The organism is Halopelagius fulvigenes, assembly GCF_055398025.1.
In genome coordinates this window covers 2,745,105-2,799,017 of sequence record NZ_AP043846.1, presented here as the reverse complement: position 1 = coordinate 2,799,017, position 53,913 = coordinate 2,745,105, and the positions used below count along the sequence as shown (strand labels likewise).

Below are 53,913 nucleotides of genomic sequence, written 5' to 3'. Positions count from 1 at the left end.
CGTTGTACGTCGGGAGGACGACGCTGACCGTCGGTTCGGCGGGTTCCTTCTTCGCGGGCGACCCGGAGGGGTTCCAGACCTTGTACAGCAGAAGATACAGCACGTAGGGTAACCCCGTCAACGACAGTAATCCCGCGACTGCGGAGACGAGGCGGCGGACGAACGTACGCATACCCGTCCTTCAGGGACGGAGATAAAAATCCCCGCGGTCTGAGTCGTCGTCCGCGTTCGTCTCGTCCGGGCGTCGGTGCGATTACTCCGACTCGCCCTCGGCGCTCGCTTGCCCCGCCCCCTCGTCGCCGCGTTCGGCCTGTATCCTCCGCTCTGCTTCGTCCCGGTCTTCGGGGTAGCCGACGTCGATGCGCCACCCTTCGAGGCGCAGGGCGTCGATGGTCCGTCCGCTCTCTATCAACAGGTCGACGGCGTCCGAAATCTCGTACTCGCCGCGGTCGGACGGTTGCACGAGGCGGCACGCGTGGAATATCGCCGGCGAGAAGGTGTAAAATCCGGTCATGACGAGATTCGACGGCGGGTCGTCGGGTTTCTCGACGACGTCGGTAATCTCGCCGTACTTGTTGGTGTCGCAGACGCCGTACCGACTCGCTTCCTCCCACGGCACCTCCTCGACGAGGAAGGCGGCGTCGGCCCGGTCCTCGCGTTGCCGTCGGACGACGTCCTTCAGGTTCGCCCGGAAGACGTTGTCTCCGAGCATGAGCATGAAGTCGTCGTCGATGTGTTCTTCGACGGTCAGCAACGCGTGCGCGAGTCCCTTCTGTTCGCGTTGGTGGGCGTAGGTTATCGGAATGCCCTCGTACTCGTCGCCGTAGTGGCTGATTATCCTCTCCTTCAGGTACCCGACCACGAGGACGAACTCGTCGGCGCCGAGCTCTCGGAGTTGGTCGAGGCAGTGGGTGATGATCGGTTCGCCGTCGATTTCGACCATCCCCTTCGGTTTGTCGTCGGTGAGGGGTCGAAGTCGAGTTCCTTTGCCCGCCGCGAGAACCACTGCTTGCATGTCCGGTTCTTCTCCGTAAGCGCGTATATATCTCATGTGTAAACGCATCCGCTATATCGAGACGCATCTCCTGCGTGTCGACCGAACGCCGCCGGCGACGGTGACGAGACGCGAAGCGTCTTGTCCGCCAACCGGAACGCGAAGCGTTCTGGTGACGTTGCCGACAGAGACAGCAACCCTTTTGCGCTACCCCCAAAGAAATCCGTCCAATGCCGCCACTCGACTCCGTCTGCGTTCTCATCCCCACCTACAACGAGGCCGAGACCATCGGCCGCGTCGTAGAGAATTTCCGCGAGGAGGGCTTCGAGAACATCCTCGTCATCGACGGCGGGTCCGAAGACGGCACCGCGGAGGTCGCCGAGGAACGCGGCGCGCGCGTCGCCATGCAGTCGGGGTCCGGAAAGGGACAGGCCATCCGCGAGGCGGTCGAGTACCACATCGACGCGCCGTACGTCCTGATGCTCGACGGCGACGCGACGTACCGCGCGGAGGACGCGCAGGCGATGCTGGAACCCTTAGACGAGGGGTACGAACACGTCATCGGCGACCGGTTCGCCGACATGCGCGACGGGGCGATGACGAAGTTCAACCAGATCGGAAACGGCATCGTCAACGACGCCTTCGCGGCCATCCACGGCCAGAACTTCGAGGACATCCTCTCGGGCTACCGCGCCTTCACGCGCGAATCGTTCTCGCGGATGACCCTCACGGCGGACGGGTTCGGCGTCGAGACGGAGATGGCCGTCGAGTGCATCAAGCGGAACATCAAGACGGCGGTCGTCCCCATCGCGTACCTCCCCCGTCCGTCCGGGTCGGACACGAACCTGCGGCCCATCCGCGACGGCGGCATCATCTTTCTGGAGCTGTACCGCCGAGCGAAGACGAACAACCCGCTGTTCTACTTCGGGAGCGTCGGCGGTATCTCCACCCTCATCGGGATCCTCGTCGCCGTCTACGTCGCCGTCGAGTGGGTGACGGTCCGCGTCTCGCACGAGGTGCTCGCCGTCGTCGCCGCGGGCGCCATCCTGTTCGGCGTCCAACTCCTGATGTTCGGCGTCCTCTCCGACCTCATCCTGACGCTGCACCGCGACACGCTCCGAAAGATAGACGACGAGTTCGAGTCGAGCGAGTCCGGCGAGACGACGAGGGCGGCGAAAAGGGCGGACGCCGCCGAGGACGCGCCCGCGCCGGACGGGGAGACGGTCGAACGGACGAACCGGGGCTGAACGCGGCGGCGGTTGGCGACCCGCGGGAGACGAGAAACGACGGACCGCGCGAGAGGGGGCGACGGCGAGGAGAGGCGACGACTCAGAAGGGGAGCAGACTTCGAAGCTGCTGTAAGAACCCGCCGGACGCCGAGGAGCGGTACTCCTCGAACACCGGGTGCAGTTGGTTCAGAAGCTCCGTCTCGGTATCGAACTCCGAGGACGGGACCGACGAGAGCGCTTCCTCGATCGCGACGCCGTTGCCCGAGGCGTCGTACGGTATCTTCGCGTTGTCGAGGGCGCGGACCACTTCGTCGTCGGTGGCCGGGAACTGAATCTCGGCTTCGGACAGTCGAGCGTCGAGCGCCGCGATACCGAACTCGAGCGTGTCCGGTTCGTCCCCTCCCTGCTGTGGTGGTCTGACCGCCATTACGGGCCGATACGTGTTCATCGTTGGAAAAACCCCCGACTGACGCTCTGGCGGACGAGACGCGGGAATCTCCCCTCGACGTCGCCGTCGGACTCCATCCGCGGTCCTCGGTTCCGTCTGCGGTCCTCGATTCCGCCCGGAGCCGAATCGGCCGCCGTCCGTCGCCGATTCGGGGCCGACACGCTCGGCGGGACGGCGGCGGACCGGGGGAATCGAGCGCATCCGTTATACTTACCCGGAACGTCGTCACCGACGAGAACGACGATGACGGACTACACCACCGTGTCCATCCCGAAGGACCTCGCGGACCGCGTCGAAGAGACCATCGAGGGGACGAGTTTCTCCAGTACGAGCGACCTCGTTCGGTTCCTCCTGCGGAGTATCGTCATCCAACACCAGAAGGAGGGACAGCTCACGGAGGCACAGTTCGAGGAGATAACCGACCAACTCGCGGATTTGGGGTATCTCGACAGGTGATCGGGTAGTTACTCGGAGGCGAGCGACTCGTTCGGCGGGTGGGCGTCCACGACGTCGAGTCCGAACCCGCGTCCGCTCCGGTCGAACGCCTTGACCGACTCGTCCTCCCACGGGGGGACGGCGACGATGACGGCCGCGGCGAAGTCGTCCTCTCGCGTCGGCCGGGGCGGCCCCTGCGGGTGAGAGACGAACCTCGCGCGCCCGCGCCCGGCGGGCGTCCCGAGGTCCAAGCCGAAGACGGCGTTGACGGAGCTGCCGGCATCGGGGAGGTAGAACGTCGTCAGTACGGGCGTCTCGGGGTCTAGGCCGACGTCTCGTTCGAAGTCGCCGGCGGGCGTCGCCGTGAGGACGACGCTCATCCGCTCGGGTTCGCTCTCCTCGGCCATGTCGAGGAGAACGTCGAGCAAGCCGCGGGTGATGTGTACCACGGTAGAACTACGGGGGGAACAGATAAAAAACGTGACCGGATTCGACGCCGCTCGGCGGACTCGCGCCGGGAACGGCGCTTCGAGGGCGTCGTTTCAGGAGACCATCTCCCTGACCGCGCGCCCGTACGCGCCCGGCATGTTCCGCCGCGCGTCGTCCAGCGCTTGTTCGAGTGCGCGGGCCGCCCCCGCGAGAACGCCCTCGCCGTGGCCGACGAGGAGTCGTTCGGGGTCGTACCCCGAGAGGTTCTTCCGCGGCGGGAACGGCCGGCGCATCGGGTGGACGCCCACCGTCTCGCCCGGCGCGCGGAAGAACGACGCGGTGCCCACCGACTCGGGGACGACCATCGTCCCGTCGGACCGGCGGACGAACCCCGCCTCCTGCCACGGCGGGATGGAGGCGTCGCGGACGACGAACGACTCGAACCCGGAGTCGCCGAGGCGGCGGCCGAACCGTTCGACGGGCGCGGCTATCTCCTCTACCACACCCGCCATCCAGTCGGGAACGTACACCGAAACCCCGTGGCGGGTCGCTATCTCGGCGGCGTCGCGCTTGTGCCGGTCGAGTCCGACGACGACGCCCGCGACGTCCCCGAACTCGGCCAACAGGTCGTCGAGTTCCGGCGCGTCCACCGGGTCGAACACCCAGACGCCCCCGTCGTCGCCGACGACGGCGTGACTGGCCCGTTGCATGTCCTCCTCGGGGTACGCTATCCACCCGACCCCGTCGTCCCAGCGGTCGATTTCGCGGTACTCGCTCGAACCGCTCCCCTTCATCGGCATGCCCGAACAGAGGGCCGGAACGCGCTTAAACGCTCCCGCCGTGACACGCCCGGCGGGCGACGGTTCGCGGATCGGAGCGAAACGCTCGCGGGTCAGAGGGATCTATTTCGGGCCGGCGCGCGTAGGGCCGCCATGCTCACCCACCTCTGCCGCCTCGCACTCGAAGTGAAGTACGTCGGGTCCGCCCGCGAGTTCTACGAGACTCGGCTCGGGCTGGTCCCGGCCGACGAGTCGGACTCGGAAGTCGCCTACGACGTGGGGGAGACGACGCTCGTCCTCCGGCGACCGACCGCCGTCCCCCGCGGCGGAATCCACACCCACTACGCCTTCTCGACCACCCGCGAGGCGTACAACGGGTGGGTCGAACGCTTCTCCGATCTGGACCCCGTGGAGTTCTCCTTCGGGTCGTCGCGGTCGGTGTACGTCTACGACCCCGACGGGAACTGCGTCGAAGTCGGCGGCACGGAGTCGGCCGAGTCGGCGGGCGCGGACGGGGCCGTCGGACCGGACGACGCCGGCCCCCTCACCGGCATCTTCGAGGTGGTGTTGGAGGTGGCCGATTTAGACAGCGCCGAGGAACGGTACCGCGCTCTCGGGTTCGAAGTCGTAGACGAGGGCGCGGAGAGGCGGCGAGTTCGCCTCTCCGGACCGGTCGATATCGAACTGTGGGAACCGCAGTTGGGAATCGCGGACGCGCGCGGGGGCGTCCACGTGGACCTGACGTTCGCCGCGGAGGACGCCGAGGCGGCGGTCGAAGCCGGCGGTCCGTGGGCCGACGGCCCGGAAGAGGTAGACGGCGGCCTTCGCGTCCGCGACGCCGACGGCCACGTCCTGACGTTCAGAGACGGTCGGTGTTGATGTTCGTCCCCGGCGGCGTGACAACGAGGAAGTTCCGGAAGTGCATCAGGCTCCCGCCCATGTCCTTGATCTCGCGCGCGAACCCCGTCGCCAGTTCGTTCAGGTCCCCCTCGATGGCGAGAAACAGGACGTTCCCGTTCTCGACGCTCCGAATCCACTCGTCGGGGTCGGTCGTTCCGTCGAGGGCCGCTAGCACCACGTCCCCCTCTGCGTTCTCCTCGTCGAGATGCTCCTCGGCGGAGGCGAGGTTGAGTTTGAAGTCGCCCATATCGGTTCGGATTGGAGACCAACACGAAAAGCGTTCGGTCGTCTCGACGGTCTCCTGACTGAGAACTGACGGGAACCGAACCCGTCGAATCGCGCCCGCCGGTCCGAGGCGTGCGGCGTCGCCTCCTCCTCTCGGCCCCCGCCCCGTCCCCGCCGGACGCTCCACGTTCGTCCACATCGGACCGCGCGCGAGGACGCCGAGAGATAATTCCTCAACTTTAGAGACGAAATTTGACTATTGTACGGAACGCCAACCGGTTCGACCGCCGCAGGAATATAAGGTGATACAAACACCTTGGATTGACCAATCCCGTTTACGTCGTGCGATTACGGGGTTCGAGGCGGTTGCGTCGAGGGAGCGAGTACCAGCCGTGTCACTGTCTCACGGAAACGCTTATATACCGCTGTAGGCACGGGACTGATACAATGTCTAACGACAAGGAGGCTTCGTCGGATTCCCCGGCGGGTCGAGTTCTTCCAGGGCACATTAGCCCAAATTACTGAACCAGAAATTCAGAACGTACGGATTTTCGACACCACGCTGCGCGACGGCGAGCAGTCGCCACGCACCTCGTTCAGCTACGAGGAGAAGCGGGACATCGCGGCCACCCTCGACGAGATGGGGACGCACGTCATCGAGGCGGGCTTCCCGGTCAACTCGGACGCCGAGTTCGAGGCCGTGAGCGACATCGCCGCCGCCACCGACACGACCGTGTGCGGTCTGGCGCGCGTCGTCGACAAGGACGTGGAGGCCGCCCTCGATTCGGGGGTGGAGATGGTCCACGTCTTCGTCAGCACCAGCGACGTGCAACTGGCGGACTCGATGCACGCCTCGAAGGAGGAGGCCGTCGAGCGCGCAGTCGCCAGTGTCGAGCGTGCGAAGGAAGCCGGCGTCGAAGTCATGTTCTCGCCGATGGACGCCACGCGAACGGACGTGGAGTTCCTCGCCGAGATACTGGAGGCGACGGACGACGCCGGGGCTGACTGGGTCAACATCCCGGACACGTGCGGCGTCGCGACGCCGACGCGCTTCGCGGACCTGATTCGGACGGTCCGAGAGCACACGTCGGCGAAGATAGACGTCCACGCCCACGACGACTTCGGGCTGGCCACCGCCAACGCGATGGCCGGCTTCGAGGCGGGCGCGTCGCAGGCGCAGGTGTCGGTCAACGGCATCGGCGAACGCGCCGGCAACGCCGCCTACGAGGAGGTCGTCATGTCCGCGGAGTCGCTGTACGACGTGGACAGCGGCATCGACACCACGCGCATTACGGAACTCTCCCGGATGGTCGAAGAGGCGAGCGACATCCCGGTGCCGGCGAACAAGCCGGTCGTCGGGCGCAACGCCTTCTCCCACGAGAGCGGCATCCACGCCGCGGGCGTCATCGAGAACTCGGACACGTTCGAGCCGGGCGTGATGACGCCGGAGATGGTGGGCGCACAGCGCGAGTTCGTCCTCGGCAAGCACACCGGCGCACACTCCGTCCGCAAGCGACTGGAGGACTCCGGCTTCGTCCCGACGGACGACGAGGTCCGCGAGGTGACGCGCCGGGTCAAAGACTACGGCGCGGAGAAAGAGCGCGTGACGGTGGACGTGCTCACGCGCTTCGCCCGCGAGGTGGGCGTCGAGCGCGACGACGAAGAGGAGGAGGTTCGCGCCTGATGCCGCGCGCCCCGTTCGCTCACGCTCGTGAGCCGCGGGTGCGCGACGCCCGGGCCGTCCCCTGCAATCGTTGCGCCGCGCGAAACGTTGATAAGCGACCGGACGAATCCAACGAGTACGATGCGACAGCAGGCCGTACTCGACGCGTCCGTCCCCGCCGCCCAGCCCGTAGTGGCGGCGACGGACGACGTGGCCGCTGTCCGGTCGCTCATTATTGTAGGGGCTGCCTAGCCCCTTACTTCACTTCTATCGACGGACTGCGCACCGCGTTCACAACACCACCAGAGAACCACGAGTACACCCGGTAATGGAGCACCAGCAACCCCACGCACGCGACCGACGGCGGACGTATCGACACCCGACCACGCGACACTCCCGACGGGGGGCCGCGACATGAGCGAACACGCGCCCCCCTCGCAGGACGACGACGCCGCGTCCGAGGAGTCGGCCGACCGGACGCCGGTCACCACCGGCGCGTCCTCGGTCGTCCGCGCCCTCGAAAACGCCGGCGTCGAAGCCGCGTTCGGCGTCCAGGGCGGGGCGATCATGCCCGTCTACGACGCCCTCTATAGTTCCGACATCCGGCACGTGACGATGGCGCACGAACAGGGCGCCGCCCACGCCGCCGACGCGTACGGCGTCGTCCGCGGCGACCCCGGCCTCTGTCTCGCCACGTCCGGTCCGGGCGCGACCAACCTCGTCACCGGCATCGCCGACGCCAACATGGACTCCGACGCGATGCTCGCGCTGACGGGACAGGTCCCCTCGGACATGGTCGGGTCGGACGCGTTCCAAGAGACCGACACGACGGGCGTCACCGCGCCGATAACGAAGCACAACTACTTCGCGGGCGACGCCGACAGCGTCGGCGACACCGTCGGCGAGGCGTTCGCCCTCGCCGGGCAGGGCCGCCCGGGCCCGACGCTCGTCGACCTGCCGAAGGACGTCACCCTCGGCGAGACGGACCGCGAACCCGGCCCGGCGGAGACGCCGGAGACGACGGAACCCCAGTTGGAGGCCGACCCCGACGACGTGGAGACGGCCGCGAAGGCCATCGAAGCCGCCGAGAAGCCGGTGCTTCTGTTCGGCGGCGGCGTCGTCAAGGGCAACGCCTCCGAGGAAGCCCGTTCGTTCGCCATCGACCACGGCGTCCCCGTGGTGACGACGATGCCCGGCATCGGGTCGTTCCCGGAGGATCACGACCTCTGTCTGTCGTGGGCCGGGATGCACGGAACCGGCTACGCGAACATGGCCATCACGCACACCGACCTGCTGATAGCGGTCGGGACGCGCTTCGACGACCGCCTCACCGGCGGCATCGACACGTTCGCGCCGGAGGCCGAAGTCGTCCACATCGACATCGACCCCGCGGAGATATCGAAGAACATCCACGCGGACTACCCCCTCGTGGGCGACGCGGGCCGCGTCATCGAGCAGATAGACGACGCGATGGAGCGCAGTCCGGACATCAAAGAGTGGCGCGACCAGTGTCGGACGTGGAAGTCCGAGTACCCGATGGACTACGCGACGCCGGACGACGAACCGGTGAAACCGCAGTTCGTCGTCGAGTGCCTCGACGAGGCCACCGACGACGACACCGTCGTCACGTCGGGCGTCGGCCAACACCAGATGTGGGCCGCGCAGTACTGGACGTTCACGGAGCCCCGGACGTGGGTCTCCTCGCACGGCCTCGGGACGATGGGCTACGGCCTCCCGGCCGCCATCGGCGCGCGACTCGCCGCGGACGACGACCAAGACGTCGTCTGCATCGACGGCGACGGGTCGTTCCTGATGACGATTCAGGAACTGTCCGTCGCGGTCCGCGAGGAACTCGACATCACCGTCGCCGTACTCAACAACGAGTACATCGGGATGGTCCGCCAGTGGCAGGACGCCTTCTTCGAGCGTCGCCGCATGGCGGCCGACTACGGCTGGTGCCCCGAGTTCGACAAACTCGCCGAGGCGTTCGGCGCGCGCGGATTCCGCGTGGACGAGTACGACGAAGTCGCAGAGACCATCGAGGCGGCACTCGACTACGACGGCCCCTCGGTCATCGACTTCCACATCGACCCCGCGGAGAACGTCTACCCGATGGTCGCCTCGGGCGCGCCGAACGGGAAGTTCGCGCTGACGGAGGATCAACTATGAGCTCGCAGGACTCCGATTCCGACGACTCCCCGCCGAAGCACGGACTGAAAGGGCCCGCGCCGGAGGAACGACCGCACCCGGACGGGCGGCGCAACTCCCAAGGTATCCGCATCGACCCCGAAGTCGAGGCGGAGCACGACCCCCGTCGGGCGGTCATCTCGGCGTTAGTCGAGAACGAACCGGGCGTGCTGTCGCGCATCGCGGGACTCGTCTCGCGGCGGCAGTTCAACATCGAGAGCCTCACCGTCGGCCCGACGACGGTCGACGGCCACGCCCGGATCACGATGGTCGTCGAGGAACCCGACCCCGGCATCGACCAGATAAAGAAGCAGCTCTCGAAGCTGAAGCCGGTCATCAACGCCGGCGAACTCGACGACGACGCCGTGCGGACGGAACTCGTCCTCCTGAAAGTCGAGGGCGACGAACCCGACAAGGTGCACGCCGTCACGGAGATGTACGAGGGCAAGACGCTCGACGCCGGGCCGCGGACCATCACGGTCCAACTCACCGGCGACGAGCAGAAGATAGACGACGCCATCGACGCGTTCCGCCAGTTCGGCATCATCGAGATAGCCCGGACGGGCCAGACGGCGCTGGCGCGCGGCGACCAAGCGACAGTCCCCGGAGAGAAACCCGCGACCTCCGGCGAACCGACGAAACCCACCCATACACACAAATGACTGATCTCAACACGAAGGTATACTACGACGACGACGCGGACCGCTCGCAGATCGACGACAAGACCGTAGCCATCCTCGGCTACGGCAGTCAGGGCCACGCCCACGCGCAGAACCTCGCAGAGAGCGGGGTCGACGTGGTCGTCGGCCTCCGCGAGGGGTCGTCCTCTCGCTCCGCCGCAGAGTCGGACGGCCTGCGCGTGGCCACGCCCGTCGAGGCGGCTGCCGAGGGCGACATCGTCTCCGTGCTCGTCCCTGACACCGTCCAGCCGGCGGTGTTCGAGCAGATCCGGGACAGCTTAGACGAGGGCGACACGCTCCAGTTCGCCCACGGGTTCAACATCCACTACAACCAGATTCAGCCCCCCGAGGACGTGGACGTGACGATGGTCGCCCCGAAGTCGCCGGGCCACCTCGTCCGCCGAAACTACGAGAACGACGAGGGGACGCCCGGCCTCATCGCCGTCTACCAGGACGTGACGGGCGACGCGAAGGAGGAGGCGCTGGCGTACTCGCACGCCATCGGCTGCACCCGCGCGGGCGTCATCGAGACGACGTTCCAAGAGGAGGTCGAGACCGACCTGTTCGGCGAACAGGTCGTCCTCTGCGGCGGCGTCACCTCGCTGGTGAAGCAGGGCTACGAGACGCTCGTGGACGCGGGCTACTCCCCCGAAATGGCCTACTTCGAGTGCCTGAACGAGCTCAAGCTCATCGTGGACCTGATGTACGAGGGCGGACTCGAGGAGATGTGGAACTCCGTCTCCGACACCGCCGAGTACGGCGGCCTCACGCGCGGCGACCGCGTCGTGGACGAACACGCCCGCGAGAACATGGAGGAGATCCTCGAAGAGGTCCAGAACGGCACGTTCGCCCGCGAGTGGATCGCGGAGAACCAGGCGGGCCGTCCCTCCTACACCCAACTGAAGGACGCGGAAGAGAACCACCACATCGAGGAAGTCGGTCGGCCCCTGCGCGACCTGTTCGCGTGGTCCGACGACGGAGACGAGGACGAAGAGACGGCGGAAGCACCCGCGGACGACTGACGACGATGACAGACCGAACACCGATGAAGGAGATAAGCCACGCGCACCCGGAGACGGGCGAGACGTTCGGCTACGACGTGTACCGGCGCGGACCGGCCGTGGCCGACGGTGGCGAGAACCGAGACGACGGAGACGACGCGGCGGACGAGATGTCCGACGTGGACCACACCCCCCGGAACGGCGAGGGGGCGAACGAGGTATGGAAGCGCGGCGACGGTGATGTAGATGAGTGAGGGAACGCTGTACGACAAGGTGTGGGAGGAACACACCGTCTCGGAGCTGCCGACCGGGCAGACGCAGCTGTTCGTCGGCCTCCACCTCATCCACGAGGTGACGAGTCCGCAGGCGTTCGGCATGCTGCAGGAACGCGACTTAGAGGTCGCCTACCCCCAACTCACCCACGCCACCGTCGACCACATTGTCCCGACGGCGGACCAGTCGCGGCCGTTCCGCGACGACGCCGCCGAGGAGATGATGTCCGAACTCGAACAGAACGTCCGCGACGCCGGCATCGAGTTCTCCGACCCCACCTCGGGCGAACAGGGCATCGTCCACGTCATCGGGCCCGAACAGGGACTCACCCAACCCGGGAAGACCATCGTCTGCGGCGACTCCCACACCTCGACGCACGGCGCGTTCGGCGCACTCGCGTTCGGTATCGGGACGAGCCAGATTCGCGACGTGCTGGCGACCCAGACCGTCGCGATGGAGAAGAAGGACGTCCGGAAGATAGAGGTCACCGGCGAACTCGGCGACGGCGTCGAGGCGAAGGACATCATCCTCGAAGTCATCCGCCGCCTCGGTACCGAGGGCGGCGTCGGCTACGTGTACGAGTACGCCGGCGAGGCCATCGAGAACCTCGACATGGAGGGCCGGATGAGCATCTGCAACATGTCCATCGAGGGCGGCGCGCGCGCGGGATACGTCAACCCCGACGAGACCACCTACGAGTGGCTGAAAGAGACCGACTACTTCCGAGAGAACCCCGAGAAGTTCGACGAACTGAAGCCCTACTGGGAGTCCGTACGGTCGGACGAGGACGCCGTCTACGACGACGTGGTCACAATCGACGGCTCCGAACTCGAACCCGTCGTCACGTGGGGGACGACCCCCGGGCAGGGAATCGGCATCACCGATCCGATTCCGGCCCCGGAGGACCTCCCCGCGGGCAAGCGGGACACCGCGCGACGCGCCCAAGAGCACATGCGCGTCGAACCCGGCGACACGATGGAGGGCTACCAGATAGACGTCGCCTTCCTCGGGTCGTGCACGAACGCTCGCCTCCCCGACCTGCGCCGCGCGGCGCGGGTCGTCGAGGGGCGGCAGGTTCACGAGGACGTCCGCGCGATGGTCGTCCCCGGCAGTCAGCGCGTGAAGGCCGCCGCCGAGGAGGAGGGCTTAGACGAGATATTCAAGGAAGCCGGCTTCGAGTGGCGCGGCGCGGGCTGTTCGATGTGTCTCGGCATGAACGAGGACCAACTGGAGGGCGACGAGGCGTGCGCGTCCTCCTCGAACCGCAACTTCATCGGTCGGCAGGGGTCGAAAGACGGCCGCACCGTGCTGATGAACCCCCGGATGGTGGCCGCCGCGGCCATCGAGGGGAAGGTGACCGACGTGCGCGACCTGAAGGAGGTGAAACTGGCATGACCGACGAGATACCCGAAATCGACTCCGTCTCGGGGTCCGGCGTCCCCATTCGAGGGAACGACATCGACACCGACCAGATAATCCCGGCGCGGTTCATGAAGGTCGTCACGTTCGACGGCCTCGGGGAGTTCGCGTTCTTCGACCAGCGATTCGACGAGAACGACGACCAGAAGGACCACCCGTTCAACGAACCGCAGTTCCAGGACGCCTCGGTGATGGTCGTCAACGCCAACTTCGGCTGCGGGTCCTCCCGCGAACACGCCCCCCAAGCGCTGATGCGGTGGGGCATCGACGCCATCGTCGGCGAGTCGTTCGCCGAAATCTTCGCGGGTAACTGCCTCGCACTCGGCATCCCGACGGTCACCGCGGACCACGAGACGATCACCGAACTCCAAGACTGGGTCGAGGAACACCCCGACGAGGAGATAGACGTGGACGTGGGGAACGAGACGGTCACCTACGGAGAGACGACCATCGAGGCGACGGTGGACGACGCACAGCGGAGAGCCCTCACCGAGGGCGTCTGGGACACGACGGCGCTGATGAAGTCCAACGCCGACGCCGTCGCGCAGAAGGCCGCCTCCCTGCCCTACGTCGATGACTGAGGAGATCGTCGTTATCCCCGGCGACGGCATCGGGAAGGAAGTCGTCCCGGCGGCGGTGTCAGTCCTCGAAGCGGTCGGCGACTTCGAGTTCGTCGAGGCCGACGCCGGCGACGCCGTGAAGGAGGAGACGGGCGAGGCACTGCCCGAGGAGACGTACGAGTTGGCCGCCTCCGCCGACGCCACCCTGTTCGGCGCGGCGGGCGAGACGGCCGCAGACGTCATCCTCCCCCTCCGAACCGCGGTGGACTCGTTCGTCAACGTCCGCCCGGCGAAGGCGTACCCCGGCGTGGACGCCCTGCGGCCGGAGACGGACCTGGTGTTCCTCAGAGAGAACACCGAGGGCGTCTACTCGGGCCACGAGGACCGCCTCTCGGAGGACCTCTCGACTCTGACGCGCGTCGTGACCACCTCCGCCTCGGAGCGACTCGCCGAGTTCGCCTGCGACTACGTGGCAGACCGCGAGTACGACGGGTTCTCCGTCGCGCACAAGGCGAACGTGATGCGCGAGACGGACGGTCGGTTCCGCGACGCCGTCGTCTCCGTCGCCGAGGACCGCGGCGTCGAGACGGACGAGGTGCTGATGGACGCGTTCGCCACGCGCGTCTGTCTCGACCCGACGCAGTTCGACGTGGTCGTCTGCCCGAACCTCGCGGGCGACGTGCTCTCGGACCTCGCCGCCGGTCTGGTCGGGGGCCTCGGCCTCCTGCCGTCGGCGAACATCGGGCCCGAACGCGCCCTCTTCGAACCCGTCCACGGCACCGCGCCGGACATCGCGGGCGAGGGCGTCGCCAACCCCTCGGCGACCATCGTCTCCGCCGCGATGCTGTTGGAGTATCTCGGCTACGACGGGGAGGGACGGCGGGTTCGAGACGCCGTCGAGGGCGTCCTCGCCGACGGGCCGCGAACGCCCGACTTAGGCGGCGACGCGTCCACCGAGGACGTGACGAACGCCGTCCTCGACCGTCTCGACTGACCGCCGAGCGCGGTTTTCGTTTCTGTTCCCGTTCGATTCTCGGCCGCGTCCTCGGTTCCGTTCGCCGACGGCAGTCTCGGCGCGGGACGGACCGCACTCCCGCGGAGCGCCGTGTTCGTTCGTCTTCGGTTTTCGATCGAACCGAACAGAGACGGTCGATTCTCGAACACAAACAATTAACAACGAACGGCGGTAATCCGCGTACACGACCGACGCCCATGTTACCCGCAGAGCGAAAACGGCGAATCGTGGAACTCGTTTCGGCGGACGACGGACGGTCCGTCGAGGGTCTCTCGGAGGAACTCGACTACTCGAAGGCGACCATCAGGCGCGACCTTCGGGAGTTAGAGGACCGCGGCCTCATCGAACGGTCCCACGGAGGCGCAGTCCCCGTCACCACCGTCGGACGCGAACAGACGTACGGACAGAAGGAGGTGCAGAACCTCGACGGGAAGCGAGCGATAGCGGACGGAGCGGTCTCGGAGATATCGGACGGACAGGTCGTCTTCTTCGACTCCGGGACGACGACGATGCAGGTGGCCCAGAAGGCCCCGAAGGACGGGTCCATCCTCGCGGTGACGAACTCGCCGCGTCTCGCCGTCGAACTCGGTAAGGAGGACAACGACGTGAAGTTGACCGGCGGCACCCTCCGCCGCCGGACGCGCGCCCTGGTCGGACCGACGGCGGAGTCGTTCATGGAGCGGACGAACTTCGACCTGCTGTTTCTCGGCACGAACGCCGTCGACGTGGACGGCGGCCTGACGACGCCGAACGAGGACGAAGCGCGGATGAAGCAGCTGATGGTCGAGAAGGCGTCCCGCGTCGTCCTCGTCGCGGACACGACGAAGGTCGGAAAGCGGAGCTTCGTCCAGTTCGCGGAGGTGGACGACGTGGACCTGTTCGTCACGGACGGCGACCTCCCGACCCGCGAACGCGAGGCGTTCGAGAACGAGGGGATGACGGTCCGCGAGGTGACTCCGGAGTGACCGACGACCTGGTGACGGTCACGATGAACCCGGCGGTGGACCACACCCTCCGCATCGACGAACCGCTGAAATCGGGGGCCGTCGCCCGAACGGACGACGCCCAGTTCGACGCCGGCGGCAAGGGGATCAACGTCTCGAAGTACCTCACCGCGCTCGACGTCTCCGCGCCGGCGACGGGCTTTCTCGGCGGCCCCTTCGGTCGGATGATCCGGACGCAACTCGACGACGACGGCGTCCCCAACGACTTCGTGGAGATCCCCGACCGGACGCGACTGAACACGACCGTCCTGAGTCCGGACGCCGAGTACAAGATAAACCACGACGGCCCGACGGTCGGCGAGGACGCCGTCTCGGACCTCGTCGAACGGGTCGGGACGCACGACCCGGACACCGTCGTCGTCGCCGGGAGCCTCCCCGCCGGCGTCACGACGGACGCGGTGGACAGACTCGCCCGCGCGGGCGAGTGGGACACCGCCGTCGATACGAGCGGGTCGCTCCTCACGGAACTGGACGCCGAGTACCTCGTCTGCAAGCCGAACCGCGAGGAACTGGGCGAGGCGACCGGCCGGTCGGTCGATTCCATCGAGGAGTGCGCCGCGGCGGCCGCCGAACTCCGGGAGCGAGGCTTCCGCTACGTCGTCGCGTCGCTCGGACCGGACGGTGCCCTCCTCGTCTCCGAGTCGGAGTCCGTTCACGCGCCCGCCGCGGACGCGGACGTGGTTGATACGGTCGGCGCGGGCGACGCCCTCCTCTCGGGCTTCCTCGCGGGGCTGGCCCGCGGCGAATCCGAAACCGTCGCCCTCCAGACGGGCGTGACCGTCGCCGCGCGCGTCGTCTCCGTCTCCGGCACCCGCGTGCCCGACTTCGACGGCGTGTTCGACGCTCGAAGCGGCGTAAACGTCTCTCAGACCTGACACGAGTGCTCGTTCGTGCCCTCGCACGGGACAAAACGATCAAAAACGCTCGTATCCGAAAGGGTTTTTGAATTCATTTAGTAACTATCGTGAAGGAGCAGACCATGTCCAGTAAATCAGCGGAGAACGCGTACAGGTCCTACCTGACTTCCGTCAAGGAGGACCTGATGACCGGCGTATCGTACATGATTCCGTTCGTCACCATCGGCGGTATCTTCCTCGCTCTCGGGTACGCCGTGGCGGGGGTCACCGGCACGGGCGTCGAGAACGTGTTCGACGCCACGGGGACGCTCGGGTGGTTCCTCTCCCAGATCGGGAGCGCGGGCCTCACCCTCATGGTCCCCGCACTCGGCGCGTACATCGCGTACGCCATCGCCGACCGCCCGGGCCTCGCCCCGGGCTTCGTCCTCTCGTGGATACTCCAACAGGGGGCCGTACTGAAGGCGGCGGGCGACGTCGTCGGACTGCAGGGCGGCGAGGCCGGGGCCGGCTACCTCGGCGCACTCGTCGCCGGCCTCCTCACGGGGTACGTCGCGCTCTGGATCAAGAACCGGGACGTCCCCGGGTTCGTCCAGCCGATGATGCCGGTGCTTATCGTGCCGGTACTGACGGTGGCGATCCTCGCGCCGATTCTGCTGTTCGTCGTCGGCGTTCCGGTGGCGACGGCGAACGCGGCGCTGAACGCCTTCCTCGAGGGGGCGCAGGGAGGACAGGCCGTCATCATCGGCGCTCTCCTCGGCGCGATGATGGCCTTCGACATGGGCGGTCCGGTGAACAAGGTGGCGTACCTGTTCGCCGTCGGCCTCATCGGCGAGGGCGTCTACGGGCCCATGGCCGCCGTGATGATCGGGGGGATGATCCCGCCCATCGGGCTGGCCATCTCGAACTTCATCGCCCCGCAGAAGTACGCCGCGGAGATGTACGAGAACGCCAAGTCCGGCATCGTCCTCGGCCTCTCGTTCATCACGGAGGGTGCGATTCCGTACGCCTCCGCCGACCCCCTGCGCGTCATCCCGTCCATCATCGCCGGGAGCGCCGTCGGCGGCGCGATATCGATGTCGATGAACGTCACGATGCCCGCCCCGCACGGCGGCATCTTCGTCGTCCCCCTCTCGAACAAACCGCTGATGTTCCTCGCGGCCCTCCTCATCGGGTCGCTCGTCACCGCGGTCATCGCCACGGTCATCAAGCCCGACTTCGACGAACGCGTCGCGGCGGAGGGCGAAACTAGCACGGCGACGTCCAGCGACTGAGGACGAACACAACTACCTTACGAATCCCGTTCCCATATTCGAACGAAAATGCTCGAAGATGACATCGACCGACTGTTGCCGAAAGCGCACATCTCGCTCGAAGAGCCTCCGGCGTCGAAGGAGGGAGCCATCGAGTACCTCCTCGACCTCATCGTCGAGAACGGTCGCGTGACCGACCGCGAGGCGGCGCTCGAAGCCCTGCACGAACGCGAGAAGGAGGCGACCACCGGCGTCGGCATGGGTATCGGCATCCCGCACGCCAAGACCGAGGCCGTCGAGGAACCGTCCGTCGCGTTCGCTCGCTCTCAGGAGGGCATCGACTTCGACGCGATGGACGACGAGCCCGCGAAACTGCTGTTCATGATTCTCGTCCCCGCCGAGGGCGGCGAGGAACACCTCCAGATCCTCAGTTCGCTCTCGCGGGCGCTCATGCACGAGGACGTCCGCGAGAAACTGCTAGACGCCGAGAGTAAAGACACCGTCCAGAACACCGTCCGGGAGGCGGTCGAGTGATGCCCGAACGCGTCGTCACCGTCGTCCCCGAGGACGGCCTGCACGCGCGCCCGGCGTCGCTGTTCGTCGAACGGGCCAACGAGTACGACGCGACGGTCGAGGTCGGCCCCGCCGACGGCGACCTCGTGAACGCGTCGAGCATGCTCTCGGTCACCGGCCTCGGCGTCGCCGCGGGCGACGAGGTTCGCCTCGTCGCGGAGGGCGAGGACGCCGAGGCGGCACTCGACGCTCTGGAGGAGATACTTACCACGCCCGAGGACGAACTCTGAACTATGACCGAACGACGATTCGACGGCATCGGCGTGACGCCCCTCTCGGGGGTCGGAACGGTCGTCTGGTACTCGCCCGACGCGGAACTCGACGACCCGCCGGAACCCGAGGAAGTGGACACCGAGGCCGAGACGGCCCGGTTCGATGACGCCCGGACGACCGCCAGAGAGGAACTAGAGGCCGAACGCGAGCGAACCGCCGAACGCGTCGGCGAGGACGAGGCGGCGGTGTTCGACGCGCACGTCCAGTTCCTCGACGACCCGCAGATAACCGACGGCGTCGAGGAGCGAATCGGGGACGGCCTCCCGGCCGAACACGCCGTCTCCGAGACGTTCGCGGGGTTCATCGAGCAGTTCGAGGGGATGGAGGGTCGGATGGCCGAACGCGCCGACGACCTGCGCGACGTGCGCGACAGACTCGTGCGCGTCCTCTCGGGCGGCGAACGCGTGAACCTCGGCGACCTGCCGGAGGGGAGCGTCGTCCTCGCGGAGCGACTGACGCCCAGCGACACGGCGCAACTGGACCCCTCGAAGGTGGCCGGGTTCGTCACCATCGCCGGCGGCCGAACGTCGCACGCGGCCATCTTCGCCCGGTCGCTGGCGCTTCCGGCCGTCGTCGGCGTCGGCGACGAACTGCACGAGGTCGAAGACGGCACCGACGTGGTGGTGAACGGCACCGACGGCGTCGTCGTCTTCGACCCCGACGAGGAGACGCGGGAGGCCGCCGCGGGCGGCGACGACGCGGAGATCCGCGCGGACCCCGTCTCGACGGCCGACGGCACGGAGATAGAAATCGCCGCCAACGTCGGGACGCGGACGGACCTCGGCCCGGCGACGGAACGCGGCGCGGACGGCATCGGCCTCTACCGCACCGAGTTCCTCTTCCTCGACAGGGAGTCACCCCCGGACGAGGACGAACAGTACGAGGCGTACGTCGAGGCACTCGACGCGTTCCCTGACGGGCGCGTCGTCGTCCGAACGCTCGACGTGGGCGGCGACAAGCCCATCGACTACCTCGACCTGCCCGAGGAGGAGAACCCGTTCCTCGGCGAACGCGGCATCCGTCGCTCCCTCGGCCCCGACTCGGACCTGTTCGAGACGCAACTCCGCGCACTCCTGCGCGCCTGCGGGAGCGAGAACGGCGACGGGTTGGCCGTCATGCTCCCCCTCGTCGCCACCGTCGAGGAGGTTCGGGCCGCCCGCGAGAAGATGGACGAGGTGGCCGCCGACTTGGACGAGGAGGGCGCAGAGTACGCCCGTCCGGAGTTCGGCGTGATGGTCGAGACGCCCGCCGCGGCGTTCGTCGCGGACGAACTCGTCGAACACGTCGAGTTCTTCAGCATCGGTACGAACGACCTCGCGCAGTACGTGATGGCCGCCGAACGCGGCAACGAACGCGTCTCCGAACTCGGCGACTACCGCCAACCCGCGGTCCTCCGAGCCATCCGCGCGACGGTCGAAGCGACGGAGGGCGCGGACGCGTGGGTCGGCATGTGCGGCGAGATGGCGGGCGACCCCGACCTGACGGCGTTGCTCCTCGGCCTCGGACTCGACGAACTCAGCATGAGTGCGGTCACCGTCCCGCAGGTCAAGGAGGCGGTGACGAAGACGTCGCTCCCGGACGCCCGAGCACTCGCCGAGGACGCCCTCGACGCCGGCACGAAAGATGAAGTACAGAGAGTGTTAACAAACAACATCCAACGATGAAATTAGTCGCAATCACGTCCTGTCCCACCGGTATCGCACACAGCCAGATGGCCGCGGAGAACCTCGAACAGACCGCCGACAGACTCGGCCACGACATCAAAGTCGAAGTTCAAGGCGCGATGGGCGCGGAGAACGAACTCAGCAGCGAGGACGTCGCCGAGGCGGACGCGGTCATCGTCGCCTCCGACACCTCCGTCTCCCGGGACCGATTCGAGGGCAAGCCCCTCGTCAAAGGCACCGTTAAAGACGGCGTCAACGACCCCGAGGGCCTCATCGAACAGGCCGCCGAACTGGTCGAGAGCGGAGAGTCCGGAACGGTCGAACTCGACGACGCCGCGGCGGAGGGAGACGACGAGTCCCTCGCGTCCCAGGCGGAACCCGAGAAAGCGAAGGAACCGCAGGGCCAGCGTCGCGGCGGCGACCCGGAGAAGAGCCTGATCAACCGCCTGAAGAGACTCTTCTCGTAACTCCTCTTTCGACGCTCTCTTTCCTCGGCCGACGCTCTCCGGGAACTGACTATTTCCGTCCGGGTAGTCGCAGAACAAACAGTACTCGTATCGAGGCGTTCAAAACCAATCAGCGAAGACGGCCTTCTCGGTGGTTCTATCTGCCGGGCGAATCCGCGAACTGAACGCTACCGCACTATCTCCTCGGCGTTTCGGTCGAAATCGAACGGACGCGCAGAAACAGTACGCCTTCGCATACGTTATTACGTTCGCTCGTGAGGATTCGAACGAGGTGACACAGATTGCCGTTCTACGGCGGAGATGAACTCGCAAAGGTGTACGACGAGGCCCTAAACGAGGGGTTCGGCCTCGTCGCCAGCAACGTGGCCGAACCGAACGTCATGATGGGGTTGATGGAGGGCGCGGACCGGGCGGACTCGGATCTCCTCCTGCAGATGAGCGGCGGTGCGTGTACGTTCGCGGGCGACGGCGACCCGGTGGCCGGGCTGAAGGCGATGGGGAACTATATCGAGGTGATGGCCGACCGGTACGATATCGGCGTCTTCCTCAACATGGACCACCAGACGGACCTGGAGTTCATCGAGACGCAGATGGAACTCGACGTCCCCTCCTCGATAATGATAGACGCCTCCCACGAACCGTTCGAGGAGAACGTCGAGCGGAGTCGCCGCGTCGTCGAGATGGCCGAAGAGGAGGGCGCGGACGTCCTCGTCGAGGCGGAACTCGGCCAGATAAAGGGCGTCGAGGACGAAATCGAGTCCGAGGAGGCGTTCTACACGGACCCCGAACAGGCCGTCGAGTTCGTGGACCGGACCGGCTGTGACCTGCTGGCGATATCGGTCGGGACGCAACACGGCGTCGCCAAGGGGAAGGATCTCGAACTGCGGCCGGACCTCGCGGCGGACATCCGCGAGGCCCTGCGCGACCACGGCCTCGACACGCCTCTCGTCCTGCACGGGTCCTCGGGCGTCCAACCGGACCAACTCCGACAGATGCTCCAGCACGGTATCTGCAAGGTGAACAAAGACACCCGCTACCAGTACGAGTACACCCGGACGGCGTACGACCTCTACCGCGAGAGCCCCGGGGCCATCGTGCCGCCGGAGGGCGTCGAAGACGACCGGGACACGTTCTTCAACGACACCGAGTGGTCGCCGAATAAGGACGTGTTCGACCCCCGCGTCGTCGGCCGGGACATCCGCGCCCGCATCGCCGACGTCCACGCCAACTTGGCGGAAGTCGCCGGAAGCGCGGGTCGAAGCCTCCACAAGTGAGGCGTCGGCGTGCGCTCGGGGCCGCCCGGCGCCCTCGACCCGTCGGCTCTTTAGAAGTTGTCTGAAATTGATCCACTCCCCGGTGCTTAAGTCTCTCCCAGTCGATTTCTCACCTATGCCGCAGATTACCCTCGACGAAGAGACGGTGTCGCGCCTCGACAGCCTGCGGGTGGAAGACGAGGACTACGACGAGATAATAACCGAACTCATCAACATCTACGAGGCGGAGGAGATGACGCTGTTCCACGGCGGCGACGAGATCTGACCGCCGGGAGTCGAGTTCGCATCGAGGGGACGGCGCACCGCGAGAGGTGACCGACCGTCGGCGCTTCGCGTCACTCCTGATACGCGATACGGACCTGTTCCCACTTGCCGCGACTCTCGAGGTGGCTCTGCAGTTCGTCGGCGTACTCCTGCACGAGTCGCTCCGCCGCGTCCAGTCGTTCTTGGTCGCCGCCGCCGCCGCCGAGTCCGAGTGCGCCCTTTATCGAGTCGAACAGTCCGCCGCCCGAACTCCCGCCGCCGCCGGGCGACCCGCCCATCTGCGCCATCTGCGAGCGGACGTTCTCCAGTTCGGGCATTATCTGCGGCAACTTCTCCGTGTCGGCGACGATGCGCGCCTCCTCTGGGTCGGAGGCGTTCGCTATCTCGAACTCGGTCGCCGTCATGATGAGTCCCCACTCCTGTCGCGTGAACTCCGAGTTGGTGACTCGGTCGTTGAACTCCCTATCGACCGTCATCCGGTCGCCGACGATGGCGTCGGTCCAGTCAGACATGCCACGGCGTACGGATAGCAACCGTTTGAGGGTTTCCCCACCGGAACCGCCGCCCGCGGCAGGCGTCGCCGTGCGGGCACCCTTTTTCACCCCGGAGCGCAGGGAGTCAGTATGGAGCGGTACGACCTCATCTTTCGCCTCTACGCCGACTTCGACGCGGAGGCGCTTCGAGACGTGCAGGACTTCCTCGACGTGTTCCCCCCGGTGGACTCCCGGACAGCGCTGGAGTACTGGCAGGACGCGAGCGAGGAACTGGAGGACCGGAAAGACGAGATACGCGAGGCGTTCGCCGCGGGCGAGGAGTTCGCCGAGATGGCCGCCCGCGCCTCACGGGACCAGGCGTTCACCGCCTTGGACCTCCACTCGAAGTACGACCGCAGGGTGAACGCCCTCGTCTTAGACGTGGACGAGACGCTCCGGTCGGCGGGGCGGACGGACAACGAGATTCCGCGCCAGACGCTGCACCTCCTGACGCAGTTCCACGAGGCGGGCGTCCCCATCGTCATCTGCACGGGGCAGACGCTGGAGAACGTCAAGGGGTTCATGATTCAGGGCCTCGGCAACGAACTCGTCCACTCGGGCGATTTCAGCATCGTCTACGAGGCCGGGACCGGCGTGTTCACGCCCGGGCACGGGTCGCAGACGAAGAAACTCCTCTACGACGGGCTGGACCCGGAAGTCCGCGAGGTGTTCGACGAGGTTCGCTCGCGCGTCCTCCCGCAGGCCCCGGACGACCTGCGCGAGTCGGCCCATCTGCAGGGCAACGAGTTCAACGTCACGCTGAAGCCGAACTTCGACATCGGGAGCGACAGGGCCGAGGACGTCATCGACCGCGGTCTTGTCTACCTCGTGGACCTCCTCGGCCGCGCGGTGTACAACGCCGCGGACGTCGCCGACGTCGCCGACGGGGAGGCCGACCCGGAGGGGTGGGCGCGGGCGTACTACGCGGACGCCGACCCCGAGATTACGGCGGTTCTCGACGCCGAGGACGCCGCACCCGACCGCGACCCCGAGGACGTTCCGGACCCGATTCGGTCGCTCTTCGAACGCATCGACGTGGCGTACTACCACGCCGACGCGGCCGAAATCGGCTCGCTCGAACTCAACAAGACCGAGGGCGTGAAGGCCGCCCTCGACGTTCTCGACGTCACCGACCCGTTCGTCCTCGTGATGGGCGACAGCAAGTCCGACCTCCGCGTGATGCGGTGGGCCGCGGAGGAAGACGCCGGAATCTCGGCCGCGCCGGAGCACGCCTCCTCGGACGTCCTCGACCACGTCCGGAGCACCGACGAACTCGTCTACGACCGGGGCGACGCCGCCTCGATGCTCCGCATCGCGTACGTGCTGAACGTCCTCGACGAACTCTGAACCCCCTCGCCGTCCGTCGACTCGCCGGGATTCTCACGAGCGTTAGCGAGTGAGAAGTCGCCGGGGAAGTGAGCGAAGCGAACGGACCCGGCGGAATTCCGTTCCGGCCCGGCCTGTCGGAGTGCAAAGATTTACACCTTATCGAGTAAACCCGGGACTATGAGCAAAGACTACTCGGAACTCCACGACCCGAACGCGGAGTACACGATGCGGGAACTGTCCGCCGAGACGATGGGCGCCACCGCAAAAAGAGGTGGCGGCCGGGACGTCGAGATTACCGACGTCCAGACGACGATGATCGACGGCAACTTCCCGTGGACCCTCGTCCGAGTGTACACGGACGCAGGCGTCGTCGGCACCGGCGAAGCCTACTGGGGTGCCGGCGTCCCCGAACTCATCGAGCGAATGAAGCCGTTCGTCGTCGGCGAGAATCCCCTCGACATCGACCGCTTATTCGAACATCTCGTCCAGAAGATGTCCGGCGAGGGCTCCGTCGAGGGCGTCACCGTCACGGCGATTTCGGGCATCGAAATCGCACTTCACGACCTCGCGGGCAAGATTCTCGACATCCCCGCGTACCAACTGCTCGGCGGGAAGTACCGCGACAAGGTGCGCGTCTACTGCGACTGTCACACCGAACAGGAAGCCGACCCCGACGCCTGCGCCGACGAGGCCGAACGCGTCGTCGAGGAACTCGGCTACGATGCACTCAAATTCGACCTTGACGTGCCGTCGGGCTTCGAGAAGGACCGCGCGAACCGCCACCTCCGCCCCGGTGAGGTCCGCCATAAGGCCGAGATCGTCGAGAAGGTGACCGAACGCGTGAAAGACCGCGCGGACGTGGCGTTCGACTGCCACTGGACGTTCTCGGCGAACTCCGCGCAACGCCTCGCGGCCGCCATCGAGGACTACGACGTCTGGTGGTTAGAGGACCCCGTCCCGCCGGAGAACCTCGACGTTCAAGAGCAGGTCACGAAGTCCACGACGACGCCAATTACGGTGGGCGAGAACCGCTACCGCGTCACCGAGGAACGCCGTCTCATCGAGAACCAAGCGGTGGACATCATCGCGCCGGACCTGCCGAAGGTCGGCGGAATGCGCGAGACGCGGAAGATAGCGGACGTTGCCAACCAGTACTACATTCCGGTGGCGATGCACAACGTCTCGTCGCCCATCGCGACGATGGCCTCCGCACACGTCGGAACGGCCATCCCCAACTCGCTCGCGGTGGAGTACCACTCGTACGAACTCGGTTGGTGGAGCGACCTGGTGGAGGAGACGGTCATCGAGGACGGCTACATCGAGATTCCCGAGAAACCCGGCCTCGGCCTGACGCTCGACATGGACACGGTGGAAGAGCACATGGTCGCGGGTGAGACGTTGTTCGACGAAGCGTAAGCGAAGTCGGGCCAGCGAATCTTCGATTCGCGCTGTTCGACGAAGCGTAAGCGAAGTCGGGCCAGCGAATCTTCGATTCGCGCTGTTCGACGAAGCGTAAGCGAAGTCGGGCCAGCGAATCTTCGATTCGCGCTGTTCGACGAAGCGTAAACGCCGGCTCCCGGCCGTCCGACGCCTCGCGCGTATCTTTTCGGCAACTACACCTTCATACTCCCTCGATGCGTCTATCGTTACCGAATGCCTTCCAGCGACTACATCGTGGATCACGAACTGAGCGACGACGACGAGAACGTCCACCACGTCTGGGACAACGGTATCGACCCGGCGGTGACGGTCGAACCGGGCGACGTGGTCCGCTTCGAGTGCCGCGACGCGTTGAACGGGCAGGTCGGTCCCGACGGGACTCTGGAGGACCTGATAAACGTCGACCTCGCCCCTGTCCACCCCCTCACCGGTCCCGTGCGCGTCGAGGGCGCGGAACCCGGCGACGTCCTCGCCGTCGAACTCCTCGACTTCGAGCACAAGGGGTGGGGATTCACCGGCTTTCTGCCCGGCGAGATGGGCCTCGGCCTCCTCCCGGAGGACTTCGAGGAGGGCGGCCTGCACGTCTGGGAGTTGGAGGACGACACCGCGGAGTTCGTAAACGGCATCGAGATTCCGCTGGACCCGTTCCCGGGCATCATCGGCGTTGCGCCCGGCGAGGAGGGCGAACACGACACGCTCCCGCCGCGCGACGTCGGCGGCAACGTGGACGTAAAGCACATGACGACGGGGTCGACGGTGTACCTCCCGGTGGAAGTCGAGGGGGCGTTGTTCTCGACGGGCGACTGCCACGCCGCGCAGGGCGACGGCGAGGTGTCCGTCACGGGGGTCGAAGCGCCGATGTTCGTCACCGCGCGGTTCGACGTTCTGAAGGACAAGTCCATCGAGCAACCGGAGTTGGAGACGACGGGGCCGTTCACGCCGACCGGCGCGGACGAACCGATGTACGCCACGACCGGCATCGCCGCCGACCTGATGGTGGCGACGAAGAAGGCGATACGGCACATGATAAACCACCTCGAATCCGAACGCGACCTGACGCGCGGGGAGGCGTACATCCTCTGTTCGGCCGCGGTGGACCTCAAGATAAGTCAGGTGGTGGACGCGCCCAACTGGACGGTGACGGCGTACCTCCCCGAGAGCATCTTCCCCTGACCCCTCGGCTACCCGGATCCGTCGCTCTCGCCGCGCAGACGGTCGATGATCGACCGCCCATCGGTCCGGGGGTCGGCCTCCACCACTTCGAGTTCGTCGCCGACGCTGACCGTGCCCGGAGACACAACGTCGGCGCAGATGCCGCCCCGGCCGTCGCCGAGTGCGCGGGCGACGCCCTCCTCGCCGGCGACGCGTTCGACGTGCGCGCAGGGCGGACGCGGGCGCGTCCCCCGGAACTCCGCCTCGCCGATCCGGAACGTCGTCTCCAGCAACGCGCGGAGGTCCGCGACGCTCACGACGACGTTTCGCCGGTGGCGGCCGTCCGAGAGGTCGATGCCCGTCTCCTCGCGTATCTCCTCGATGGCCGACGCCGAGACGAACGTCACCTGACAGACGTCGTACGGCGAGTAGTAGCCCGTCCCGAGGAGGTACCGGTCGCCGCGGAGTCCGCCCTCCACCGCCTCGACCGACGCGTTGGACTCCATCGGCGCGCCCTCCTCCGGACTCGTCCAGATGGCCTCGACGCGGCCGCGGACGTCCGTCATCAGCACACCGACCGCGGGTCGAACCCGAGGTTTCTGAGGGCGTCGGCGTAGTCGTCGTAGGCGAGTTGGACGGTGTACTCCGCGATCATCCGCGCGGCCTGCCGGTCGTCGTCCGTCTCGCACGTCGCTTCGAGGAGTTCGAGGCCGTCGTCCAACACCTCCTCCGTCTCGGCCTTCAGACCGCGTATCACGTCCGCCCGGCGTTCGTCCGCCTCGTTGACGAAGAAGCCGACGAGTTGGTTGTGCGTCCGAAGGCTCACCAACGGCCGCCCGACCATGCCGCCGCCGATTCGCTCTACCGTCGCCTCGCGCCCCCGCAGGTAGGCGTGCATCGGCCCCGGTTCGCCGTCGGCCTCCCACTCCCCGTCGAGTTCGTCGGTCACCCAGCGGAGGTGGTCGTCCTCCTGTTCGGCGACGGCGGCGAACGCCTCCCGGGCGTCGGCGTCGTCCTCGTCGTCGGCCCACCCTCGGAACGTCTCCCGCGCGGCGTGTTCGCTCGCCGCTGCCACGTCGAGGACGCGTTCGGGCGTCAGTTGCGCGTCGGTCAACGCGACGAGCAACTGCTGGGAGCCGAGTCGGTTCAACTCCGTCGCCTTCGACTCCTCGATCTCGCTCCGAAGTTGCGCTCCGTCCATGCGTCGAGAGACGCGTCCGCGCGCCCTGAAACTTCGGTCCGCCTCGGTCCGCGGAGCGTTCTTCCCCCTCGCCGACGTACCTCTCCGCATGACCCCCGAGGAACTCCACCGCGCGATAGAACGCGGCGGCGTAGCCGAACAGAGTTCGGCTGCCCGCCAGACGCAGTCCGGCGACGGCGTTCGCCTCCTCGACGTCCGGAACCGCGACGAGTACGAGGCGTGGCGCATCTCCGGCGAGACGGTCGATGCGACCGTCGTCCCCTACTCCCGGTTCATGGCGGCCGAGGTGCAGGGGACCGTGGACGAACTCGCCGCGGAAAACGGTATCTCCGAGGACGAGAACGTAGTCGTCGTCTGCGGACGGGGGGAGGCCAGCGACTACGTGGCGGAACTCCTCCGCGAGGCGGGGTTCGACGCCGAGAACCTCGAACGCGGCATGCGCGGGTGGGCGCGGGTGTACGACGCCCGCGAGGTAGCCACCGATGCGGGTGTGACTGTCCTCCAGTACCGCCGCCCCTCCAGCGGATGCCTCGCGTACCTCGTCGTCTCCGGCGAGGAAGCCGCAGTCGTGGACCCCCTGCGCGCCTTCGCCGACCGGTACGCCGAGGACGCCCGCGAACGCGGCGCGGAACTCCGGTACGCGATAGACACGCACGTCCACGCCGACCACGTGAGCGGCGTCCGCGACGTGGCGGACCGAACCGGCGCGGAAATCGTCCTCCCGGCGGGCGCACGGGAGAGGGGCCTCGCCTACGGCGACGACGAGTACGACGTTCGGTTCATTGCGGGGGGAGACGAGATTCGCGTCGGAGACGCGACGCTCACCGCCGTCCGCGCGCCCGGACACACCACCGAGATGACGGCGTACCGCCTCGCGGACCTGCTTCTCTCGGGCGACAGCCTGTTCGTCGAGAGCGTCGCCCGCCCCGACTTGGAGGAGGGAGACGAGGGCGCGCCCGACGCCGCGCGGCGACTCCACCGCACCCTGACGGAGACGTACGCGGCGTTCGACGACGGGGTGCGTGTCGCGCCCGGCCACTACGGGGAGGCCGCCGAACCCGCCGCGGACGGGACGTACACGGCGACGCTCGGAACGCTCCGAGACCGACTCTCGGCGCTGTCGATGGACGAGGAGGCGTTCGTCGCGCACGTCATCGAGGACGCGCCGCCGCGACCCGCGAACTACGGGGAGATAGTCGAGGCGAACCTCGGGCGGGCGTCCGTCGCGGACGACGAGGCGTTCGAGTTGGAGCTCGGGCCGAACAACTGCGCCGCGACGGCGTAGGGCGTTACTCTTCGACTCTCTCGTTCACCTGCGCGGCGACGCGTTCGCCCGGCCGCCGGAGTTCGCCGCTCTCGACTTCGTACACGTAACCCGTCACGGTCACGTCGTCGGGAATCAACTCGTGGTCTTCGAGGTACGCCACCTGCGCGGCGCACGCCTCGTCGATGTCGTCGGTCATGCGGACCCACTCGGCTATCGACGCGTCGCCGATGTCGAGTTCCGGCAGCGACGGGTCCAACTCCACGTCGTCCAACGACCCGCCGGCCTGCGCTTCCAGTCCTTCCACCACGGCGTCGTCGGGTGCGCTCATCATCCCGCAGTCGGTGTGGTTGACGACGATGATCTCCTCGGTCTCGAAGAAGTTCGTCGTCAACGCCGCGCTTCGAATCACGTCGTCCGTCACCTTCCCGCCCGCGTTGCGGTACACCTGCGCGTCGCCGAGTTCGAGGCCCAACGCCGCCTCCACGGGGATGCGTTCATCCATGCAGGCGACCACCAACAGTCGTTCGTCCGTCGGAATCCCCTTCCGTCGCCGCCGCGCCCAGTCGTCGCGTTCCTCGACGGCGGCGTCGACGCGTTCGTGAACCGCACCGTTCCCGCCTTCCCGTCCGCGTTCGTGTTCGTCAGAAGGCATGCGTGGAGGTTCGCGCGCCGACGACTCCCTCCTTCCCCTCTCGGAGACGCGTTCCCCCACCTACGACGCCGCGAGGGGCGTCTCCGCGGCGCGTAAGGGACTCACTTCGGGCGACGGGACGCGTCGACCCGTCTCGGCTAGTGAGTTAGGTGGTAACACGTGTCATTGGTGGCGGCGAAAACGACGGCTATCCGAAACGGGCGTCGGTCGGCGAGAAGGAATCGGAGAGACCCGTCAGTCGTCGTCGGCGGCCGTGGCCGAGGAGGCGGCGTCGTCCTCGATGCTCGGGGGGTAGACGCCGCGGTCGAGTTTCAGGTCGCTCTGCGGGCGCGCCATGCAGGTGAGAGCGAATCGCTCGGCCTCCTCGTCGGTCAGGCCGCGGGCGGCGGGTTGGGTCACTTCGCCCTCGACGATTTCGGCGGAACAGGCCAGACACATCCCGACGCGGCAGGAGTACTCCTGTGCGATGCCCTCCTCGATGCAGGCTTTGAGGATGGTCTGTTTGTCGGACACTTCGATGGTCTCGTCCGTCCTGACGAACTCGACGGTGTACTCAGTCATGAATTCCGGTACGAGGGACCGTGCCTAAACTCTTTATGGAGCGATTCCGTCCCCGAAAAAAGGTCTGATACCCCGCCTCAGACGGCCGTCTCGTCCTCCGTTTCGGCGGGCTGGCCGTCCATGCGGACCGTCAGGACCGGTACGTCGGAACGTCTGACGACTTTCTCGGTGACGCTCCCAAGCAGGTAGCGGTCGATTCCGGTCCGGCCGTGCGTCCCCATCACGATGAGATCGATGCCGTGGTCGTCGGCGTAGTCGAGGATGCTCTGGTGGGTGGACCCGGAGACGACGGCCGACTCCGACTCGACGCCCGCGGCGCGCGCCCGGTCCGTCACCTCCGCTATCGCCTTCTGTCCCTCTTCCTCCAAGGACTCGACGACGAGGTCGGCCCCCGTCTCGATGGAGGTGTAGACGCTCGCGTCTACCACGTACAACGCGTGGATGGTGGCGTCGTACTGCGATGCGATGTCGATGGCGTTCCGAATCGCCCCGTCCGCCGCCTCGCTTCCGTCGGTCGGAACGAGTATTCGCTCGTACATACGTGGACGTACGGGGAGAAACGGTTAGAAACTATGCCCGGATTCGACGGCGACTCCCCGCGGTTTCTCGATTCGGCTCGGCCGTCACGCCGACTCGGCGTCGCCGTCGGAGTCGTCGCCGTCGGGGTCGGCAGCGGTGTCGGAATCGTCGTCGGTCTCGCCGCGGAACGCCCACACCGCCTCCTCGCAGGCCTGCAGTCCTTCGAGTCGTTCCCGGCCGTCCAGCGAGACGGTTTCGACGACGGTCCACGTCCCGCCCTCCTCGTCGAACGCGAGTCCCTTCACCCACTCGTTGGTCGCGAGGAGGAGACTCCGCGCATCCCCGTCGCCGGACTGCGTCCGGCGGGCCGACGAGCGTTGCTCGTCGACGTCGCTCTCGACGGAGACGGCCAACTCGAACGCGTCGGCGGTGTTGAGCCCGGTGAGTTCCTTCGGCGATAGCGGCCGCGGCGGAAGCGACTCCACGAGTGTCATACCGTCGCGTCGGCCGCGCCGGGGTTTGTGCTTTGCGAACCGCGCCGCGGCGGCGTCCGCGCACCAAAAAGTTTCTACCCGGTCACGGCCGAGACTCGCGCATGTCTGGCAACACCGACGAGGGACTCTCGTCGGGCCATCAGACGCAGTCTGATGTCACCACCGGAGACGGAGGGACGCCGGCGGAGTCCGAACGGCGGTCGGAGAGCGGTCGGGACTTCCTCCTCTCCGTCGTCGCCGCTCTCGCCGTCCTCGCCGTCCTCGCTCGCCTCGTCGGTCTCGGCGCGCGCCCGTTCCACTGGGACGAGGCCCGCGTCGGCTACTGGACGCTCAGATACCTCGAAAGCGGCGCGTTCGAGTACCGCCCCGTCGCGGGCGGGCCACTCCTGTACCTCGTGGACCGCCACGTCTTCGCCCTCCTCGGCGCGTCGGACGCGACGGCGCGACTCCCCGCGGCCGTCCTCGGGGGGCTCCTCCCGCTCTGCGCCCTGCTCTTTCGGGACCGACTCGACGACGTCGAGGCGTTCGTCTTCGCCGCCGTCTTGGCGTTCAACCCACTCTTGGTCTACTACTCGCGGTTCCTCCGCGGCGACGTTCCGCTGGCGTTCTTCGCGCTGGCGTTCGTCGGGTTCGCGGTGCGCGCGTACGACCGCGGGAGTCGGCGCGACGCGTACGCCGCCGCGGCGGCGCTTCCCCTCGCAGTCGCCTCCTCGGGGTTCGCCGCGGGGTACGTCCTCTGTTGGGTCGCCGCGGGCGTCCTCGTCCTCGACCAACCGAGCGCCGTCGTAGACCGGGGAGCGTCCGCCAGAGCGACCGTCGCGGAACTCCGCGCCCGCGTCGCGGGGCGGTGGAACGCCGCCGCCCGCGCGTTCCTCGTCTTCCTCGGGGTGACCGTCTACTGCTTCGCCCCCCGCGCCGGGCCGACGGTGGACGCCGGCCTCTGGAAACCGACGACGTGGCACCTCGTCCTCTGGGAGGCGACCGGGGGGGCCCTCTGGAAGTTCTTCGGTGTTCGGGTGGCGAACCGCTACCCCGACGCCATCCACGAACTGTTCCCGTACGTCTTCGACACGTTCGATACGCTCGCTCGGACGGCGCTTCCGGTACTCGTCGCGGCCGTCGCCGCGTTCCTCTGGACGCGGTACGCCCGCGCGGACCGACGACCCCTCGTCGCGGGGTTCGCCTACTGGGGCGCGGCGGCGGCGTTCGTCTTCCCCGTCGTCACCGAGGTGTCCGCGCCCTGGGTCGCCGTCCACGTCCTCCTGCCCCTCTCGCTCCCCGGCGCGGTCGGTATCGCCGCCCTGTTGACCCGCGCCGCCGCGGCGGCGAGGGCGACTGACGCCGACGGCGCGTCGTTCGGCGGCGGACTCGCCTCGGCGGACGCGGCGACGGTGGCCGCGGTCGTTCTCGTCGTCGTCGCCGTCGTCGCGCAGGCCGGCGCGGTGACCGCCGCGGGCGTGTACGGCCCCTCGGACCGAACGAACCACCTCGCGCAGTACGGGCAACCGAGCGACGACGTCGAACCGCTGGTGGCGAACGTCTCGAAGTTCGCCGACGGGAACCGTTCGACGCCCGAGGTTCTGTACGTCGGGTCCGAGTACGCGACGGGGTGGGACCCCGGAAACGAGTTCCCGCCGGTGGCGGACTCGTGGGGCAACAGACTCCCGCTTCCGTGGTACTTCGAGCGCGCCGGGTTGGACGAGGTGAGCACGAAGAACGCGACGACGTTCGACGAACGCGCGGAACGCGGCGAGATTCCGCCGGTGGTCGTGACGAGTCCGAGTCTCCGCGAACGGGTGAGCGACCGACTCGGCGACGACTACGAGGCGCGGTCGTACCGACTCGGTCTGTGGGGCCGGGACGTCGTCGTGTTCGTCGCGCGGTCGGAGTGAGGCGGGACGACTCGGCGAGGGAGGGGCGGAGCGACGGACGACGGGAGCGCGGAAGCAAGGGCGATAGCGAAAAGAAAGCGGAAGAGAGTCAGAGCAATAGAGAGAACAGTTCGAGCGTCCGGGGCCGGCGCGCGCCGCGCCGATTCAGCGGAAGCCCATCGCTTCTATCTGCTCTTGGTAGCGGTTGCGGATGGTCACTTCCGTCACCTGTGCCACGTCGGCGACTTCGCGTTGGGTCTTCTTCTCGTTACAGAGCAGCGACGCGGCGTAGATGGCGGCGGCGGCGAACCCGGTGGGCGACTTGCCCGACAGCAGGCCCTGCTCCGCGGAGACGTCGATTATCTCGGTCGCCTTCGCCTGCACTTCCTCGGAGAGGCCGAGGGCGGAGGCGAAGCGCGGGACGAACTGCTTGGGGTCGACGGGCTTCAGTTCGAGGCCGAGTTCCTGGGAGATGTATCGGTACGTCCGGCCGATCTCCTTCTGCGGCACGCGCGAGACTTCGGCGACTTCGTCGAGCGACCGGGGGATGCCCTCCTGCCGGCAGGCGGCGTAGAGCGCGGAGGTGGCGACGCCCTCGATGGAACGGCCGCGGATCAGGTCCTCGTTCAGCGCGCGCCGATAGATGACGGAGGCGACTTCCCGCACCGACCGCGGAACGCCGAGCGCAGACGCCATGCGGTCGATCTCCGAGAGCGCGAACTGCAGGTTGCGCTCGCCCGCGTCCTTCGTCCGGATGCGCTCCTGCCACTTGCGGAGGCGGTGCATCTGCGACCGCTTCTCGGAGGAGAGCGACCGACCGTAGGCGTCCTTGTCCTTCCAGTCGATGGTCGTCGTCAGCCCCCGGTCGTGCATCGTCTCCGTTATCGGCGCGCCGACGCGCGACTTCGACTGACGCTCCGAGTGGTTGAACGCGCGCCACTCCGGGCCGCGGTCTATCTGCCGTTCGTCTAAGACGAGTCCGCAGTCGTCACAGACCAGTTCCCCCTGGTCGGCGTCGGTGACGATGTTGGTGGACTCACACTCCGGGCACGCGATGAGTTCGTCGGCCTCTGTCTCCGTTTCCTGCTCTCGCTGGCGCTGGCGGCTCGGACGTTCCATTATAAGGTTTGTGGTGGAGCGCAAATTTAAACCTTTGTACCGAGATGACGGTACTCCAACCATTACCGGGCGTCGAACGCGACTCGCGGCGGGCGATTGCGTTATACGGCGGTGCGCCGAACGGCGTGCGTATGCGACGGCGATATCCGCTCTGCGTCCTCCTCGCGATCTCTCTCGCCGCCTGCCTCGGCGGATTCGGCGTCGCGCCGACGCCCGGAGACGAGACGGAACCGGGCACCGCGACGGAACGCGGGCCCGACACCGGCGTCCGCGCGACGGTGACGCGCGTCGCGGACGGAGACACGGCGAACGTCAGGTTCTCCAACGGGTCGGCGGACACCGTCCGCCTCCTCGGGGTGGACTCGCCGGAGGTGCGCGGGTCGAACTCGCCCGGGGAGTTCGAGGGCGTCCCCGACACGGCGGCGGGGAGGGCGTGCCTCGCCGACGCCGGCGAAGCGGCGGCGTCGTACGCGAGAGAGCGACTCGCCGGGGAGGAGGTTCGCCTCGTCTTCGACGAGAGGGCGGACCGGCGGGACTCTCACGGCCGTCTCTTAGCGTACGTCCGCGTCGGCGGTGGGTCGGTCAACCGCGATCTGCTCCGTCGCGGGCACGCCCGTCTGTACGACGGAACATTTACCGAACGTGAACGTTACTTCGCGGCGGAACGTCGCGCCCGCGAGGAGGGGCGCGGACTGTGGTCGTGCGCGACGCCCGCGGCGCGGGGCGAACGGTCCGCGTCGAGCGCGACTGTCGCTGTCGTCCGGGTGCACGCCGACGCCGAGGGCCGCGACGGGGAGAATCTGAACGGCGAGTACGTCGTCCTCCGGAACGAGGGCGAGGCGGCGGTGGACCTCTCCGGGTGGACGGTGGCCGACGGGGCGGGCGCGACGTACGCCGTTCCAGCGGGGACGACGCTCCCGCCGGGCGGGGAACTGACGCTCCGAACCGGGTCGGGAACCGACGGTGACGGCACCCATCACTGGGGGAAGGGCCGGCCGGTGTGGAACAACGACGGCGACGCGGTAGTCGTCCGCGACGCGAACGGGACGCTCGTCGTCGAACGTCGGTACTGAAAGGGGGAGGGGGAAGCGGAGCGTGCTTCCCGTTACCAATCCACATCCATACACCTTGAGTACCGGTGGTCGTTTTACCGGACTCGCCGTCTCGGTTTCGCCTGCCGATAACGCGCCCGTAATATTACCATTGCGCATTTCACAAAGGCTTTTGTATAACCGGTGACTATCGAGGAGCAACATGAGTACGACGAACGCCCCGAACGGGAGCGCGGAGGGAGCCGAAACCATCGATACAGACGCCGTCGCGGACGTGACGCCGGTCCGAATCGAGGCGAGTGCGCTCGCTTCGACGTCGCCGTCGTACCTGCGCGACCTGAAGGCCGGACTCGCCGACGAGGGGTGTCAGCCCGCCGTGTTGACCGTCGAGACGTGTTTCGACGACGACTGTCGACTCGCGACCCAGTCCGTCGCCGACGACGTCCGCGGGTTCGTCCGCGCGGCGGCGTTTCTCGGCGCGGCGCGCGTCGAAGTGACGGTCACCGACGTGGCCGACGAGGACGTCGCGCGGGACGCCCTCCGCGCCGTCGAGGAACGCGGTCGCAGAGAGGGCGTCGCGGTCGATATCTCCGGCTGCGTCTCCTGCTGATGCCGACGAAATCCGCCCTGGAGACGCAACTCGCGGTCGTCGCGGGCTTCGACGCGCCGCGGGCGGACCTCGAACAGTACCCGACGCCGCCGGACCTCGCGGCCCACGTCGTCCATGTCGCCGACCTCAACGGCGACGTCGAGGACCGAACAGTCGTGGACCTCGGCACCGGGACGGGGATGCTCGCACTGGGCGCGGCCCTCCGCGGACCCGAGCGCGTCGTCGGCGTCGATGTCGACCGCGGCGCGTTGGAGACGGCGGCCGAGAACCGCGTCCGCGTCGGGACGGCGACGGACATCGACTGGATACTCGCGGACGCGACGCGGCCGCCCCTCCGGCCCGAAGGGCAGACGACGGTACTGATGAACCCGCCGTTCGGGGCGCAACGCGGGCACGAACACGCCGACCGGGCGTTTCTCTCCACCGCCGCCGAGGTGGCGGACGTCTCCTACTCCATCCACAACGCCGGGTCGCGGGAGTTCGTCGAGGCGTTCACCGAGGACGAGGGCGGCGAGGTGACCCACGCCTTCCGCGCGACGTTCACGCTCGACAGGCAGTTCGGCTTCCACGACGCCGACTCGAAGGACATCGAGACGGAACTGTACAGAATCGAGTGGGCGAGGTAGCGCGGCGGGCCGCGGCGTTCGGGGCCCGGAGTGCGCCTCAGCCTCCGCGGTACCGCTCTTTCTTCAGCACCCGCACGCGCGTCCCGCCGAACTCCGCGTATATCTTGTTCTTCTCGCGGGTGAACGTAATCTGGTTCACGGTGACTGACTCGCCCCGGTCCGGGAGGGGGGCGCTCACCGTCTCGTCTCTGCGCTCCACCTCGACGTAGTAGCCGTCGGTGGTGGGGACGACGGAGATGTTCCGCCCGCCGACGACCGCTTCGGCCGTCGTCGCGTTCGAGGTATAGACGACGCGCGACTCGCCGTCCTCCCGCAGGTGGATTCGGTAGGCGGTCCCGCCGCCGATGGCGACCCACCCGTCGCGTTCGGCGTACACCGTCTCGCGCCACCCGACGCCGCCGAGCGTGATGAGTACCTTCCCGGCGAACGCCAACCGGCCTTTGCTCGCCGCCGTCGTCCAGATGCCGCGGGACTCGCTCTTGACTATCACGCCCGACGTCTTCACGTTCGTCGTCTCGCCGAACGCGTCCACTTGGAACGCCGAGACCATCCCGTTCTGGACGCCCTCGGCGTACGTCACCTCGTAGTCTTCGACCCGAACGGGTTCGCCGGGCAGTTCGCCGCCGGACGTGGTGTAGAGGTTGTACGGCACCGCGGGGCCGGAGACGGCGGCGGCGACGAGGAGGAGACAGGCCGTGCCCGCCTGCCACCGCCGGAAGGAGAACTGCCCGCCGAAGACGCCCGTCAGCGCGGGGCGGTCGGAGGCGACGGCGGCGAAGACGACGAGCAACGCCAACAGGGCGACGAGGGCGACCCCGACGGCGCGGTAGAGGACGTACGTCTCGCCGCCGCGGTACCAGTAGATGGCCCACATCGACTGCGAGACGGCGAACAGCACCGACCCGGTCCACAGTTTCAGCGCCGACGGCCGGTCAACCGACGGGCGCGCGCGGACGACGTACAGACCCAAGATGACGCCGATGAACAGGCCAAGCGCGTGGCCCTGAATGGCGATGTCGGCCCACCACGGCGTGACGTAGGTGGGGTGGCCGCTGGCGGTGACCGTCGGTTCCAGCATCGCGTTGTAGACGAGGCGGAACGCTCGCCCGCCGGCCAACGCTACCACCGTCTTCAGCGGGTAGTTGACGAGGGCGAACCCCGCGAACGCGAAGACGACGCCGGAGAAGCCGATGATGGGCCCGAGGGCGAAGGCGGACGTCGCGAGGCCGACGACGAGGACGGCGGCGGGGAAGACGACGAACGCGCGCACGTACGGGTTCGCCCGCCACGACGACATCGACGTCGTCCCCCGTTCGCGCGGGTAGTGCCCCCACGCGTACTCGGCCAACGGTGCGAGCGTCAGCGTCGCCGCGAGGTTCCCCAGCAGGTGCCCGGCCCCGTTGTGCGAGAACGGCGCGGTGACGATGCCCAACGGGTAGAAGTACGACCACGCTCGGAACGGAAGCGTCACCGGCGCGTACCAGTGACGGAGTCCGTCTTGGAGGAACAGGTACACGGCGACGACGAACGCGACGGTCACGACGGTTCCCCACGGAACCCCGAGCAGGAATCGCCGGCGAAGCGCGGCCCCCCACCGACCCTCCGGTCGGTCGACTGCGTAGACAGCGATTCCGGCGAGGAGGAACGCGACGACCATCGCCCCCTGTTGTAGCGGCACCCATCCCGGAATGTCAATCATGCGTATGTGTCACACGGACCCGTTATCAACTTCTCGCCGCGCCCGCGGGCGGGCGTCGGCGGTGTGCGGTCCGATACCACACACTATTCGGTCGTCCCTGATACTCGTATCGGTGCCGGCGGCGGCCAAGAATATCGGATTACCGCTCGGACGCCGGGGCGTCGTCCCGCCGTCCGGAGTCGGGATGGGTCGGGCGACCCGACTCAGAGCTTCGACTCTGCATCGTCTGCCAGCTCCTGCATTCGCTTGCCGACGCGGCCCGCGTTGGAGAACTCGTCCTCGCTCATCGCCGTCGCGAGGGCGTTGCCGAGGACGAAGACGGCGTGTTTGTGTTCGCTCTTGGACTTGTGGACGTGCGAGGGGTTGACCCCGAGTTGCTCGTAGGGTTCGAATATCTCCTCGTTGACGTCCTCGCGCGCCGCGAAGTTGTTCTTGATGATGAGCATCTGTTCGTGGAGTTCGAGCAGTTCGTCCTTGTGCATGTCCGGAGTTAGGCGAGATGCCGCTTTAAGGGTTTTTGGCTATTCGTCCCACGGGGGGTTAGAAGACGTACTCGTCTTCGTGACCCATCATCCCGTCGTCCTCGAATCCGCGGTCGTCGTCGTCGATGGGTCCGCTCGTCTTGAACGCGCGGATACCCGTCGAGAGGAGTTCGGAGATGGCTTCCTCGCGGCTGACGAACTCGCCCTGTTCGACGAGCTGTGCGATCTGCATCTCGAGGTGCTCTGGCACGTTTATATTGACTTTGGGCATCTGAACGTCCGGGGGTTTGGAGCCGGGTTATTTAATTCCTACGCCCGGCGTTGCCGTTAGCAGAACGAACAACGGCGTTTCGTAGAGATTCTTTTTCGACGGCCGAAACGGAGTTCGCGATTCCCGTATTCGGCCGCGGGAGCAGTCGTCAGCGTTAGGTGCGTCGCCGCGAACCCTCTCACATGGCGAAAGACGTCACGGGCTTGTACGAGGAGTTCGGCGACGAACGACTCCCGCCGGGGCAGCGAGAGACGTCGCGGTTCCCCGTCCTCTCGAAGAGCGGAACCCCCTCGTGGGACCGAGACTCCTGGCAGTTCGAGGCGTGGGGGGCGGTCGAAGACGAGCTGTCGCTCTCCTACGAGGAGTTCACCTCGCTCCCCTCGGAGACGCAGATTCAGGACTTCCACTGCGTCACCGGGTGGAGCAAGTTCGACTGCGAGTTCACCGGCGTCACGTTCCCGACGCTGGCGGAACGGGCGGGCGTCGAGGACGACGCGGTCCACGTCATGTTCCACGCCCTCGACGGCTACACGACGAACCTCTCCTTGGAGGAGTGTCGACGGCAGGAGGTCATGTTCGTCTACGAGTACGACGGCGACCCCCTCCCCGCGGACCACGGCGGCCCCCTCCGCGTCGTGACGCCCCACAAGTACGCCTACAAGGGCGCGAAGTGGGTTTCGGGCGTCGAGTTCCTCACCGAACCCGAACGCGGGTACTGGGAGAAGCGCGGGTACTCGAACACGGCGAACCCGTGGAACGAGGAGCGGTACAGTTAGACGCGGCGCGTCGGGACGGCGCGAACGCGGCGCTCGGCCGGTCGAACGGGCAAATATCTCTCCTACCGGGGATAGTCAGGTAAAAGAGCGTGGGGTCCTCATCTCCCGTCGATGGAATCGCTGGGGAGCGACGAGGCGGGCGCACGCCCCGTCAGCAGGTCCGTCAGGATATCGAAGCCGCGGTTTCGGGCCGTCCTCCGCGCCGCCGACGCGCCGCGGACCGTCTGGTCCGCGCCCGACGAAGCGACGGTGGTCGGAGGCGGTGCCGCGGCGACGGTGACCGCCGACGGACCGAACCGGTTCGAACGCGTCCGCGAGGCCGCGGAAGCCCTCTTCTCGTCGGGCGACGTCCACGCCGGCACCGAGGCGGCCCGCCCCCGACTGTTTGGCGGGTTCGCGTTCCACGGCGACAGCGTCGCCGGCCCCCCCTGGAAGCAGTTCCCCGGCGCGCGCTTCGTCCTCCCGCGCGTGCAGGTGACGTACGCGGAGAACGGGACGTGGCTGACGGTCAACGCCGTCGGCCCGGACGCCGACCCGCGGACGGTCGAGAGGGAACTCGACCGCCACCGAGAGCGATTACGGTCGCTGCCGGACCCCGGCCCGCCGGCCGACCCGCCGGGCGTCGTCGGACGGCGGCGGACGACGGCGAAGGGGGACTGGCGTTCGAGCGTGAACGCCGCCGTCGAACGCATCCGCGCGGGCGACTTGGAGAAAGTCGTCCTCGCGCAGGCCCTCGACGTCGATTTGGAGGCCGACCTGTCGGTGCCGGACGTCCTCTGGCGACTCGGCGAGGCGTACCCCGACTGCTACCGCTTCCTCGTCGAACCCGCCGGCGACGGCGGGCCACGGGCGTCCTTCTTCGGCGCGACGCCCGAACGACTCGTCGGCCTCCGGGGGCGAACCGTCGAGACGGACGCCCTCGCGGGGACGACGGGCCGCGGCGAGACGCCCGCCGAGGACGAGTGGTTGGCGAACGAACTGCTGACCGACGAGAAGAACGTCCACGAACACGAACTCGTCGCCGAGACAATCCGCGACCAACTGGCCCCCTTCGCCTCCTCGGTGAACGCCGGCGCGCGCCGGGTGAAGCGCCTCGCCACCGTGCAACACCTCTGGACGCCGATAACGGCGGAACTGGCGACGGACGAGCACGTCCTCTCGCTGGTTGAGGCGCTCCACCCCACGCCCGCCGTCGGCGGCCTGCCGCCGGACCGAGCGCTCTCGACCATCCGCGACACCGAACCGTTCGACCGCGGGTGGTACGCCGCCCCCGTGGGGTGGGTGGACGCCGCCGGCTACGGGTCGTTCGCCGTCGCCCTCCGCTCGGCCGTTTCGCGCGGGGACTCGGCGACCCTGTTCGCGGGCGTCGGCGTCGTCTCCGACTCGGACCCGGACCGCGAGTGGGACGAAGTGCAGCTGAAGTACCGCCCGATACTCGACGAACTGGAACGCTCCTGACGACTCTCTCCTACCCATGACCGCACCTAACCGCAACACCCTCTGGGCGCGCGCGTTCGTAGACGAACTGGCCGAGGGCGGCGTCTCCGCCGTCTGCATCACCCCCGGTAGCCGTTCGACGCCGCTGACCGAGGCGTTCGAGAGACACGACGACGTCCGCGTCTTCTCGCACCTCGACGAACGCTCCTCGGCGTACTTCGCGCTCGGACGCGCCCGGCGGACGGGCGACGTGACGCCGCTGGTCTGCACCTCCGGCACCGCCGCGGCGAACTTCCACCCCGCGGTCATCGAGGCGTACCAATCGCGTGTTCCCCTCCTCCTTCTGACGGCGGACCGCCCGCCGGAACTCCGCGACTCCGGCGCGAACCAGACCGTCGACCAAGAGAAGTTGTACGGCGACGCCGTGCGCTGGTACAAGGACCTCCCCGAACCCGAGGCCGAACCCAGAAAGCTCCGCTCGCTCCGAACGACGGCGGCGCGCGCCCTCTCGGAGGCGACGGGGACGCCGTCGGGACCGGTCCACCTCAACGTCCCGTTCCGCAAACCGCTGGAACCGACGCCCGTCGAGGGCGACGTGCCCGACGACTTACCGGAACTCGCGGCGTCGGGCCGCGACGGCGCGTTCGTGAAGACGACGCCGGGCGTCCCCGAACTCGGAGACGACGAACTGCGTTCGCTGGCCGACCGCATCTCGGTGCCGCGCGGACTCGTCGTCGCCGGCCCGGCGGACGCCCCCGGCGTGGACGCCGAGGCGGTCGCCGCGTTCGCCCACGCGTCGGGCTTCCCCGTCCTCGCGGACCCGCTATCGGGCGTCCGCTTCGGCGGACACGTCCGCGTCACGCCCACCCTCGGCGGCTACGACTCCTTCCTCGACCCGCGCGTCACTGCCGAGTGGCCCGACCCGGACGTGGTGATTCGCTTCGGCGCGTCGCCCACCTCGAAGACGCTCCGGACGTACCTCGCGCGGACGGACGCCGAGCAACTCGTCGTCGACCCCGCGGGCGAGTGGCGCGAAGCGGAGTTCGCGGCGACGGACCTTGTCGTCGCCGACCCCTCGCGCCTCCTCGCGCGCCTCGCTCGCCTGCTGGCGGGCCCCGGAAGCGCCGAGTGGCGGCGGCGGTTCGAGGCGGCGGAGGCGGCCCACTGGGAGGCGTTCGACGCGAGTGCGGGCGCGGACGCCGACGACGCCGACGACGCCGAGGCGGCGGTGCCCGCCGAGGGGCGCGTCCTCGCGGACGTGGCCGAACTCGCGCCCCAACCCTCGACGGTCTTCGTCTCGAACTCGATGCCCGTCCGCGACGCCGACCGCTTCGCCCGCCCGACGACGAAGGCGCGGACCGTCCTCGGCAACCGCGGCGCGTCGGGGATCGACGGCATCGTCTCCACCGCACTCGGCGCGGGAAGCGCGACGACGGACGATCTGACGCTCGTGACGGGCGACATCGCCTACTACCACGACATGAACGGTCTCCTCGCTCTCGGCCGGTGCGACGTGGACGCGACGGTGGTCCTGATAAATAACGACGGCGGCGGCATCTTCCACATGCTCCCCATCGAGGAGTACGACCCGCCCTTCACCTCGCAGTTCAAGACGCCGCACGGCCTCGATTTCGAACCGACGGCGGACCTCTACGACCTCTCGTACGCCCGAGTCGCGGGCGACGACCGGGAGGGGTTCCGCGAGGCGTACGCCGAGGCGACGGCCGCTGGCGGCTCTCACGTCGTCGAAGTCGTCACCGACGCCGAGGAGAGCCACCGCGCCCGCGAACGACTCCACGAACGCGTCGTCGAGCGACTGACCGAAGACGGCTGACCGCGCGCCGCCTCGGACGCGCCGGGCGTCGGACTGCGAACCGCGCCGTCGCAGTACGTTTTTGACGGTACTGGTCCAACTACGGGCCATGCCCCAGCGAGGTACGGACCGAGCGACCGAGGAACGCCGACTCAGACCGCGCGAGGAGTCCGAGAACGACCCCCTCGGCCGGTGGCTCGAAGACCTCTTCGACGGGACGGCGGAGGGCGTCGTCTTGGGCCTGCCGGCGCTTCTGTTCTCCGTCTTCGCGGGCGACATCGTCGCCTCCTCCGCGGCGATGGGTGCCACCGTCGTCCTCTCGTACGGCATCGCCGCCTACAGGAACGGCCGCATCGCCGTCGGCCCGGAGTGGCCGCCGATGGACGCCGCGTTCGTCGTCCTCCGCTTCGTCTGGTACAACTTCACCCTCCTCGCCGCCATCTTCGCCGGCGCGGCGGCGGCGAACAGTCCCCTCGCCCCGTCGGTACTCGTCGTCGCCGGATTCGTCGGCGGCGGCGTCGCGGCCCTCGGCGTCCTCTCGCTCTCGTCCGTCGCGTCGGTCCTCAAATCGCTCCGGCGAATCTGAGCGTCTCGACCGACCGCGCGCCGGAAGCGAATCTTTTTGCGCGCGCCGTCCCCCCTCTCGGACATGGTTTCGGATATCTTCGACTCCGAGCGGTGGCGTCAGGTGGCGGGGGCCGACGAGTTCGACGACATCACCTACCACCGCGCCGAGGACGTGCCCGCGGTGCGCATCGCGTTCGACCGCCCGGAGGTCCGCAACGCGTTCCGCCCGGGGACGGTGGACGAACTGTACGCCGCACTCGACCACGCCCGAAAGCAGGCCGACGTGGGCTGTGTCCTCCTGACGGGTAACGGCCCCTCCCCGAAGGACGGCGGGTGGGCGTTCTGCGCGGGCGGCGACCAGTCCGTCCGCGGCGGATCCGGCTACGAGTACCGCGAGGGCGACGACGTGGACGAATCGGACGACGAACTCGTCCGCGAGGCGAAGGCCGGACGCCTGCACGTCCTCGAAGTCCAGCGACTGATTCGGTTCATGCCGAAACCCGTCGTCGCCGTCGTCCCCGGGTGGGCCGTCGGCGGCGGCCACTCGCTTCACGTCGTCTGCGACCTGACGCTCGCCTCCGAAGAACGCGCGAAGTTCCTCCAGACGGATCCCGACGTGGCCTCCTTCGACGGCGGGTTCGGGTCGGCCTACCTCGCGAAGCAGATCGGCCAGAAGAAGGCGCGCGAGGTGTTCTTCCGCGGGAAGACCTACTCCGCCGAGGAGGCGGAAGAGATGGGCATGGTGAACGAGGTGGTTCCGCACGCCGACTTAGAGGACGTGGCCTTAGAGTGGGCCGACGAGATGACGAAGAAGTCGCCGACGGCGATGCGGATGCTCAAGTACGCATTCAACATGGCCGACGACGGCATGGTCGGCCAACAGGTGTTCGCGGGCGAGGCGACCAGACTGGCGTACATGACCGAGGAGGCCCAAGAGGGCCGCGACGCGTTCTTGGAGAAGCGCGAACCGAACTTCCGGCGGTACCCCTGGTACTACTAACCCACCTTTTTATCGGGGGTCCTCGGCCGCCGCGATGCGGCGGCCTCGAACCCCCGACAAAAACCTGGAGGGAAAAAAGGCCGCGCGGTACGGAAACGGCGACGCCCTGCGCACCGCGACCGCAGAGTTCCCCCACTCTGCTCTCGCCGCACTACGGCCGCCGCGTCTACCCCTCCGCTATCGCCTCGAACTCCTCGCATCCGCAGGAACAGGACCCGCCCGTTCCCACCGGACGTAACCCGTCGTCGGACTCCTGCACCGGGTACACTTCCCCGCACTCGACGCACTGACCGAACGTTTGCGGTTCACCCCCCGTCCGCGGACTCTCCGTCATACTATCCTACTACTTGACGAGTTATATTTGAGTATTATTCTTCGCGCTCTCTCTCACGAACGATGCGGTCGAAACGGTCGAGAGACGGCGCGTCGGGGCGGTCGCCGCCCGCGGAGCGAGATGCCAACTTTGAGGCTCACCCCGTCCCGAGGTGGACGTAATGAGTACGCAGAGCATCTCGCGGACGAAGGCGTGGGTCATGGCCGCCCGTCCGCAGACGTTGCCCGCGGCGGCGGCCCCCGTAATCGTCGGCGCGGGGTTGGCGCTTCACGACGGCGTGTTCGCCGCGCTTCCGGCGCTTGCGGCGTTCCTCGGCGCGGCCCTCATCCAGATCGGGACCAACTTCGCGAACGACTACTACGACGCGATGCAGGGCGCGGACACCGAGAACAGGGAGGGGTTCACCCGCGTCACCGCGGGCGGCCTCATCGACCCCGTCGAGGTGAAGCGGGCGATGTATCTCACGTTCGCCGCCGCCATCGCGGTGGGGACGTACCTCGTCTCCGTCGGCGGCGTCCCAATCCTCGTCATCGGCCTTCTCTCCGTCGCCTCCGGCATCGCCTACACCGGCGGGCCGTACCCCCTCGGCTACCACGGACTCGGCGACCTGTTCGTCTTCGTCTTCTTCGGCGTCGTCGCCGTCACCGGCACGTACTACGTGCAGGCGGCGTCGGTTCTCGCCGCGCCGTTCCCCGTCGGCGTCCCGCCGAACACGCTCCCACTCGCGGCCGTCGTCGCCTCCCTCCCCGTCGCGGCCATCTCGACGGACATCCTCGTCGTCAACAACGTCCGCGACAAGGAGGAGGACGCGACGACCGGAAAGCGCACGCTCGCCGTCCGGTTCGGCTACGGGTTCTCCCGCGCGGAGTTCCTCGCCATGCTCGGAGTCGCCTACCTCGTCCCCCTCTGGTTCGTCGGCCGCCCCGACTACGGCGTCCCCGTCTTGCTCCCCCTCCTCTCGCTTCCGTACGCCGTCTCGGTGGCCCGAACCGTCTGCACGGAGACGACGGGCGACGCCCTCAACCCTGCCCTCGAACGGACGGGGAAACTGCTGGCGACGTACGCCGTCCTGTTCGCCGCCGGGTTGGCGATCCGAATCCCGTCGTGGTTCTGATGCGCACCGAACGCTTCTCCGTCGAACTCGCCCGCCCCCTCGACACCGCGGCCGGCACCATCGAGTCGCGGACGGGGTACCTCGTCCGAACGGACGACGGGACCGGACTCGGCGAGGCGACGCCGCTTCCGGGGTGGACGGAGTCGTTAGACGAGTGCCGCGCGGCCCTCGACGGCGGGAACCCGGACGGTTCGACACCCGCCGCGCGACACGGCGTCTCCCTTGCCCGCGCGGACGCCGCGGCGCGCGAGTCGGGCGAACGCCTCTGCGACGCACTCGCCGCCGACGCCTTCTCCGCGCCCGCCGCCGACTCCGTCCCCGTCAACGCCACCGTCGGCGACGGGTCCCCGGAGGAAACGGCCGACGCGGTTCGGTCGGCCGTCGAGGAGGGCTACGACTGCGCGAAGGTGAAAGTCGGCGCGCGGGACGCCGACGCGGACGAACGACGCCTGCGCGCCGCCCGCGACGCCGCGGGCGACTCGGTCGAACTCCGCGCCGACGCCAACGGCGCGTGGGACGCGGAGACGGCCGAACGGATGCTCGACGTCGCCGCCGAACTCGACTACTCGTACGTCGAGCAACCGCTTCCCGCAACGGAAGCGACCGAACACGCCGCACTCCGCGGACGGGGCGTCGGCGTCGCACTCGACGAATCGCTCTCGACGACGACAGTCTCGGCCGTCCTCGACGCCGACGCGGCGGACGTTCTCGTCTGCAAACCGATGGCGCTGGGCGGTCCCGACGGGACGCTGGCGGCGGTTCGGCGCGCGCGGGAGGCGGGCGTCGAGTGCGTCGTCACGACGACGATAGACGCCGTCGTCGCGCGCCTCGGTGCATTGCACGTCGCCGCCGCGATTCCGGACGCGCCCGCCTGCGGCCTCGCCACGGGGTCGATGCTCGCGTCCGACCTCGCCCCCGACCCCGCGCCCGTCTCCGAGGGGCGAATGGGAGTACCCGAGGGAGGGGGACTCGGCGACGCGCTGGAACCGTTGTATCGACCGTGACCTTTTCTCCCCCGCACGCGTCGCCGTCCGTATGAGCGACGAAACTGACAACCCGGTCATCGTTTCCTCGTCCGACGGCGTCGTCACCGTGACGCTGAACCGACCCGACGTGCGGAACGCGCTGACGACGGACCTGACCGCGGGCGTTCGCGACGCCCTCGACGGACTGGACGACGACGCGCGGTGCGTCGTCTTCGAGGGCGCGGGCGACGCCTTCTGCGCCGGCGGCGACGTGAACGCCATGATGCGACTGCAGGGCGGCGAGATGACGACCGAGGCGGCGGTTCGCCACGTCATCGAGGACACCGCGGGCGTCGTCAAGCGCGTGTTCGACTGCTCCCTCCCGACGGTGGCGAAGATAGACGGGCCGGCCGTCGGCGCGGGCGCGGCCTTGGCTCTCGCCTGCGACGTGCGCCTGTTTTCGACCGACGGCCGCATCGGGTTCGGCTTCGAGAAACTCGGACTCGCCGTCGATTCGGGCGTCTCGTACCTCCTCCCACGGGAGGTGGGCGCGGGCGTCGCCAAGGAGTTGGTCTACACCGGCGAGGTTCTGGACGCCGAACGAGCGTCGGAACTCGGACTGGCGAACCGCGTCTTCGACGTTGACTCCTTCGAGGCGGAGAGCGAGTCGTTCGTCGCCGAAATCGCGGCGGGGCCGACGGCGGCGTTGCGTACGTCGAAGCGCCTGCTCCGGCGGGGGTTCGAGGTGTCCTTGGAGACGGCGATAGAACACGAGGCGGCCGCGCAGGGGGCGTTGTTCGGGACGGCCGACCACGCCGAGGGCGTCGAGGCGTTCCTCGAACGGCGCGACCCGGAGTTCGAGGGTCGGTAGCCGAATCTCCGCGTTCGAGGTGCGTCGCGTCGCTTCCGCCGCGTCGCTTCCGCCGCGTTCCCGCCCGCCTACGTGGCCAACAGACCGACGACGACGGCGGTGACGAGCAGATCGGCGAACGAGAGGACGAGTAGTCCCTTCCACCCGACTACGATGAGTTGGTCGATGCGGAGTCTGGGAAGCGCGGAACGCGCCCACTGGGTGAACAGGAACACCGCCCAGATCTTGACGAGGAACCAGACGAAGCCGGGGAGCACCGGCCCGGCGGGACCGCCGAGGAACACGGTGGCGATTAGCGCGCCGCCCAAGAAGAGGTGGACGAACTCGCCCATGTAGATGAGCACCCAGTAGACGCTCCCGTACTCCGTCTGGTAACCCGCGACGAGTTCGGTCGGCGCCTCCGGCGCGTCGAACGGGTTGCGGCCCACCTCCGCGAGGTTCGCCACTAAGAACAGCGCGAACGCGAAGGGGTTGACGAACGCGTACCACGACGGGACGTGAACCCCGCCGAGCGTGAGAAGCGGCGTCTGCTGGGCGGCGACGATTCCGCTCGTCCGGAGGGTTCCGGCGAACAGCACCACCGAGGCGGCGGTCACGACGAGGGTATCTCGTAGGCGATGTTCGCCGCGACGGCGCGGAGGCGCGCCTCGTCCGGGCGGTGCTGTGAACGATACGCGCCTGTCGCTCTCGAACGGTGCGCGTCGGACTCGTCGGGCGGGGTGCGAACGGTGGCTACTTACTCGCGCCGTGTGACGCCGGGAGTATGTCAGACGTGCGCGTCACCGTCTGGAACGAGTACCGACACGAACGCGAGGACGAGGAAGTCGCCGAGGTGTACCCCGACGGCATCCACGAGGCCATCGCCGAGGGGTACGAGGAACGCGGATACGAGGTGCGGACGGCGACGTTAGACGACCCCGAACACGGCCTGACCGAGGAGGTTCTCGACGAGACGGACGTGCTGACGTGGTGGGGCCACCGCGCCCACGACGACGTCGACGACGACGTGGTGAACCGCGTGGTCGAACGCGTCTTAGACGGGATGGGACTCCTCGTCCTCCACTCGGGGCACTACTCCAAGCCGTTCAAGCGCCTGATGGGGACGCGGTGTTCACTGAAGTGGCGCGAGTCGGGCGAGAAAGAGCGTCTCTGGGTGACCGAACCCTCCCACCCCATCGCCGACGGACTCGGCGAGTACGTCGAGATTCCCGAAGCCGAGATGTACGGCGAACACTTCGACGTGCCCGCGCCGGAGCAACTCGTCTTCACGAGTTGGTTCGAGGGCGGCGAGGTGTTCCGGTCGGGGTGCTGTTACGCCCGCGGGTCGGGCCGCGTCTTCTACTTCCGGCCGGGCCACGAGACGTACCCCATCTACTACCGCGACGACGTGCGCGATATCCTGGCCAACGCCGCGGAGTGGGCCGCGCCCGGCGACGGACCGACGCCCACCTACGAGAACGTCGACCCCCTCGAAGACCTGAGCGACTGAGCGCCGGCCGTCCGAGACGGACCACCCACCGCGCGAAATAAACGCGCGGCGTCCCAACGAAGGGGTATGGCAGAACCTACGACGGGTCAGCGCCGACTCCTCTACGGGTTGTTCGTCTTCGCGTTCGTCGTGTTCGTCGTCGGCGTCGTCGCCATCCTGTTCCTCTCGGGGTATCTGTAACGCCTCTCCTCACTCGGCGTCGTCGGGGCGGTGCGTCACGCCCGACTGCGCGTCGGCGTTCATCCGGCGAAGCGCGGCGGTGGCGTTCGAGGCGTCGTAGCCGAAGAACACGTCCTTCCCGTACTCGGAGGCCACCTCCGTCGCGTGGATGAGGGCGTCCACGTCCACGTCCACGGCGTACAGCTCTATCGAGAACGACACGTCGAGGGGCGAGAGGAGCGTCTCGAACCCCTTGGCGATGGTCTCCAGCCAGTAGGTCGTCCCGTAGTCCACGTCGTAGAGGGGGACGACGAACTCGTCGACGTACTCCGCGAGTGCCTCCACGTCCAACCCGGCCCGCCGGTAGAGATGCCCCGGGTACGGATCGGGGTAGAGGGTGAGGTACGTCCGACCGGGGATTCGGTCGGCCGCCTCGGCGACGAACTCCGTTATCACCTCGGCGCGCCACGCCATCCGGTCGTCGTGGTCGCTCTCCTCGAACAGTCGGTCGCACCGGTCGCAGCGACAGTACTCCTCGCGCGGGAAGCCAACGTCGTCGAGGCGCACGTCGCCGTTCTCGGCGGCGCAGTCCTCGACGATCTCCAAGAGGCCGGCGCGGTACTCCTCGTTCGTCGGGCAGATGTACGCCCAATCGAAGTACGTCTGGTCGCGGGTGGCGAGGTTCCCCTCCGCGTCCACGGGGACGAGTTCGGGGTCCGAGTTCGCGGCGGCGGTGTCGCCGAAACACGACACCATGTTCACCGCGTTCGGTAGCGGGGACGCCGCCCGTCCGGTCACGTCCTTCACCTCGTAGAACTCGCGGTCGAAGATGTCCCCCTCGACTTCCTCCGCGTTGCGCGTGACGACGCCGTACATGCCACGACGTTTCGCGCCGACGCTGAAGAGTCGTTCGCTGTGGACCGAAAAACGGAGCCGCGGCGGTCGTCCGCCTCTGCGTTCGCGCGTCGTTACTCTTCGATGTCGACTTCTATCGGTTCGGACCCTCCCGACAGCGTCAGGTAGAGGGCCGCCACGAGCGACAGTACGAGGACCAGTTTCGACTTTCCGGACATACTCTCTCGTTCGACCACCCCGTACAAAGTGATTTCGACGAGAGATGTTCTCTGAGAACGACCCTTCACCGTCTGCGGCCGACGGCCCGGCGAACCGCGAGGGACGGCCCGCCGGTCAGGACACCTGGAGGTGCGAGCCGACTTCGTCCTCGCGGACGATGGTTCCGCAGTAGGCGCAGCGCAGGCCGTCCGAGAGCACCTCGAACCGCGTATCGACCGGTTCGTCCGCCGTCGTGATGCAGTTGCGGTTGGGACACGAGAGGATGCCCGCGACGACGTCTGGGCGTTCGACTCGCTTCTTCTCGACCACCTCGTAGTCGCGGACGATGTTGATGGTCGCCTCGGGGGCGATGACCGAGAGGACGTCCACCTCCGACTGGCTGAGTTCGCGCCCCTCGACCTTCACGATGTCCTTGTTGCCGAGGCGGTCGGAGGGGACGTTCATCCCGATGGAGACGCCCTCGCCGCCCGACCCGTCGATGCCGAGGATGGCGAGGACGTTCAACGCCTGCCCCGCGGAGACGTGGTCGATGACGGTGCCGTCGCGTATCTTCGAGACGCGGAGTTCCTTGTTCGAGTTACTCATCGGTCGTCACCTCCCGCGACGGCCGTGCGGTCGACGCGCGCATCGCGTGCGTCGGAACTCATCGCCGACCCTCCAACAGCATGTCCAGAAGCGCCATCCGAACCGGGACGCCGTTGTGCGCCTGTTCGAAGTACTTCGCGTACGCCGTGTCGTCTATCTCCGGCGCGATTTCGTCCACGCGCGGAAGCGGGTGCATCACCGTCAGGGAGTCCTTTGCCCGCGAGAGGTCGTCTACCCCTATCTGGTACTCGCCCGCGACCTTCCGGTACTCGTTCTCGTCGGGGAACCGTTCGCGCTGGATGCGCGTGACGTACAGGACGTCGAGTTCCGGGAGCACCTCGTCGAGTTCGGTGTGTTCGCGGACCTGCGCGCCCGACTCGTGGAGGTCGTAGCGGACGCTCCGCGGCAGTTGGAGGCTCTCGGGACTGACGAAGTGCTGGCGCACGTCGAAGTTCGTCAACGCCTCCGCCAGCGAGTGGACCGTCCGACCGTACTTCAGGTCGCCCATGATGCCGACCGTGATGTCGTCGAGCCCGACGTTCTCGCGGATGGTGTACAGGTCCAACAGCGTCTGCGTGGGGTGTTGCCCCGCGCCGTCGCCGGCGTTGACGAGGGGGACGTCCACGAACTCCGACGCCATCGACGCCGCGCCCTCGTAGGGGTGTCTGAGGACGAGGGCGTCGGCGTACCCCTCGACGACGCGGACGGTGTCCGCGAGCGTCTCGCCTTTCTTGACCGAGGAGGACTCGACGGGGCCCATGTCCACGGTGCGACCGCCCAACCGCTTCATGGCGGTGTCGAAGCTCATCCGCGTGCGGGTGCTGGGTTCGAAAAAGCAGAGACCGAGAACCTGTCCGGCGCGACGTTGCTGCCACGCCGCCGGGTCGGCGTCGATTTCGGCCGCCCGGTCGAGCACCGCCTCGATGTCCTCCCGCGACAGTTGTGCCGCGGAGATGAGGTGGTCCTGACGCATCGTTGAGTAGGGGGCGATGGACCGACTTGAATCACTCGGGTTCCGAACGCGGGCGAGATGCACACGTCCGTGCATCGCTCGCGCCGGAGAGCGAGTCCGCCGGAATCCCACACGTCGCTTCGCCGCGACGACGACGCTCCGAGCGTAGCACGAAGGGTCTCCGGTACGTCCTCTCTCGCTCCGACGAAAAAGAAAAATCGATCCGCGGCCCGTCCCCGGTTACGTCGGGGAGCGTTCAGGGCCAGTTGCCGCTCTCGGCGTAGGCGTCGGCGACGCGTTGGACGGCGACGACGTACGCCGCGGTTCGGAAGTTCGGCAGGTCGTGCGTCTCGTACGCCTCGACGAGGTTGTCGAACGCGTCGGTGATGACCTCTTCGAGCTCCTCGTTGACGCGTTCCTCGGTCCAGTAGAACCGCTGGCGGTTCTGCACCCACTCGAAGTACGAGACGGTGACGCCGCCGGCGTTCGCAAGGATGTCCGGGACGACGGTCACGTCGCGGTCCGTCAGCACCTCGTCGGCCTCCGGCGTCAGCGGACCGTTCGCCGCCTCGGAGATGACGTCGGCCTGCACCTCCTCCGCGAGGTCGCCGTCGATGGCGTTCTCCAGGGCCGCCGGAACGAGGAGGTCCACGTCGAGCGTCAGGAGTTCCTCGTTCGTCAGTTCCTCCTCGGCCCCGTCGTACCCGACGACGGACCCCGTCTCCTGCTTGAACTCTCTGACCTCGCGGGCGTCGAACCCGTCCTCGCTGTAGATGCCTCCGCTGGAGTCGGAGACAGCGACGACGTTCGCGCCGAGGTCCTCCAGGAGGTACGCCGCGATGGACCCGGCGTTACCGTACCCCTGCACCGCGACGGTCGCGCCCTCTATCTCCTTGTCGCGGTAGTCGAACGCCTCGCGGGCGGCGAGCATCGTGGACCGACCCGTCGCCTCGACGCGGCCCTCGGACCCGCCGGACGACAGCGCTTTCCCGGTGACGACGCCGGGTTCCGTCTTGTGTTCCAGCGTCTCGTAGGTGTCCTTTATCCAGTTCATCTCCCGCTGACCCGTGTTCACGTCCGGCGCGGGGATGTCCCGGTCCTCGCCGATGAGCGGTCGGAGTTCCTCGGCGAACGACCGCGTGATGCGTTCGAGTTCGCTCTCGGAGTACTGCTTCGGGTCGATGACGATGCCGCCCTTCCCGCCGCCGTAGGGGATACCTACGACGGCGCACTTGTACACCATCCACCCCGACAGGGCCTTCACCTCGTCGCGTGATACGTTCGGGTGGTAACGGATGCCGCCCTTGTACGGCCCCCGGTCGCCGTTGAACTGAGAACGGAACGCTTCGAACAGTTCTACCTCACCGTCGTCCATCTCGACGGAGAGGTTCAGTTCGAGCACCCGTTCGGGATTCTTCAGACGCTCGATGACGTCGTCCCCCACGTCCAGGTGGGCGGCGGCGTCGTCTATCTGTTCTTGCAGACTTTCGAACGGATTTGCCTCCTCGGGCATATTCCACCGTCCCGGCAGTGGATGGTTAAGTCTGCCGGGTTTGGTACTCCGTCGCAATATTTGTTCGGTTCTGCAGAGATATATCTAGGTGGTATCGTCTCCGGCGCGGTCCAGGATTCGCTCCGCCTGCGCGACGAGGGGCGCGTCTATCATCTCGCCGTCCACGCGGAACACCCCTCGCCCCTCCTCGTCGGCGGCGTCGCGCGCTTCGAGCACCCGTTTCGCCCACTCGACTCGGTCGGACGCGGGGGTGAACGCCTCGTTTATCGGGCCGACCTGCGCGGGGTGAATCGCCATCTTGCCGTCGTACCCGAGCGTCGCGGCGAACTCCGTCGCCTCGCGGAGGCCCGCCTCGTCCTCGAAGTCGGTGTAGACTGTGTCTATCGCGTCCGCGCCCGCCGCCGCCGCGGCGAGGACGACGCGTTCGCGGGCGTACAACACCTCCGTCCCCTCCGCCGTCCGCGTCGCGCCGATGTCCGCCGCCAAGTCCTCCGCGCCGAAGACGAGCGCAGTCGTCGGGTCC

At 67.7% G+C, this 53,913-nt stretch carries 60 protein-coding genes and 1 pseudogene (2 of these 61 running past the window's edge); 37 read left to right on the top strand and 24 right to left on the bottom strand.

Annotation, left to right across the window (positions count from 1 at the left end):
* Both ACZ522_RS19470 and aglF read right to left on the bottom strand, forming a co-directional pair.
* On the bottom strand, positions 1 to 172 hold the 5' end (the start) of the coding sequence (locus tag ACZ522_RS19470) for a glycosyltransferase (protein ID WP_379695801.1). 983 nt of this gene lie to the left of the window's left edge; only the first 172 of its 1,155 coding nucleotides appear in the window; it begins with the start codon at positions 170 to 172; its stop codon lies off the left edge, out of view.
* Positions 173 to 253: 81 nt separating this feature from the next.
* Entirely contained in the window at positions 254 to 1,015 is a 762-nt protein-coding gene (gene aglF / locus ACZ522_RS19465) for a UTP--glucose-1-phosphate uridylyltransferase AglF (protein WP_379695803.1), read from the bottom strand.
* Between the two features lie 209 nt (positions 1,016 to 1,224).
* On the opposite strand from aglF, the gene aglJ reads away from it, so the two are divergent.
* On the top strand, positions 1,225 to 2,241 hold the full coding sequence (aglJ, locus tag ACZ522_RS19460) for an S-layer glycoprotein N-glycosyltransferase AglJ (RefSeq protein WP_379695805.1): 1,017 nt from the start codon (positions 1,225 to 1,227) through the stop codon (positions 2,239 to 2,241).
* Between the two features lie 82 nt (positions 2,242 to 2,323).
* Here the strand turns inward: aglJ and ACZ522_RS19455 are convergent, their stop codons facing one another.
* Positions 2,324 to 2,650: a hypothetical protein gene (locus ACZ522_RS19455; RefSeq protein ID WP_379695807.1), complete on the bottom strand. Its 327-nt coding sequence runs from the start codon at positions 2,648 to 2,650 to the stop codon at positions 2,324 to 2,326.
* A 264-nt stretch (positions 2,651 to 2,914) separates the two neighbouring features.
* Between ACZ522_RS19455 and ACZ522_RS19450 the strand changes: the two genes are divergently transcribed.
* Positions 2,915 to 3,127, top strand: coding sequence for a ribbon-helix-helix domain-containing protein (locus ACZ522_RS19450; protein WP_379695809.1), 213 nt, complete (start codon positions 2,915 to 2,917; stop codon positions 3,125 to 3,127).
* Between the two features lie 8 nt (positions 3,128 to 3,135).
* Here ACZ522_RS19450 and ACZ522_RS19445 read toward each other — a convergent pair whose 3' ends face one another.
* The gene (locus ACZ522_RS19445; protein ID WP_379695811.1) at positions 3,136 to 3,555 is read right to left on the bottom strand and encodes an MPN domain-containing protein; all 420 of its coding nucleotides are present in this window, start codon (positions 3,553 to 3,555) and stop codon (positions 3,136 to 3,138) included.
* A gap of 93 nt (positions 3,556 to 3,648) precedes the next feature.
* Positions 3,649 to 4,335, bottom strand: a complete 687-nt coding sequence (locus tag ACZ522_RS19440) for a hypothetical protein (protein ID WP_379695813.1) — start codon at positions 4,333 to 4,335, stop codon at positions 3,649 to 3,651.
* Positions 4,336 to 4,467: 132 nt separating this feature from the next.
* Here ACZ522_RS19440 and ACZ522_RS19435 point away from each other — a divergent pair, with 132 nt between their 5' ends.
* Complete coding sequence (locus tag ACZ522_RS19435; protein WP_379695815.1) at positions 4,468 to 5,193, top strand: fosmidomycin resistance protein; 726 nt, start codon at positions 4,468 to 4,470, stop codon at positions 5,191 to 5,193.
* Here ACZ522_RS19435 and ACZ522_RS19430 read toward each other — a convergent pair.
* Positions 5,174 to 5,461, bottom strand: a complete 288-nt coding sequence (locus ACZ522_RS19430; RefSeq protein ID WP_379695817.1) for a DUF5779 family protein — start codon at positions 5,459 to 5,461, stop codon at positions 5,174 to 5,176. The two genes, ACZ522_RS19435 and ACZ522_RS19430, sit on opposite strands and share 20 nt — an antisense overlap.
* Before the next feature lie 417 nt (positions 5,462 to 5,878).
* On the opposite strand from ACZ522_RS19430, the gene ACZ522_RS19425 reads away from it, so the two are divergent.
* The 17 genes from ACZ522_RS19425 to ACZ522_RS19345 all read left to right on the top strand — a co-directional run bounded on the left by ACZ522_RS19425 (position 5,879) and on the right by ACZ522_RS19345 (position 21,864).
* Complete coding sequence (locus tag ACZ522_RS19425; protein ID WP_379699841.1) at positions 5,879 to 7,123, top strand: LeuA family protein; 1,245 nt, start codon at positions 5,879 to 5,881, stop codon at positions 7,121 to 7,123.
* 393 nt (positions 7,124 to 7,516) lie between these two features.
* A complete protein-coding gene (ilvB, locus tag ACZ522_RS19420) occupies positions 7,517 to 9,271 on the top strand; it encodes a biosynthetic-type acetolactate synthase large subunit (RefSeq protein WP_379695819.1) in 1,755 nt (584 codons plus the stop codon).
* Positions 9,268 to 9,951, top strand: coding sequence for an acetolactate synthase small subunit (ilvN, locus tag ACZ522_RS19415; protein WP_379695821.1), 684 nt, complete (start codon positions 9,268 to 9,270; stop codon positions 9,949 to 9,951). Before ilvB ends, ilvN begins: the two co-directional genes overlap by 4 nt.
* A complete protein-coding gene (gene ilvC / locus ACZ522_RS19410; RefSeq protein ID WP_379695824.1) occupies positions 9,948 to 10,991 on the top strand; it encodes a ketol-acid reductoisomerase in 1,044 nt (347 codons plus the stop codon). Before ilvN ends, ilvC begins: the two co-directional genes overlap by 4 nt.
* Before the next feature lie 5 nt (positions 10,992 to 10,996).
* The gene (locus ACZ522_RS19405) at positions 10,997 to 11,224 is read left to right on the top strand and encodes a hypothetical protein (protein WP_379695826.1); all 228 of its coding nucleotides are present in this window, start codon (positions 10,997 to 10,999) and stop codon (positions 11,222 to 11,224) included.
* Complete coding sequence (leuC, locus tag ACZ522_RS19400; RefSeq protein ID WP_379695828.1) at positions 11,217 to 12,638, top strand: 3-isopropylmalate dehydratase large subunit; 1,422 nt, start codon at positions 11,217 to 11,219, stop codon at positions 12,636 to 12,638. Before ACZ522_RS19405 ends, leuC begins: the two co-directional genes overlap by 8 nt.
* Entirely contained in the window at positions 12,635 to 13,243 is a 609-nt protein-coding gene (gene leuD / locus ACZ522_RS19395) for a 3-isopropylmalate dehydratase small subunit (RefSeq protein ID WP_379695830.1), read from the top strand. Before leuC ends, leuD begins: the two co-directional genes overlap by 4 nt.
* Positions 13,236 to 14,216, top strand: a complete 981-nt coding sequence (leuB, locus tag ACZ522_RS19390; protein ID WP_379695832.1) for a 3-isopropylmalate dehydrogenase — start codon at positions 13,236 to 13,238, stop codon at positions 14,214 to 14,216. Before leuD ends, leuB begins: the two co-directional genes overlap by 8 nt.
* 218 nt (positions 14,217 to 14,434) lie before the next feature.
* The gene (glpR, locus tag ACZ522_RS19385) at positions 14,435 to 15,202 is read left to right on the top strand and encodes an HTH-type transcriptional regulator GlpR (RefSeq protein ID WP_379695834.1); all 768 of its coding nucleotides are present in this window, start codon (positions 14,435 to 14,437) and stop codon (positions 15,200 to 15,202) included.
* 23 nt (positions 15,203 to 15,225) lie between these two features.
* On the top strand, positions 15,226 to 16,116 hold the full coding sequence (pfkB, locus tag ACZ522_RS19380; RefSeq protein ID WP_464391826.1) for a 1-phosphofructokinase: 891 nt from the start codon (positions 15,226 to 15,228) through the stop codon (positions 16,114 to 16,116).
* 104 nt (positions 16,117 to 16,220) lie between these two features.
* Positions 16,221 to 17,369 carry a PTS fructose transporter subunit IIC gene (locus ACZ522_RS19375; RefSeq protein ID WP_379695838.1) on the top strand — a complete coding sequence of 383 codons (1,149 nt, stop codon included), beginning with the start codon at positions 16,221 to 16,223 and terminating at the stop codon, positions 17,367 to 17,369.
* A gap of 48 nt (positions 17,370 to 17,417) precedes the next feature.
* Entirely contained in the window at positions 17,418 to 17,882 is a 465-nt protein-coding gene (locus tag ACZ522_RS19370) for a PTS sugar transporter subunit IIA (protein ID WP_379695840.1), read from the top strand.
* Positions 17,882 to 18,151: a phosphocarrier protein HPr gene (gene ptsH1, locus ACZ522_RS19365; RefSeq protein WP_379695842.1), complete on the top strand. Its 270-nt coding sequence runs from the start codon at positions 17,882 to 17,884 to the stop codon at positions 18,149 to 18,151. The genes ACZ522_RS19370 and ptsH1 overlap by 1 nt, the downstream gene beginning before the upstream one ends.
* A 3-nt stretch (positions 18,152 to 18,154) precedes the next feature.
* Positions 18,155 to 19,858, top strand: coding sequence for a phosphoenolpyruvate--protein phosphotransferase (gene ptsP, locus ACZ522_RS19360; protein WP_379695844.1), 1,704 nt, complete (start codon positions 18,155 to 18,157; stop codon positions 19,856 to 19,858).
* A complete protein-coding gene (locus tag ACZ522_RS19355) occupies positions 19,855 to 20,325 on the top strand; it encodes a PTS fructose transporter subunit IIB (protein ID WP_379695846.1) in 471 nt (156 codons plus the stop codon). Before ptsP ends, ACZ522_RS19355 begins: the two co-directional genes overlap by 4 nt.
* Positions 20,326 to 20,606: 281 nt before the next feature.
* Entirely contained in the window at positions 20,607 to 21,599 is a 993-nt protein-coding gene (fba, locus tag ACZ522_RS19350; RefSeq protein ID WP_379695848.1) for a class II fructose-bisphosphate aldolase, read from the top strand.
* A 115-nt stretch (positions 21,600 to 21,714) separates the two neighbouring features.
* On the top strand, positions 21,715 to 21,864 hold the full coding sequence (locus ACZ522_RS19345; RefSeq protein ID WP_175454402.1) for a DUF7557 family protein: 150 nt from the start codon (positions 21,715 to 21,717) through the stop codon (positions 21,862 to 21,864).
* A 70-nt stretch (positions 21,865 to 21,934) separates the two neighbouring features.
* Here the strand turns inward: ACZ522_RS19345 and ACZ522_RS19340 are convergent, their stop codons facing one another.
* Positions 21,935 to 22,375, bottom strand: a complete 441-nt coding sequence (locus tag ACZ522_RS19340) for a DUF5799 family protein (RefSeq protein ID WP_379695851.1) — start codon at positions 22,373 to 22,375, stop codon at positions 21,935 to 21,937.
* Between the two features lie 111 nt (positions 22,376 to 22,486).
* On the opposite strand from ACZ522_RS19340, the gene ACZ522_RS19335 reads away from it, so the two are divergent.
* The 3 genes from ACZ522_RS19335 (at position 22,487) to ACZ522_RS19325 (ending at position 26,338) form a co-directional block, all read left to right on the top strand.
* Positions 22,487 to 23,743 carry an HAD family hydrolase gene (locus ACZ522_RS19335; protein WP_379695853.1) on the top strand — a complete coding sequence of 419 codons (1,257 nt, stop codon included), beginning with the start codon at positions 22,487 to 22,489 and terminating at the stop codon, positions 23,741 to 23,743.
* A gap of 159 nt (positions 23,744 to 23,902) precedes the next feature.
* Entirely contained in the window at positions 23,903 to 25,141 is a 1,239-nt protein-coding gene (locus tag ACZ522_RS19330; protein ID WP_379695855.1) for a mandelate racemase/muconate lactonizing enzyme family protein, read from the top strand.
* Positions 25,142 to 25,378: 237 nt separating this feature from the next.
* Positions 25,379 to 26,338: an acetamidase/formamidase family protein gene (locus ACZ522_RS19325; RefSeq protein WP_379695857.1), complete on the top strand. Its 960-nt coding sequence runs from the start codon at positions 25,379 to 25,381 to the stop codon at positions 26,336 to 26,338.
* A gap of 8 nt (positions 26,339 to 26,346) precedes the next feature.
* On the opposite strand, the gene ACZ522_RS19320 is transcribed toward ACZ522_RS19325, so the two are convergent.
* On the bottom strand, positions 26,347 to 26,883 hold the full coding sequence (locus ACZ522_RS19320) for an MOSC domain-containing protein (RefSeq protein ID WP_379695859.1): 537 nt from the start codon (positions 26,881 to 26,883) through the stop codon (positions 26,347 to 26,349).
* Positions 26,883 to 27,518: a rubrerythrin family protein gene (locus ACZ522_RS19315; RefSeq protein ID WP_379695861.1), complete on the bottom strand. Its 636-nt coding sequence runs from the start codon at positions 27,516 to 27,518 to the stop codon at positions 26,883 to 26,885. The genes ACZ522_RS19320 and ACZ522_RS19315 overlap by 1 nt, the downstream gene beginning before the upstream one ends.
* An 88-nt stretch (positions 27,519 to 27,606) precedes the next feature.
* Between ACZ522_RS19315 and ACZ522_RS19310 the strand changes: the two genes are divergently transcribed.
* Positions 27,607 to 28,803, top strand: a complete 1,197-nt coding sequence (locus ACZ522_RS19310) for an MBL fold metallo-hydrolase (protein WP_379695863.1) — start codon at positions 27,607 to 27,609, stop codon at positions 28,801 to 28,803.
* 4 nt (positions 28,804 to 28,807) lie between these two features.
* On the opposite strand, the gene ACZ522_RS19305 is transcribed toward ACZ522_RS19310, so the two are convergent.
* The 4 genes from ACZ522_RS19305 to ACZ522_RS19290 form a co-directional block, all read right to left on the bottom strand.
* Positions 28,808 to 29,437, bottom strand: coding sequence for a beta-class carbonic anhydrase (locus tag ACZ522_RS19305; protein WP_379695865.1), 630 nt, complete (start codon positions 29,435 to 29,437; stop codon positions 28,808 to 28,810).
* A gap of 234 nt (positions 29,438 to 29,671) precedes the next feature.
* Positions 29,672 to 29,998 (bottom strand): 2Fe-2S iron-sulfur cluster-binding protein, encoded by a 327-nt coding sequence (locus ACZ522_RS19300; RefSeq protein WP_379695867.1) that lies wholly within the window; start codon positions 29,996 to 29,998, stop codon positions 29,672 to 29,674.
* Positions 29,999 to 30,075: 77 nt separating this feature from the next.
* Positions 30,076 to 30,537, bottom strand: coding sequence for a universal stress protein (locus ACZ522_RS19295; protein ID WP_379695869.1), 462 nt, complete (start codon positions 30,535 to 30,537; stop codon positions 30,076 to 30,078).
* A gap of 84 nt (positions 30,538 to 30,621) precedes the next feature.
* Positions 30,622 to 31,011 carry a DUF7964 domain-containing protein gene (locus ACZ522_RS19290; RefSeq protein WP_379695871.1) on the bottom strand — a complete coding sequence of 130 codons (390 nt, stop codon included), beginning with the start codon at positions 31,009 to 31,011 and terminating at the stop codon, positions 30,622 to 30,624.
* A gap of 101 nt (positions 31,012 to 31,112) precedes the next feature.
* Between ACZ522_RS19290 and ACZ522_RS19285 the strand changes: the two genes are divergently transcribed.
* Positions 31,113 to 32,903, top strand: a complete 1,791-nt coding sequence (locus tag ACZ522_RS19285; RefSeq protein WP_379695873.1) for a flippase activity-associated protein Agl23 — start codon at positions 31,113 to 31,115, stop codon at positions 32,901 to 32,903.
* Between the two features lie 144 nt (positions 32,904 to 33,047).
* On the opposite strand, the gene ACZ522_RS19280 is transcribed toward ACZ522_RS19285, so the two are convergent.
* Complete coding sequence (locus ACZ522_RS19280) at positions 33,048 to 34,001, bottom strand: transcription initiation factor IIB (RefSeq protein ID WP_379695876.1); 954 nt, start codon at positions 33,999 to 34,001, stop codon at positions 33,048 to 33,050.
* A gap of 131 nt (positions 34,002 to 34,132) precedes the next feature.
* Here ACZ522_RS19280 and ACZ522_RS19275 point away from each other — a divergent pair, with 131 nt between their 5' ends.
* From ACZ522_RS19275 to ACZ522_RS19265, 3 genes are all read left to right on the top strand, one after another.
* Entirely contained in the window at positions 34,133 to 35,074 is a 942-nt protein-coding gene (locus ACZ522_RS19275; RefSeq protein WP_379695878.1) for a lamin tail domain-containing protein, read from the top strand.
* A 181-nt stretch (positions 35,075 to 35,255) separates the two neighbouring features.
* Positions 35,256 to 35,663: a DUF7961 family protein gene (locus tag ACZ522_RS19270; protein WP_379695880.1), complete on the top strand. Its 408-nt coding sequence runs from the start codon at positions 35,256 to 35,258 to the stop codon at positions 35,661 to 35,663.
* Positions 35,663 to 36,289 carry an METTL5 family protein gene (locus ACZ522_RS19265; protein ID WP_379695882.1) on the top strand — a complete coding sequence of 209 codons (627 nt, stop codon included), beginning with the start codon at positions 35,663 to 35,665 and terminating at the stop codon, positions 36,287 to 36,289. Before ACZ522_RS19270 ends, ACZ522_RS19265 begins: the two co-directional genes overlap by 1 nt.
* A gap of 37 nt (positions 36,290 to 36,326) precedes the next feature.
* On the opposite strand, the gene ACZ522_RS19260 is transcribed toward ACZ522_RS19265, so the two are convergent.
* The 3 genes from ACZ522_RS19260 to ACZ522_RS19250 form a co-directional block, all read right to left on the bottom strand.
* Positions 36,327 to 37,988: a rhomboid family intramembrane serine protease gene (locus ACZ522_RS19260; RefSeq protein ID WP_379695884.1), complete on the bottom strand. Its 1,662-nt coding sequence runs from the start codon at positions 37,986 to 37,988 to the stop codon at positions 36,327 to 36,329.
* Between the two features lie 203 nt (positions 37,989 to 38,191).
* On the bottom strand, positions 38,192 to 38,470 hold the full coding sequence (locus ACZ522_RS19255) for a UPF0058 family protein (protein ID WP_379695887.1): 279 nt from the start codon (positions 38,468 to 38,470) through the stop codon (positions 38,192 to 38,194).
* 58 nt (positions 38,471 to 38,528) lie between these two features.
* Complete coding sequence (locus tag ACZ522_RS19250; protein WP_092535212.1) at positions 38,529 to 38,741, bottom strand: ribbon-helix-helix domain-containing protein; 213 nt, start codon at positions 38,739 to 38,741, stop codon at positions 38,529 to 38,531.
* Positions 38,742 to 38,923: 182 nt separating this feature from the next.
* Here ACZ522_RS19250 and ACZ522_RS19245 point away from each other — a divergent pair, with 182 nt between their 5' ends.
* The 5 genes from ACZ522_RS19245 to ACZ522_RS19225 all read left to right on the top strand — a co-directional run bounded on the left by ACZ522_RS19245 (position 38,924) and on the right by ACZ522_RS19225 (position 44,334).
* Positions 38,924 to 39,517 (top strand): sulfite oxidase-like oxidoreductase, encoded by a 594-nt coding sequence (locus ACZ522_RS19245; RefSeq protein ID WP_379695889.1) that lies wholly within the window; start codon positions 38,924 to 38,926, stop codon positions 39,515 to 39,517.
* Positions 39,518 to 39,628: 111 nt separating this feature from the next.
* Positions 39,629 to 40,975, top strand: a complete 1,347-nt coding sequence (locus ACZ522_RS19240; RefSeq protein ID WP_379695891.1) for an isochorismate synthase — start codon at positions 39,629 to 39,631, stop codon at positions 40,973 to 40,975.
* A 16-nt stretch (positions 40,976 to 40,991) separates the two neighbouring features.
* Positions 40,992 to 42,788, top strand: coding sequence for a 2-succinyl-5-enolpyruvyl-6-hydroxy-3-cyclohexene-1-carboxylic-acid synthase (menD, locus tag ACZ522_RS19235; RefSeq protein WP_379695893.1), 1,797 nt, complete (start codon positions 40,992 to 40,994; stop codon positions 42,786 to 42,788).
* Between the two features lie 88 nt (positions 42,789 to 42,876).
* On the top strand, positions 42,877 to 43,353 hold the full coding sequence (locus tag ACZ522_RS19230; RefSeq protein ID WP_379695895.1) for a hypothetical protein: 477 nt from the start codon (positions 42,877 to 42,879) through the stop codon (positions 43,351 to 43,353).
* 63 nt (positions 43,354 to 43,416) lie between these two features.
* Positions 43,417 to 44,334: a 1,4-dihydroxy-2-naphthoyl-CoA synthase gene (locus ACZ522_RS19225; protein ID WP_379695897.1), complete on the top strand. Its 918-nt coding sequence runs from the start codon at positions 43,417 to 43,419 to the stop codon at positions 44,332 to 44,334.
* A gap of 166 nt (positions 44,335 to 44,500) precedes the next feature.
* On the opposite strand, the gene ACZ522_RS19220 is transcribed toward ACZ522_RS19225, so the two are convergent.
* Positions 44,501 to 44,668, bottom strand: coding sequence for a hypothetical protein (locus tag ACZ522_RS19220; RefSeq protein WP_379695899.1), 168 nt, complete (start codon positions 44,666 to 44,668; stop codon positions 44,501 to 44,503).
* A gap of 160 nt (positions 44,669 to 44,828) precedes the next feature.
* On the opposite strand from ACZ522_RS19220, the gene ACZ522_RS19215 reads away from it, so the two are divergent.
* The 3 genes from ACZ522_RS19215 to ACZ522_RS19205 are packed head-to-tail and all read left to right on the top strand — an operon-like array spanning position 44,829 to position 47,618.
* Complete coding sequence (locus ACZ522_RS19215; RefSeq protein WP_379695901.1) at positions 44,829 to 45,782, top strand: 1,4-dihydroxy-2-naphthoate polyprenyltransferase; 954 nt, start codon at positions 44,829 to 44,831, stop codon at positions 45,780 to 45,782.
* Entirely contained in the window at positions 45,782 to 46,786 is a 1,005-nt protein-coding gene (locus ACZ522_RS19210) for a mandelate racemase/muconate lactonizing enzyme family protein (RefSeq protein WP_379695903.1), read from the top strand. Before ACZ522_RS19215 ends, ACZ522_RS19210 begins: the two co-directional genes overlap by 1 nt.
* Before the next feature lie 31 nt (positions 46,787 to 46,817).
* Positions 46,818 to 47,618, top strand: a complete 801-nt coding sequence (locus ACZ522_RS19205) for an enoyl-CoA hydratase/isomerase family protein (protein WP_379695905.1) — start codon at positions 46,818 to 46,820, stop codon at positions 47,616 to 47,618.
* 68 nt (positions 47,619 to 47,686) lie between these two features.
* On the opposite strand, the pseudogene ACZ522_RS19200 reads toward ACZ522_RS19205, so the two are convergent.
* Positions 47,687 to 48,258 (bottom strand): annotated as a pseudogene (locus ACZ522_RS19200) (complex I subunit 1/NuoH family protein); the annotation flags it as partial.
* Between the two features lie 123 nt (positions 48,259 to 48,381).
* Here ACZ522_RS19200 and ACZ522_RS19195 point away from each other — a divergent pair.
* Positions 48,382 to 49,107, top strand: a complete 726-nt coding sequence (locus tag ACZ522_RS19195; RefSeq protein WP_379695907.1) for a ThuA domain-containing protein — start codon at positions 48,382 to 48,384, stop codon at positions 49,105 to 49,107.
* A 189-nt stretch (positions 49,108 to 49,296) separates the two neighbouring features.
* Here the strand turns inward: ACZ522_RS19195 and ACZ522_RS19190 are convergent, their stop codons facing one another.
* The 5 genes from ACZ522_RS19190 to ACZ522_RS19170 all read right to left on the bottom strand — a co-directional run.
* Positions 49,297 to 50,142 carry a hypothetical protein gene (locus tag ACZ522_RS19190; RefSeq protein ID WP_379695909.1) on the bottom strand — a complete coding sequence of 282 codons (846 nt, stop codon included), beginning with the start codon at positions 50,140 to 50,142 and terminating at the stop codon, positions 49,297 to 49,299.
* A 312-nt stretch (positions 50,143 to 50,454) separates the two neighbouring features.
* A complete protein-coding gene (gene pyrI / locus ACZ522_RS19185; protein WP_379695911.1) occupies positions 50,455 to 50,925 on the bottom strand; it encodes an aspartate carbamoyltransferase regulatory subunit in 471 nt (156 codons plus the stop codon).
* 58 nt (positions 50,926 to 50,983) lie between these two features.
* Positions 50,984 to 51,898, bottom strand: coding sequence for an aspartate carbamoyltransferase (pyrB, locus tag ACZ522_RS19180; protein ID WP_379695913.1), 915 nt, complete (start codon positions 51,896 to 51,898; stop codon positions 50,984 to 50,986).
* A 235-nt stretch (positions 51,899 to 52,133) separates the two neighbouring features.
* The gene (locus tag ACZ522_RS19175) at positions 52,134 to 53,390 is read right to left on the bottom strand and encodes a Glu/Leu/Phe/Val family dehydrogenase (protein ID WP_379695915.1); all 1,257 of its coding nucleotides are present in this window, start codon (positions 53,388 to 53,390) and stop codon (positions 52,134 to 52,136) included.
* Positions 53,391 to 53,474: 84 nt separating this feature from the next.
* On the bottom strand, positions 53,475 to 53,913 hold the 3' portion of the coding sequence (locus ACZ522_RS19170; protein ID WP_379695917.1) for an HpcH/HpaI aldolase/citrate lyase family protein. 416 nt of this gene lie beyond the right edge of the window; only the last 439 of its 855 coding nucleotides appear in the window; the start codon falls outside the window, past its right edge; it ends in the stop codon at positions 53,475 to 53,477.

Excerpts from the sequence above, each read along its gene's own strand:
- ACZ522_RS19375 (WP_379695838.1), top strand. The coding sequence starts at position 16,221 with ATGTCCAGTAAATCAGCGGAGAACGCGTACAGGTCCTACCTGACTTCC.
- ACZ522_RS19320 (WP_379695859.1), bottom strand. The coding sequence starts at position 26,883 with ATGACGGACGTCCGCGGCCGCGTCGAGGCCATCTGGACGAGTCCGGAG.
- ACZ522_RS19220 (WP_379695899.1), bottom strand. The coding sequence starts at position 44,668 with ATGACGGAGAGTCCGCGGACGGGGGGTGAACCGCAAACGTTCGGTCAG.
- aglF (WP_379695803.1), bottom strand. The coding sequence starts at position 1,015 with ATGCAAGCAGTGGTTCTCGCGGCGGGCAAAGGAACTCGACTTCGACCC.
- ACZ522_RS19250 (WP_092535212.1), bottom strand. The coding sequence starts at position 38,741 with ATGCCCAAAGTCAATATAAACGTGCCAGAGCACCTCGAGATGCAGATC.
- ilvB (WP_379695819.1), top strand. The coding sequence starts at position 7,517 with ATGAGCGAACACGCGCCCCCCTCGCAGGACGACGACGCCGCGTCCGAG.
- ACZ522_RS19215 (WP_379695901.1), top strand. The coding sequence starts at position 44,829 with ATGAGTACGCAGAGCATCTCGCGGACGAAGGCGTGGGTCATGGCCGCC.
- ACZ522_RS19300 (WP_379695867.1), bottom strand. The coding sequence starts at position 29,998 with ATGACTGAGTACACCGTCGAGTTCGTCAGGACGGACGAGACCATCGAA.
- ACZ522_RS19310 (WP_379695863.1), top strand. The coding sequence starts at position 27,607 with ATGACCCCCGAGGAACTCCACCGCGCGATAGAACGCGGCGGCGTAGCC.
- ACZ522_RS19450 (WP_379695809.1), top strand. The coding sequence starts at position 2,915 with ATGACGGACTACACCACCGTGTCCATCCCGAAGGACCTCGCGGACCGC.
- ACZ522_RS19345 (WP_175454402.1), top strand. The coding sequence starts at position 21,715 with ATGCCGCAGATTACCCTCGACGAAGAGACGGTGTCGCGCCTCGACAGC.
- ACZ522_RS19285 (WP_379695873.1), top strand. The coding sequence starts at position 31,113 with ATGTCTGGCAACACCGACGAGGGACTCTCGTCGGGCCATCAGACGCAG.
- ACZ522_RS19340 (WP_379695851.1), bottom strand. The coding sequence starts at position 22,375 with ATGTCTGACTGGACCGACGCCATCGTCGGCGACCGGATGACGGTCGAT.
- ACZ522_RS19280 (WP_379695876.1), bottom strand. The coding sequence starts at position 34,001 with ATGGAACGTCCGAGCCGCCAGCGCCAGCGAGAGCAGGAAACGGAGACA.
- ACZ522_RS19305 (WP_379695865.1), bottom strand. The coding sequence starts at position 29,437 with ATGCCTTCTGACGAACACGAACGCGGACGGGAAGGCGGGAACGGTGCG.
- ACZ522_RS19405 (WP_379695826.1), top strand. The coding sequence starts at position 10,997 with ATGACAGACCGAACACCGATGAAGGAGATAAGCCACGCGCACCCGGAG.
- pyrI (WP_379695911.1), bottom strand. The coding sequence starts at position 50,925 with ATGAGTAACTCGAACAAGGAACTCCGCGTCTCGAAGATACGCGACGGC.
- ilvC (WP_379695824.1), top strand. The coding sequence starts at position 9,948 with ATGACTGATCTCAACACGAAGGTATACTACGACGACGACGCGGACCGC.
- leuB (WP_379695832.1), top strand. The coding sequence starts at position 13,236 with ATGACTGAGGAGATCGTCGTTATCCCCGGCGACGGCATCGGGAAGGAA.
- ACZ522_RS19195 (WP_379695907.1), top strand. The coding sequence starts at position 48,382 with ATGTCAGACGTGCGCGTCACCGTCTGGAACGAGTACCGACACGAACGC.
- ACZ522_RS19265 (WP_379695882.1), top strand. The coding sequence starts at position 35,663 with ATGCCGACGAAATCCGCCCTGGAGACGCAACTCGCGGTCGTCGCGGGC.
- ACZ522_RS19290 (WP_379695871.1), bottom strand. The coding sequence starts at position 31,011 with ATGACACTCGTGGAGTCGCTTCCGCCGCGGCCGCTATCGCCGAAGGAA.
- pyrB (WP_379695913.1), bottom strand. The coding sequence starts at position 51,898 with ATGCGTCAGGACCACCTCATCTCCGCGGCACAACTGTCGCGGGAGGAC.
- ACZ522_RS19315 (WP_379695861.1), bottom strand. The coding sequence starts at position 27,518 with ATGGACGGAGCGCAACTTCGGAGCGAGATCGAGGAGTCGAAGGCGACG.
- pfkB (WP_464391826.1), top strand. The coding sequence starts at position 15,226 with ATGAACCCGGCGGTGGACCACACCCTCCGCATCGACGAACCGCTGAAA.
- ACZ522_RS19245 (WP_379695889.1), top strand. The coding sequence starts at position 38,924 with ATGGCGAAAGACGTCACGGGCTTGTACGAGGAGTTCGGCGACGAACGA.
- ACZ522_RS19325 (WP_379695857.1), top strand. The coding sequence starts at position 25,379 with ATGCCTTCCAGCGACTACATCGTGGATCACGAACTGAGCGACGACGAC.
- ACZ522_RS19275 (WP_379695878.1), top strand. The coding sequence starts at position 34,133 with ATGCGACGGCGATATCCGCTCTGCGTCCTCCTCGCGATCTCTCTCGCC.
- ACZ522_RS19260 (WP_379695884.1), bottom strand. The coding sequence starts at position 37,988 with ATGATTGACATTCCGGGATGGGTGCCGCTACAACAGGGGGCGATGGTC.
- ilvN (WP_379695821.1), top strand. The coding sequence starts at position 9,268 with ATGAGCTCGCAGGACTCCGATTCCGACGACTCCCCGCCGAAGCACGGA.
- ACZ522_RS19370 (WP_379695840.1), top strand. The coding sequence starts at position 17,418 with ATGCTCGAAGATGACATCGACCGACTGTTGCCGAAAGCGCACATCTCG.
- ACZ522_RS19230 (WP_379695895.1), top strand. The coding sequence starts at position 42,877 with ATGCCCCAGCGAGGTACGGACCGAGCGACCGAGGAACGCCGACTCAGA.
- ACZ522_RS19295 (WP_379695869.1), bottom strand. The coding sequence starts at position 30,537 with ATGTACGAGCGAATACTCGTTCCGACCGACGGAAGCGAGGCGGCGGAC.
- ACZ522_RS19455 (WP_379695807.1), bottom strand. The coding sequence starts at position 2,650 with ATGGCGGTCAGACCACCACAGCAGGGAGGGGACGAACCGGACACGCTC.
- ACZ522_RS19270 (WP_379695880.1), top strand. The coding sequence starts at position 35,256 with ATGAGTACGACGAACGCCCCGAACGGGAGCGCGGAGGGAGCCGAAACC.
- ACZ522_RS19225 (WP_379695897.1), top strand. The coding sequence starts at position 43,417 with ATGGTTTCGGATATCTTCGACTCCGAGCGGTGGCGTCAGGTGGCGGGG.
- leuC (WP_379695828.1), top strand. The coding sequence starts at position 11,217 with ATGAGTGAGGGAACGCTGTACGACAAGGTGTGGGAGGAACACACCGTC.
- ACZ522_RS19435 (WP_379695815.1), top strand. The coding sequence starts at position 4,468 with ATGCTCACCCACCTCTGCCGCCTCGCACTCGAAGTGAAGTACGTCGGG.
- aglJ (WP_379695805.1), top strand. The coding sequence starts at position 1,225 with ATGCCGCCACTCGACTCCGTCTGCGTTCTCATCCCCACCTACAACGAG.
- ptsP (WP_379695844.1), top strand. The coding sequence starts at position 18,155 with ATGACCGAACGACGATTCGACGGCATCGGCGTGACGCCCCTCTCGGGG.
- ptsH1 (WP_379695842.1), top strand. The coding sequence starts at position 17,882 with ATGCCCGAACGCGTCGTCACCGTCGTCCCCGAGGACGGCCTGCACGCG.
- ACZ522_RS19335 (WP_379695853.1), top strand. The coding sequence starts at position 22,487 with ATGGAGCGGTACGACCTCATCTTTCGCCTCTACGCCGACTTCGACGCG.
- ACZ522_RS19355 (WP_379695846.1), top strand. The coding sequence starts at position 19,855 with ATGAAATTAGTCGCAATCACGTCCTGTCCCACCGGTATCGCACACAGC.
- menD (WP_379695893.1), top strand. The coding sequence starts at position 40,992 with ATGACCGCACCTAACCGCAACACCCTCTGGGCGCGCGCGTTCGTAGAC.
- ACZ522_RS19240 (WP_379695891.1), top strand. The coding sequence starts at position 39,629 with ATGGAATCGCTGGGGAGCGACGAGGCGGGCGCACGCCCCGTCAGCAGG.
- glpR (WP_379695834.1), top strand. The coding sequence starts at position 14,435 with ATGTTACCCGCAGAGCGAAAACGGCGAATCGTGGAACTCGTTTCGGCG.
- ACZ522_RS19255 (WP_379695887.1), bottom strand. The coding sequence starts at position 38,470 with ATGCACAAGGACGAACTGCTCGAACTCCACGAACAGATGCTCATCATC.
- ACZ522_RS19175 (WP_379695915.1), bottom strand. The coding sequence starts at position 53,390 with ATGCCCGAGGAGGCAAATCCGTTCGAAAGTCTGCAAGAACAGATAGAC.
- ACZ522_RS19440 (WP_379695813.1), bottom strand. The coding sequence starts at position 4,335 with ATGCCGATGAAGGGGAGCGGTTCGAGCGAGTACCGCGAAATCGACCGC.
- leuD (WP_379695830.1), top strand. The coding sequence starts at position 12,635 with ATGACCGACGAGATACCCGAAATCGACTCCGTCTCGGGGTCCGGCGTC.
- ACZ522_RS19205 (WP_379695905.1), top strand. The coding sequence starts at position 46,818 with ATGAGCGACGAAACTGACAACCCGGTCATCGTTTCCTCGTCCGACGGC.
- ACZ522_RS19330 (WP_379695855.1), top strand. The coding sequence starts at position 23,903 with ATGAGCAAAGACTACTCGGAACTCCACGACCCGAACGCGGAGTACACG.
- ACZ522_RS19190 (WP_379695909.1), bottom strand. The coding sequence starts at position 50,142 with ATGTACGGCGTCGTCACGCGCAACGCGGAGGAAGTCGAGGGGGACATC.
- ACZ522_RS19210 (WP_379695903.1), top strand. The coding sequence starts at position 45,782 with ATGCGCACCGAACGCTTCTCCGTCGAACTCGCCCGCCCCCTCGACACC.
- ACZ522_RS19430 (WP_379695817.1), bottom strand. The coding sequence starts at position 5,461 with ATGGGCGACTTCAAACTCAACCTCGCCTCCGCCGAGGAGCATCTCGAC.